The 52,521-nt window shown below is 41.3% G+C and carries 45 protein-coding genes and 7 tRNA genes (1 of these 52 running past the window's edge); 24 read left to right on the top strand and 28 right to left on the bottom strand.

Translation table 11 applies throughout. The features are described 5' to 3' along the window. Positions 1 to 332 precede the first annotated feature (332 nt). From BKK48_RS07485 to dnaA, 6 genes are all read right to left on the bottom strand, one after another. Entirely contained in the window at positions 333 to 1,169 is an 837-nt protein-coding gene (locus tag BKK48_RS07485) for a PTS mannose transporter subunit IID (RefSeq protein WP_077427504.1), read from the bottom strand. 14 nt (positions 1,170 to 1,183) lie between these two features. After that, on the bottom strand, positions 1,184 to 1,984 hold the full coding sequence (locus tag BKK48_RS07480; RefSeq protein WP_077427503.1) for a PTS mannose/fructose/sorbose transporter subunit IIC: 801 nt from the start codon (positions 1,982 to 1,984) through the stop codon (positions 1,184 to 1,186). 10 nt (positions 1,985 to 1,994) lie between these two features. Then, positions 1,995 to 2,978, bottom strand: coding sequence for a PTS mannose transporter subunit IIAB (gene manX / locus BKK48_RS07475; RefSeq protein WP_077427502.1), 984 nt, complete (start codon positions 2,976 to 2,978; stop codon positions 1,995 to 1,997). A 229-nt stretch (positions 2,979 to 3,207) separates the two neighbouring features. Continuing rightward, positions 3,208 to 4,290 (bottom strand): DNA replication/repair protein RecF, encoded by a 1,083-nt coding sequence (gene recF, locus BKK48_RS07470; RefSeq protein ID WP_077427501.1) that lies wholly within the window; start codon positions 4,288 to 4,290, stop codon positions 3,208 to 3,210. Position 4,291: 1 nt separating this feature from the next. Further along, positions 4,292 to 5,392 carry a DNA polymerase III subunit beta gene (gene dnaN, locus BKK48_RS07465; RefSeq protein ID WP_077427500.1) on the bottom strand — a complete coding sequence of 367 codons (1,101 nt, stop codon included), beginning with the start codon at positions 5,390 to 5,392 and terminating at the stop codon, positions 4,292 to 4,294. A 9-nt stretch (positions 5,393 to 5,401) separates the two neighbouring features. Next, complete coding sequence (gene dnaA / locus BKK48_RS07460; protein ID WP_077427499.1) at positions 5,402 to 6,757, bottom strand: chromosomal replication initiator protein DnaA; 1,356 nt, start codon at positions 6,755 to 6,757, stop codon at positions 5,402 to 5,404. 318 nt (positions 6,758 to 7,075) lie between these two features. Here dnaA and rpmH point away from each other — a divergent pair, with 318 nt between their 5' ends. The 11 genes from rpmH (at position 7,076) to rlmC (ending at position 16,483) form a co-directional block, all read left to right on the top strand. After that, the gene (gene rpmH / locus BKK48_RS07455; RefSeq protein ID WP_005539760.1) at positions 7,076 to 7,210 is read left to right on the top strand and encodes a 50S ribosomal protein L34; all 135 of its coding nucleotides are present in this window, start codon (positions 7,076 to 7,078) and stop codon (positions 7,208 to 7,210) included. 12 nt (positions 7,211 to 7,222) lie between these two features. Then, positions 7,223 to 7,591 (top strand): ribonuclease P protein component, encoded by a 369-nt coding sequence (rnpA, locus tag BKK48_RS07450; RefSeq protein WP_077427498.1) that lies wholly within the window; start codon positions 7,223 to 7,225, stop codon positions 7,589 to 7,591. Beyond that, positions 7,546 to 7,806, top strand: a complete 261-nt coding sequence (gene yidD / locus BKK48_RS07445) for a membrane protein insertion efficiency factor YidD (RefSeq protein ID WP_077427497.1) — start codon at positions 7,546 to 7,548, stop codon at positions 7,804 to 7,806. Before rnpA ends, yidD begins: the two co-directional genes overlap by 46 nt. Then, positions 7,806 to 9,425, top strand: coding sequence for a membrane protein insertase YidC (yidC, locus tag BKK48_RS07440; RefSeq protein ID WP_077427496.1), 1,620 nt, complete (start codon positions 7,806 to 7,808; stop codon positions 9,423 to 9,425). The genes yidD and yidC overlap by 1 nt, the downstream gene beginning before the upstream one ends. Before the next feature lie 135 nt (positions 9,426 to 9,560). Continuing rightward, entirely contained in the window at positions 9,561 to 10,919 is a 1,359-nt protein-coding gene (mnmE, locus tag BKK48_RS07435) for a tRNA uridine-5-carboxymethylaminomethyl(34) synthesis GTPase MnmE (protein WP_077427495.1), read from the top strand. Between the two features lie 11 nt (positions 10,920 to 10,930). Continuing rightward, complete coding sequence (locus BKK48_RS07430; protein WP_077427494.1) at positions 10,931 to 11,500, top strand: manganese efflux pump MntP; 570 nt, start codon at positions 10,931 to 10,933, stop codon at positions 11,498 to 11,500. A 62-nt stretch (positions 11,501 to 11,562) separates the two neighbouring features. Further along, positions 11,563 to 13,425: a SurA N-terminal domain-containing protein gene (locus BKK48_RS07425; protein ID WP_077427493.1), complete on the top strand. Its 1,863-nt coding sequence runs from the start codon at positions 11,563 to 11,565 to the stop codon at positions 13,423 to 13,425. Between the two features lie 123 nt (positions 13,426 to 13,548). Continuing rightward, positions 13,549 to 13,902, top strand: coding sequence for a purine nucleoside phosphoramidase (gene hinT, locus BKK48_RS07420; RefSeq protein ID WP_077427492.1), 354 nt, complete (start codon positions 13,549 to 13,551; stop codon positions 13,900 to 13,902). Then, positions 13,899 to 14,249 (top strand): YcfL family putative periplasmic lipoprotein, encoded by a 351-nt coding sequence (locus BKK48_RS07415; RefSeq protein ID WP_077427491.1) that lies wholly within the window; start codon positions 13,899 to 13,901, stop codon positions 14,247 to 14,249. The genes hinT and BKK48_RS07415 overlap by 4 nt, the downstream gene beginning before the upstream one ends. Positions 14,250 to 14,252: 3 nt before the next feature. Continuing rightward, positions 14,253 to 15,299 (top strand): beta-N-acetylhexosaminidase, encoded by a 1,047-nt coding sequence (nagZ, locus tag BKK48_RS07410; RefSeq protein WP_077427490.1) that lies wholly within the window; start codon positions 14,253 to 14,255, stop codon positions 15,297 to 15,299. Continuing rightward, positions 15,296 to 16,483: a 23S rRNA (uracil(747)-C(5))-methyltransferase RlmC gene (gene rlmC / locus BKK48_RS07405; protein ID WP_077427489.1), complete on the top strand. Its 1,188-nt coding sequence runs from the start codon at positions 15,296 to 15,298 to the stop codon at positions 16,481 to 16,483. The genes nagZ and rlmC overlap by 4 nt, the downstream gene beginning before the upstream one ends. A gap of 155 nt (positions 16,484 to 16,638) precedes the next feature. On the opposite strand, the gene BKK48_RS07400 is transcribed toward rlmC, so the two are convergent. The 9 genes from BKK48_RS07400 to thrA all read right to left on the bottom strand — a co-directional run bounded on the left by BKK48_RS07400 (position 16,639) and on the right by thrA (position 24,888). Then, positions 16,639 to 16,714: transfer RNA gene (locus tag BKK48_RS07400), tRNA-Lys, on the bottom strand. A 48-nt stretch (positions 16,715 to 16,762) separates the two neighbouring features. After that, positions 16,763 to 16,849, bottom strand: a tRNA-Leu gene (locus tag BKK48_RS07395). A 4-nt stretch (positions 16,850 to 16,853) separates the two neighbouring features. Beyond that, positions 16,854 to 16,929: transfer RNA gene (locus BKK48_RS07390), tRNA-Gly, on the bottom strand. 140 nt (positions 16,930 to 17,069) lie between these two features. Then, the gene (gene hflC / locus BKK48_RS07385) at positions 17,070 to 17,957 is read right to left on the bottom strand and encodes a protease modulator HflC (protein ID WP_077427488.1); all 888 of its coding nucleotides are present in this window, start codon (positions 17,955 to 17,957) and stop codon (positions 17,070 to 17,072) included. After that, a complete protein-coding gene (gene hflK / locus BKK48_RS07380; protein WP_077427487.1) occupies positions 17,957 to 19,198 on the bottom strand; it encodes an FtsH protease activity modulator HflK in 1,242 nt (413 codons plus the stop codon). The genes hflC and hflK overlap by 1 nt, the downstream gene beginning before the upstream one ends. A 113-nt stretch (positions 19,199 to 19,311) precedes the next feature. Further along, positions 19,312 to 20,025, bottom strand: coding sequence for a 4'-phosphopantetheinyl transferase family protein (locus tag BKK48_RS07375; protein WP_077427486.1), 714 nt, complete (start codon positions 20,023 to 20,025; stop codon positions 19,312 to 19,314). A 65-nt stretch (positions 20,026 to 20,090) separates the two neighbouring features. Further along, the gene (thrC, locus tag BKK48_RS07370) at positions 20,091 to 21,365 is read right to left on the bottom strand and encodes a threonine synthase (protein WP_077427485.1); all 1,275 of its coding nucleotides are present in this window, start codon (positions 21,363 to 21,365) and stop codon (positions 20,091 to 20,093) included. A 118-nt stretch (positions 21,366 to 21,483) separates the two neighbouring features. Further along, positions 21,484 to 22,428, bottom strand: coding sequence for a homoserine kinase (thrB, locus tag BKK48_RS07365; RefSeq protein ID WP_077427484.1), 945 nt, complete (start codon positions 22,426 to 22,428; stop codon positions 21,484 to 21,486). Between the two features lie 12 nt (positions 22,429 to 22,440). After that, positions 22,441 to 24,888 (bottom strand): bifunctional aspartate kinase/homoserine dehydrogenase I, encoded by a 2,448-nt coding sequence (thrA, locus tag BKK48_RS07360; protein ID WP_077427483.1) that lies wholly within the window; start codon positions 24,886 to 24,888, stop codon positions 22,441 to 22,443. Between the two features lie 313 nt (positions 24,889 to 25,201). Here thrA and BKK48_RS07355 point away from each other — a divergent pair, with 313 nt between their 5' ends. After that, entirely contained in the window at positions 25,202 to 25,906 is a 705-nt protein-coding gene (locus BKK48_RS07355) for a YggS family pyridoxal phosphate-dependent enzyme (RefSeq protein WP_077427482.1), read from the top strand. A 56-nt stretch (positions 25,907 to 25,962) separates the two neighbouring features. On the opposite strand, the gene argG is transcribed toward BKK48_RS07355, so the two are convergent. Beyond that, a complete protein-coding gene (gene argG, locus BKK48_RS07350; protein ID WP_077427481.1) occupies positions 25,963 to 27,297 on the bottom strand; it encodes an argininosuccinate synthase in 1,335 nt (444 codons plus the stop codon). Positions 27,298 to 27,472: 175 nt separating this feature from the next. Next, positions 27,473 to 28,339, bottom strand: coding sequence for a phosphoribosylaminoimidazolesuccinocarboxamide synthase (locus BKK48_RS07345; RefSeq protein WP_077427480.1), 867 nt, complete (start codon positions 28,337 to 28,339; stop codon positions 27,473 to 27,475). 175 nt (positions 28,340 to 28,514) lie between these two features. On the opposite strand from BKK48_RS07345, the gene prfC reads away from it, so the two are divergent. Then, positions 28,515 to 30,095, top strand: a complete 1,581-nt coding sequence (prfC, locus tag BKK48_RS07340) for a peptide chain release factor 3 (RefSeq protein WP_077427479.1) — start codon at positions 28,515 to 28,517, stop codon at positions 30,093 to 30,095. A gap of 32 nt (positions 30,096 to 30,127) precedes the next feature. On the opposite strand, the gene BKK48_RS07335 is transcribed toward prfC, so the two are convergent. Then, a complete protein-coding gene (locus BKK48_RS07335; RefSeq protein WP_077427478.1) occupies positions 30,128 to 30,412 on the bottom strand; it encodes a hypothetical protein in 285 nt (94 codons plus the stop codon). Positions 30,413 to 30,523: 111 nt separating this feature from the next. On the opposite strand from BKK48_RS07335, the gene BKK48_RS07330 reads away from it, so the two are divergent. The 3 genes from BKK48_RS07330 to BKK48_RS07320 all read left to right on the top strand — a co-directional run bounded on the left by BKK48_RS07330 (position 30,524) and on the right by BKK48_RS07320 (position 31,704). Continuing rightward, positions 30,524 to 31,072: a sigma-70 family RNA polymerase sigma factor gene (locus tag BKK48_RS07330; protein ID WP_077427477.1), complete on the top strand. Its 549-nt coding sequence runs from the start codon at positions 30,524 to 30,526 to the stop codon at positions 31,070 to 31,072. A 9-nt stretch (positions 31,073 to 31,081) separates the two neighbouring features. Next, positions 31,082 to 31,267 (top strand): zf-HC2 domain-containing protein, encoded by a 186-nt coding sequence (locus tag BKK48_RS07325; protein ID WP_077427476.1) that lies wholly within the window; start codon positions 31,082 to 31,084, stop codon positions 31,265 to 31,267. Between the two features lie 110 nt (positions 31,268 to 31,377). Further along, on the top strand, positions 31,378 to 31,704 hold the full coding sequence (locus BKK48_RS07320) for a zinc ribbon domain-containing protein YjdM (protein WP_077427475.1): 327 nt from the start codon (positions 31,378 to 31,380) through the stop codon (positions 31,702 to 31,704). A 164-nt stretch (positions 31,705 to 31,868) separates the two neighbouring features. Here the strand turns inward: BKK48_RS07320 and BKK48_RS07315 are convergent, their stop codons facing one another. Together BKK48_RS07315 and srmB are read right to left on the bottom strand one after the other, a co-directional pair. Next, the gene (locus BKK48_RS07315; protein ID WP_077427474.1) at positions 31,869 to 33,092 is read right to left on the bottom strand and encodes an ATP-binding protein; all 1,224 of its coding nucleotides are present in this window, start codon (positions 33,090 to 33,092) and stop codon (positions 31,869 to 31,871) included. A gap of 171 nt (positions 33,093 to 33,263) precedes the next feature. Continuing rightward, the gene (gene srmB, locus BKK48_RS07310) at positions 33,264 to 34,586 is read right to left on the bottom strand and encodes an ATP-dependent RNA helicase SrmB (protein ID WP_077427473.1); all 1,323 of its coding nucleotides are present in this window, start codon (positions 34,584 to 34,586) and stop codon (positions 33,264 to 33,266) included. 99 nt (positions 34,587 to 34,685) lie between these two features. Between srmB and BKK48_RS07305 the strand changes: the two genes are divergently transcribed. Then, entirely contained in the window at positions 34,686 to 35,384 is a 699-nt protein-coding gene (locus BKK48_RS07305) for a tRNA1(Val) (adenine(37)-N6)-methyltransferase (RefSeq protein WP_077427472.1), read from the top strand. A 60-nt stretch (positions 35,385 to 35,444) separates the two neighbouring features. On the opposite strand, the gene pnuC is transcribed toward BKK48_RS07305, so the two are convergent. Beyond that, positions 35,445 to 36,116 carry a nicotinamide riboside transporter PnuC gene (gene pnuC / locus BKK48_RS07300; RefSeq protein WP_077427471.1) on the bottom strand — a complete coding sequence of 224 codons (672 nt, stop codon included), beginning with the start codon at positions 36,114 to 36,116 and terminating at the stop codon, positions 35,445 to 35,447. Between the two features lie 177 nt (positions 36,117 to 36,293). On the opposite strand from pnuC, the gene rapA reads away from it, so the two are divergent. The 3 genes from rapA to BKK48_RS07285 all read left to right on the top strand — a co-directional run bounded on the left by rapA (position 36,294) and on the right by BKK48_RS07285 (position 41,134). Beyond that, on the top strand, positions 36,294 to 39,080 hold the full coding sequence (gene rapA / locus BKK48_RS07295) for an RNA polymerase-associated protein RapA (RefSeq protein WP_077427470.1): 2,787 nt from the start codon (positions 36,294 to 36,296) through the stop codon (positions 39,078 to 39,080). Between the two features lie 2 nt (positions 39,081 to 39,082). Beyond that, positions 39,083 to 39,742 (top strand): bifunctional tRNA pseudouridine(32) synthase/23S rRNA pseudouridine(746) synthase RluA, encoded by a 660-nt coding sequence (gene rluA / locus BKK48_RS07290; RefSeq protein ID WP_077427469.1) that lies wholly within the window; start codon positions 39,083 to 39,085, stop codon positions 39,740 to 39,742. Positions 39,743 to 39,865: 123 nt separating this feature from the next. Next, on the top strand, positions 39,866 to 41,134 hold the full coding sequence (locus tag BKK48_RS07285; RefSeq protein ID WP_077427468.1) for an O-acetylhomoserine aminocarboxypropyltransferase/cysteine synthase family protein: 1,269 nt from the start codon (positions 39,866 to 39,868) through the stop codon (positions 41,132 to 41,134). 112 nt (positions 41,135 to 41,246) lie between these two features. On the opposite strand, the gene BKK48_RS07280 is transcribed toward BKK48_RS07285, so the two are convergent. Further along, a tRNA-Ala gene (locus BKK48_RS07280) sits at positions 41,247 to 41,322 on the bottom strand. Between the two features lie 78 nt (positions 41,323 to 41,400). Beyond that, the gene (gene gltX / locus BKK48_RS07275; protein WP_077427467.1) at positions 41,401 to 42,843 is read right to left on the bottom strand and encodes a glutamate--tRNA ligase; all 1,443 of its coding nucleotides are present in this window, start codon (positions 42,841 to 42,843) and stop codon (positions 41,401 to 41,403) included. Between the two features lie 354 nt (positions 42,844 to 43,197). Between gltX and BKK48_RS07270 the strand changes: the two genes are divergently transcribed. The 4 genes from BKK48_RS07270 (at position 43,198) to BKK48_RS07255 (ending at position 45,575) form a co-directional block, all read left to right on the top strand. Then, positions 43,198 to 45,102, top strand: coding sequence for an LTA synthase family protein (locus BKK48_RS07270; protein WP_244154883.1), 1,905 nt, complete (start codon positions 43,198 to 43,200; stop codon positions 45,100 to 45,102). Positions 45,103 to 45,253: 151 nt separating this feature from the next. Next, positions 45,254 to 45,329, top strand: a tRNA-Val gene (locus BKK48_RS07265). A gap of 49 nt (positions 45,330 to 45,378) precedes the next feature. After that, positions 45,379 to 45,454, top strand: a tRNA-Val gene (locus tag BKK48_RS07260). 45 nt (positions 45,455 to 45,499) lie between these two features. Beyond that, positions 45,500 to 45,575: transfer RNA gene (locus tag BKK48_RS07255), tRNA-Val, on the top strand. Between the two features lie 113 nt (positions 45,576 to 45,688). Here BKK48_RS07255 and rlmB read toward each other — a convergent pair. The 5 genes from rlmB to BKK48_RS07230 all read right to left on the bottom strand — a co-directional run. Continuing rightward, positions 45,689 to 46,429 carry a 23S rRNA (guanosine(2251)-2'-O)-methyltransferase RlmB gene (rlmB, locus tag BKK48_RS07250; protein WP_077427466.1) on the bottom strand — a complete coding sequence of 247 codons (741 nt, stop codon included), beginning with the start codon at positions 46,427 to 46,429 and terminating at the stop codon, positions 45,689 to 45,691. 43 nt (positions 46,430 to 46,472) lie between these two features. Then, positions 46,473 to 48,809, bottom strand: coding sequence for a ribonuclease R (rnr, locus tag BKK48_RS07245; protein WP_077427465.1), 2,337 nt, complete (start codon positions 48,807 to 48,809; stop codon positions 46,473 to 46,475). 124 nt (positions 48,810 to 48,933) lie between these two features. Further along, positions 48,934 to 49,887 carry an ABC transporter permease gene (locus BKK48_RS07240; RefSeq protein ID WP_077427464.1) on the bottom strand — a complete coding sequence of 318 codons (954 nt, stop codon included), beginning with the start codon at positions 49,885 to 49,887 and terminating at the stop codon, positions 48,934 to 48,936. A 51-nt stretch (positions 49,888 to 49,938) separates the two neighbouring features. Next, complete coding sequence (locus tag BKK48_RS07235) at positions 49,939 to 51,444, bottom strand: sugar ABC transporter ATP-binding protein (protein ID WP_077427463.1); 1,506 nt, start codon at positions 51,442 to 51,444, stop codon at positions 49,939 to 49,941. A gap of 301 nt (positions 51,445 to 51,745) precedes the next feature. After that, a protein-coding gene (locus BKK48_RS07230; RefSeq protein WP_077427462.1) for a substrate-binding domain-containing protein crosses the window boundary here: on the bottom strand, positions 51,746 to 52,521 show its 3' portion. It continues 163 nt past the right edge of the window; 776 of the gene's 939 nt are visible here — the last part of the coding sequence; the start codon falls outside the window, past its right edge — the gene reads right to left on this strand; its stop codon occupies positions 51,746 to 51,748.

Raw genomic sequence — 52,521 nt, 5'->3', positions numbered from 1 at the left:
GTGTCTTGAGTTTTTGATTAAAAAGAGAAAGGACTAACTGTTGACTGTTGACTGTTGACTGTTGACTGTTGACCATTTTTCACTCCAAAATATATATAAAGTCAAGATTTTTTATAATAAATTGGTCTAACCACAGCCAATTTTTTTGAAGTGTACCAATTTTTGTTAGAATTTTTAAACTTTATTTACAATCATTTACATAACTCTACCTTTTCCAAACAAAATCTTATAAAAATTTAACCCTAATTATTTTCACCAATAAATTATCAAAAAAAACCGCTTGATTTTTTATCAAGCGGTAAAGGGTTAGAGTTAAAGTTAGTGTTAATTTATTATGCCAATATCCCCGTCCATGCACCGAAAATGCCAATAGCAAAGAAGCCGATGATAATCCAAAGGGCATTTATGCGATTGCGTAATAACCACATACAGGCGAAAGTGAGCAATAACGGCAATAACCCCGGCATTAAACTATCCAAAATACCTTGTAATGTGGTCGTTTCCACCGTTCCGTCTTGTTTTTCTATCACTGAAACGGTGAGAGGCACATTAATGCTTGTCCATTTTTGGACCAGTGCCCCCATAATAAATAAACCAAGAATAGAAGCGCCTTCGGTGAGTTTTTGTAATAAACCACCACTCATATCTTGCACGACGTTTAGACCTTTTTTATAACCGTAAATGACCCCGAAATAACGGGTTGCCAAACGCACTAAATTAAACAGAACAAAGAAGAGTAATGGCCCAAGAAGACTGCCATTTAATGCAAGCCCCGCCCCCAACGCTGCAAATACCGGTCGTGCTGTCCCCCAATAAATAGGATCACCCACTCCGGCTAAAGGCCCCATCAGCCCCACTTTAATCCCATTGATTGCCGCATCATCAATGGCTTTACCATTAGCACGCTCTTCTTCCATCGCAATTGTCACCCCTAATACTGGTGCGGCGACAAAGGGTTGGGTATTAAAAAATTCCAAATGACGTTTTATCGCTTCTTTACGTTCTTGTGAATTAGGATCCGGATATAAACGTTTAATCACCGGTGTCATCGAGTAGGCAAAACCTAATGCCTGCATACGTTCAAAGTTCCAAGAACCTTGGAATAAATTAGAACGGCGGACAACCGCATTCAAATCGCCTTGTGTTACTTTTTTGCTTTCTGTTGTCATTATTTTGCCTCACATTAATCTAATCTGTTATCAAGATGGTTATCATTCACCACCGTTTGTACTGCATTTTTGTTTTGGTTGTATTTCGGGTGAAGTTGAATATAAAGCACCGCCATTACTGCGCCTAAAACCCCTAATGCAACGAGGTTGAAATCGGTAAACCCTGCAATAACAAAACCTGCGTAGAAAAATGGCATCAAATGACCTGCTCGCATCATATTGATCACCATGGCATAACCCACAATAGCGATAAAGCCTCCGGCAATTTTTAATCCCATCGTAATCACCGGTGGGATCGCTTGTAACATGGTTTGAACGGTATCAGTTCCCGCTGTTAATGCCACGATCAATGCGGGAATAGCGATACGCATGGCCTGGAGTAAAAGCGCAGAACGATGAATCCAGTCAAGTTTATTCAAATCACCGCTTTCCACCGCTTTATCCGCCGCATGTTGGAATCCCACCGTAATCGCACGCACTACATAGGTCAGCACCTGACCAGCAGCAGCCAAGGGAATGGCAAGGGCAATAGCCGTAGGGATATCTTGTCCACCAACGATCACCAATAAGGTTGAAACCACCGAAGCCAATGCCGCATCCGGCGCAAGTGCTGCGCCGATATTCATCCAACCTAAAGCCAGGAGCTCTAATGTTCCGCCCACAATAATGCCTGTTTTTATATCCCCTAATACGAAACCAATCATCGTACAGGCAATGAGAGGGCGGTGGGTTTGCCATTCATCAAGAATCGATCCCATACCTGAAATACAGGCACAAAGGAAAACAAATACAATTTGTAGAGTAGAAATTTCCATGGTCATTTCCTTAAATTAAGTTATTTTTCTTTAATAAATCCATCATATATTGACGGCTATCGTTTGAAACTTTACGCACATCTAATTCAATCCCGTTGGCATCGAGTAACTTAAATGCGTCTATGTCTTTCTCATCCACAGAAACAGCACTGGTAATCATTTTTTTACCTTCACGATAAGCCATTCCCCCAATGTTAATGGAGTCGAACTTCACACCCGCTTCCATTAAACGCACCACATCTGTTGGGTTGGTGAAAAGTAACATCATTCGCTCACCGGCATACTCAGCATTGTTGTAAACACGGATCATTTTTTCCACATCAACCACATGCGCACTCACTCCCGGAGGGGCGACACTTTTCAGCATAGTTGAACGCACGCTATCTTTTGCCACTTCATCATTAACAACCACAATGCGGCTCACTTTGCTTTCTTTCGTCCAACGGGTCGCCACTTGTCCGTGAATTAAACGGTCATCAATTCGGGCTAAGCCAATTGTCAAATGTTCTGTTCCCTTGTTTGCCACTTCGAGCGGTTCAACCTGTTTTGGCGACGGGGTAAGTGCGGTCGTTTTTTCTGGTGTTTTTTCCGGTTCGTCAAAACGTAACGCTCGAACGCCTGTCCGCCCGGTTTCTAGAGCAATGGCAACCAATTCTTGCAAAGAGGGATTGTCATCCCGTGCCATAAAGGTTTCCACTAACATAGGCACATTCACACCGGTCACGATGTCCATATTCTCTTTGCCTTCCGACACACGGTTTGCCGCATTAAAGGGACTGCCGCCCCAAGTATCCACTAGAAATAAAACCTGATCACAGTGAGCAAGATCGGTGGCTAATTTTTGTTGATATTTGCCCATGATGGTTTCTGCATTTTCACCCGGGACGAAATCAATAAACGCCACATCATCTTGTTCACCAATGAGCATCTCAGTCGTTTTGAGAAGCTGCTCTGCCGCAACCCCATGGGTAGCGATAATAATAGCAATGCGCATTGGCTCTCCTTTATTAATTAGTAAATTTTGAGGCGCGGATTATACCAACTGACTTTTTACTTTTTTATGGAGAAAGAGGGAGGTTGAACCAGCCACAATAAGAGGTCGGAGGATGAGAAATAAAAAAATATAAATCTGCCATATGTCGCTTTAAAGACAGAATTGACAGTTGGTACGATAAATTAAGTTTGTTATGTGAAAAGAAAGAGTAAGATAAGAAGAGGGGATATTACGATGAAAGAAGTCTGATCTCTCCGACATTGACTTCAAACAATGCGCCACTATTTACTTGCATTTCTTTGAGTTGTGCTTGCGTGATCGCTGTAACAAAAACCTGTGAATGGCTTTGTTGCAAACGTTCGGCAAGTAATGCACGTTTGAATTGGTCTAATTCCGAGGCAAAATCATCAATTAAAAAAATACAATGGCGTTGTTTTTCTCTCATTAAATGTTCTCCTTGAGCAAGGCGTAAAGCACACATGAGGAGTTTGAGCTGCCCACGGGAAAGCACATCTTCAACGGGAAGACCATTGGCTTTAAAACGAAAATCGGCTTTTTGCGGGCCGGAAAAGGTATAACCTAAACCTTTATCCCGTTCAAAATTTTGTGCCAACAAGTCACCATATTCCATCGATTTATCCCAACCTTGGTGGAAAGTGACATCAATATCTAATTCCGGTAAAAAAAGGCGACAAGTCTGCTCAATACTTGGTCGTAACGCTTCCGCATAATCCGCCCGCCAATCACTAATTTGATGAGCAAGAATGGCTAATTCTCTATCCCACACCTTGATAGCTGCATAGGGTTGATGTTGGGTTAACGCCGCATTGCGTTGTTTCAATAGACGGTTTAGATTTCGCCAAGCGGCATGAAAGTGAGTATGATGATGAAACAACCCCCAGTCTAAAAATGCTCGGCGATAACTCGGCCCGCCGTTGAGCAGTGTTAGTCCTTCGGGTGTGATAAGTTGCATAGGGAGTAAGTGGGCGAGATCGGAAATTTTGTTGCCTTCTTCACCGTTAATTTTTACCAGCGTGTTGCCTTGGCGAAGTTTTTGTAATCCGATTGACCACTGATGTTGTTTTTCTTGAATATTCCCGAATAAAGTAAAATGGGGTTCATCATAAGAAATGATGCGATTAGTGACCGCACTTTTAAAAGAGCGCCCATGACCTAAATAGAAAATGGCTTCTAAAAGACTGGTTTTACCACTCCCGTTATTCCCCACCAAAAAGTTAAAGCCGCGATCAAACTCAAGATCCACGGCGTTTAAATTTCTAAATTTTTCAATAAGTAATCGGGAAATAGCCATGTTACAGACGCATTGGCATAATCACATATTCACTGCTGTTATCTTCACAGTTTTCAATTAAACAACTGGATGACGCATCCGTTAGGCGAATACGCACTTGTTGGCATTTGAGTGCATTAAGTACATCTAAAATATAAGTTACATTAAAGCCCACTTCCAACTCTTCCCCTGAGTACATTACATCAACAATTTCTTCAGCCACTTCATGTTCCGGGTTGGAAGCGGTAATTTTGAGTTGGTTTTCCGTTAAATTTAACCGCACACTACGCACCCGTTCGTTGGAAAGAATAGAAGCACGAACAAAAGCCTGTTTTAATGCATCCCAACTGCCCTCAACTATTTTTGTCGCATTGCGAGGTAATACCCGGCGATAATCCGGAAAACGTCCGTCAATTAATTTTGAGGTGAACACAATGTGGTTAAGATGAATACGAAGATTATTCGTACCAATTTGCAAACGGGCCGGTTCTTCCGTGCTTTCCAATAAACGATTAAGTTCCAACACCCCTTTGCGTGGCAAAATGACTGCATGATTTTGCAACTCTTGTGGCAACTCAATGGTACAAACCGCCAAACGATGTCCGTCTGTTGCCACCGTACGCAGTAAATTACCTTCTGTTTCAAACTTCATGCCATTTAAAAAATAGCGGGCATCTTGGTTTGCCATTGAGAATTGGGTCGCCTCAATTAAACGGCGTAGCGTATTTTGTGGCAGCGCAAAATCCACCTCAGATTGCCAATCCGTTAAATTCGGATAATCTTCCGCAGGGATGGTAGTAAGGTTAAATTTACTTCTGCCTGATTGCACAATGGCACGATCTTCTTCAAGGGTGACGGTAATTTCAAATTCGTCAGATAGGGTTCGACAAATATCCAAGAATTTTTTTGCCGGAATGGTGAAATGACCATTTGTTGTAGAAGAAGAAAGCTGAGTTTGAGTAGAAAGCTCCACTTCTAAATCCGTACCGGTAATGGTTAAACGGTTATCTTCAATTTGAAGTAACACATTATTCAACACAGGAATTGCCGGGCGGCTACTTAATACGCCACAAACTTGTTGTAACGGTTTTAAGAGATTTTCTCTAGAAATACTAAATTGCATGCTGGCTCCTTATGCGGATAAAGTACGAATTAAATTCGCCCAATCTTCTTGAATACTGTTATCTTTTTCACGAAACTTCGGCACTTCACGACAGGCATTCAGCACCGTGGTGTGATCCCGGTCAAAGGCTCGACCGATTTCCGGTAAACTACGGTTAGTCAGCTCTTTGGCTAATGCCATAGCGATCTGGCGAGGACGGGTAACAGAACGCTGACGGCTTTTGGATTTTAAATCCGAAACCTTAATCCGATAGTATTCCGCCACCGTTTTCTGAATGTTATCAATCGTCACTAAGCGTTCTTGCAGTGCAAGAATATCTTTGAGGGTTTCACGCACGAAATCAATATTAATTTCACCGCCTTTAAAATCTTGCATCGCCTTGACACGATTCAGTGCACCTTCCAGTTCTCGAACATTCGTGCGTAACCGTTGAGCAATGAAAAACGCCACCTCTTCCGGCAGATGCATTTGATGCTCTTCGGCTTTTTTCAACAAGATCGCCACACGAGTTTCTAAATCCGGTGGCTCAATAGCGGTGGTTAATCCCCAACCAAAACGGGATTTTAAACGCTCCTCAATTTTCTCAATTTCTTTAGGATAACGGTCAGAGGTTAAAATAATTTGGCGACCGGTTTCAAATAAGTTATTGAAAATATGGAAAAACTCTTCTTGGGTTTTTTCTTTTTCGGCAAAAAACTGAATATCATCCACTAAAAGTGCATCTAAAGAGCGATAGAATTTTTTAAAGTGATCCATATTATTATCACGCATCGCTTTAACCATATGCTGCATAAAATTATTAGCGTGGATATAAAGCACCCGTGCATTGGGTTTATTCGCTAAAATGCCATTACCAATGGCGTGTAATAAATGGGTTTTCCCTAAACCTGTACCGCCGTATAAGAAAAACGGATTGGCGGCGGCTTCACCCGGTGCTTGTGCCAATTTTTGCCCTACCGCACGAGCCAATTGATTGGATTTTCCTTCAACAAAATTTTCAAATAAATGTTTTGCATTGAGATGAGATTCAAATTTCAGCGTTCTTTCAACCTCAGGCTCAACATTCACACGATGTTCTTGGGCTTTAGGTTGAGCGGGCTGCGCCTTAGGAGAAGGTTTTACCCCTTCTTTGAGGAGAATTTGCAAATTTGGATTTTGTGAGAGGTTTTGGCAAATTTGATGAATTTGTGCAAGATAATGGGTTTCCACCCAACCTTTTACAAACATATTTGAGGCATAAAGCACGATTTGATCTTCAGAAACCACATCGGCTTGCAACGGGCGAAGCCAAGTGCTTAAATCCGTGGCGGAAACTTGATCTTGCAATTGAGAAAGGCAATTTTGCCAAAGATGAGAAAGACTCACGATAAATTATCCTTAGTTATGCTTTTCCGTTCGTTTATTTTATGTTGAGAGGCAACCGATAAAGTGCGGTCAAAAATTCTTGTGGATTTTACAATAATCCGGAAAAAAAATCTTCCTTAACATAAGAAAAAGCTTGCTTGAGATTTTGCCTGAAATCCGTATAATCCCCCTCCGCTATTTTCAAAGAAAAGGACGATTGTTTGATAAACCGTCCTTTCTTGTTTGACGAACGCTCAATTTATGTTTAGAATTGCGCTCTATTTTTTTAACCCCTGTTTTGAATTCAAAACAACATAATTTTTGATTAGGTAGATTACAATGAAACGCACATTTCAACCTTCCGTATTAAAACGTAGCCGTACTCATGGCTTCCGTGCTCGTATGGCAACGAAAAATGGCCGTCAAGTTTTAGCCCGTCGTCGTGCTAAAGGCCGTAAAAGTTTATCCGCATAATCGCTCTCTTTAGTGGTTAGGCAAAACTTTTCTAGGGAGTTACGTTTGTTAACTCCCTTTCAATTCAAATATGTCTTTGAACAGCCCTTCAGAGCCAGCACACCTGAAATTACCCTTCTCGCCCGCCAAAATGATCTCGGTCATCCCCGCTTAGGTTTAACTGTCGCCAAAAAGCATTTAAAACATGCACACGATCGTAATCGGATCAAACGCTTAGTGCGTGAAAGTTTTCGCCTATGCCAACATCAGTTACCGGCCTGCGATTTTGTTTTTGTGGCAAAAGGCGGGATAAGTAAACTTGATAACCCCACCTTTTATCAAACATTGGAAAAATTATGGCAACGCCACATTCGTTTGGCTCAAAAATCCTCATTGGGTTAATTCGTCTTTATCAGGTAACCATCAGCCCTTTGATCGGCCCACGTTGTCGATTCGTCCCGACTTGTTCATGCTATGGCATTGAGGCGTTGAAAACCCACGGATTGTTAAAAGGTGGTTGGCTTACACTGAAACGTGTATTAAAATGTCACCCTTTGAATGCGGGTGGATTCGATCCTGTTCCACCAAAAACCCATAATAACGATGAGAAAAAATAATGGACTCAAGACGTAGCCTGCTAGTGTTAGCACTATTTTTTATTTCTTTCCTTGTTTATCAGCAATGGCAATTGGATAAAAATCCACCACCGGTTGCAGAGCAAACAACCTCAATCACTTCAGATGTGCCTGCAAGTTCTTCTTCCTCCACACCAATTGCACCGGACTCAACGGTCAAAGGTCGTCTTATTACGCTCGAAAATGATGTACTGCGTTTGAAAGTCGATACATTAGGCGGCGATGTGGTGAGTTCCGAACTCTTAAAATATGATGCCGAATTAGATTCCAAAACGCCTTTTGTCCTGTTAAAAGATTCGCCTGAGCATATTTATATCGCACAAAGCGGTTTGATCGGAAAAAACGGGATTGATACCAAATCCGGCCGTGCGCAGTATCAAATTGAAGGTGATAACTTCAAATTGGCTGAAGGACAAGATACCCTTTCCGTACCGTTAATTTTTGAAAAAGACGGGGTAACCTATCAAAAAGTGTTTGTGTTAAAACGGGGAAGTTATGATCTTGGTGTCGATTATAAAATCAACAACCAAAGTGCCCAAGCCATTGAAGTTGAACCCTATGGTCAGTTAAAACACACACTCGTAGAAAGCTCAGGTAACGTGGCAATGCCAACTTACACCGGCGGGGCTTATTCTTCTTCAGAAACCAATTATAAAAAATACAGCTTCTCCGATATGAAAGAGGCGAATCTTTCAATCAACACCAAAGCCGGTTGGGTTGCGGTATTACAACATTATTTTGTTTCTGCGTGGATCCCAAATCAAGATGTGGATAACCAACTTTATAGCCTCACCGATAGTAAAAATAATGTGGCGTCAATAGGCTATCGTGGGCCGGTTGTTACCATTCCTGCTGGTGCTGAAGAAACCATTTCCAGTTCACTATGGACAGGGCCTAAACTGCAAAATGAAATGGCAAAAGTTGCCAACCACCTCGATCTCACCGTTGATTACGGGTGGGCTTGGTTCATCGCTAAACCGCTCTTCCTCTTGTTAACCTTCATTCAAGGAATTGTATCCAACTGGGGCTTAGCGATTATCTGCGTGACGATTGTGGTGAAAGCTATTTTATACCCACTCACCAAAGCGCAATATACCTCGATGGCGAAAATGCGGATGTTACAACCGAAAATGCAAGAAATGCGTGATCGTTTTGGAGATGATCGTCAGCGTATGAGCCAAGAAATGATGAAGCTTTACAAAGATGAGAAAGTCAATCCTTTAGGTGGCTGTTTACCTATCCTTCTTCAAATGCCAATTTTCATTGCGTTATATTGGACATTTATGGAAGCCGTTGAACTGCGTCATGCGCCATTCTTTGGCTGGATTCAAGATTTATCCGCACAAGATCCTTATTACATTTTGCCTATCCTAATGGGTATTTCAATGTACTTGCTCCAAAAAATGTCGCCGACACCGGTTGCTGATCCTGTGCAACAAAAAGTGATGAATTTCATGCCATTGATTTTCATGTTTTTCTTCCTTTGGTTCCCGGCAGGTTTAGTATTGTACTGGTTAGTTTCCAACCTCATTACTATCGTACAGCAACAACTGATTTATCGAGGGCTAGAGAAGAAAGGATTACATTCTCGTAATAAATAATTCTTAGCGACAAGGAAAGGCATCGAAAGGTGCCTTTTCTATATGATGTATTGAAAAATGATTTTAAGGGCGTATCGCATACGCCCTATTGTCTTTTAAACGCACAAAAGTGCGGTAATTTTTGAAAGAGTTTTTATGAAAGAAACAATTGTTGCCCAAGCCACTGCCCCGGGGCGGGGTGGGATAGGTATTTTAAGGGTTTCAGGCCCTTTAGCCACGCATGTGGCACAACTCGTCCTAGGCAAATGCCCAACGCCTCGAATGGCAGATTATTTACCCTTTAAAGATGCCGATGGCACGCTGTTGGATCAAGGCATTGCACTTTATTTTAAAGCCCCCCATTCCTTTACCGGTGAAGATGTTTTAGAACTACAAGGTCATGGCGGGCAAGTGGTGCTTGATCTATTATTAAAACGCATTTTGCAAATTGAGGGGATTCGTTTAGCCCGTCCGGGCGAATTTTCTGAGCAGGCGTTTTTAAACGATAAATTAGACCTTGCCCAAGCCGAAGCCATTGCTGATTTAATTGATGCCACCTCCGAACAAGCCGCTCGCTCAGCTTTGAAATCCCTACAAGGGGAATTTTCTCATAAAATTAATGCGTTGGTTGATTCCGTCATCTATCTTCGCACCTATGTGGAAGCGGCAATTGATTTCCCTGATGAAGAAATTGATTTTCTGGCTGATGGCAAAATTGAGGCAAATTTACGCAATATTATCGAACAACTTGATGCTGTTCGCCGTGAAGCCAAACAAGGATCAATTTTGCGTGAGGGGATGAAAGTGGTGATTGCCGGTCGTCCAAATGCAGGAAAATCAAGTCTATTAAATGCCCTTGCCGGACGTGAAGCCGCCATTGTGACGGAAATTGCAGGTACAACCCGTGATGTATTGCGTGAACATATCCACATTGACGGAATGCCGTTGCATATTATTGATACCGCAGGCCTTCGTGATGCCACCGATGAAGTAGAACGCATCGGTATTTCTCGAGCTTGGACAGAAATTGAACAGGCCGATCGCATCATTTTAATGCTCGACAGCCATGATCCGGATAGCCAAGATCTCGAAAAAGTGCGGTCAGAATTCTTGGCGAAATTACCCACAACTATTCCTGTCACTATCGTACGCAATAAAATTGATTTAACCGATGAGCAAGAAGGTTTAACGGAAGAAAACGGCTATCAAATCATTCGCCTATCGGCTCAAACTCATCAAGGTGTGCAGTTACTCCGAGATCATTTAAAACAAGCCATGGGCTTCCAAATGGGAACGGAAGGAGGATTTCTTGCCCGCCGCCGTCATTTAGAAGCCTTAGAAAAAGCGGCAGAACATCTACAAAGCGGATTATTTCAATTAACCACTTTCCATGCAGGTGAATTGTTAGCAGAGGAATTACGCTTAGTACAAGCACATTTAAGCGAAATCACCGGACAATTTACCTCCGATGATTTGCTTGGCAATATTTTCAGTTCCTTTTGTATCGGTAAATAAAGGGAAAAATTATGGCATTTTATACATTATGGCTCATTGCCTTAGGGCTTTCGATGGATGCTTTCGCAGTGTCCATATCCAAAGGCTTAGCCATGCGATCTTTTCGTTGGAAACAGGCCTTGCTGATCGCTTTTTGCTTTGGCTTTTTTCAAGCCATCATGCCCTTTATCGGCTATTTGTTAGGATCGCAATTTAGTCGAATGATTCAAGACTGGGATCATTGGGTGGCGTTTTTACTTTTATCACTTATTGGCATCAATATGCTTCGAGAAGGCTTCAAGGAAGAAGACGAAAATGAGGCGATACCACATTTTATTAGTATGAAACGGGTTTTCACACTAGGGTTAGCAACCAGTATTGATGCCCTTGCAGTAGGTATCTCTTTCGCCTTTTTAAAAGTCGACATTCTCGAGGCTGTGTGGATTATTGGTATGACAACCTTGGTGGTTTCCTTTATCGGTATAAAGAGCGGTCATTTTTTAGGGAAAAAATTCAAAAGCAAAGCCGAAATTTTTGGCGGTTTAGTGCTGATTATTATGGGGATTAAAGTCTTATTTGAACACGGTGTTTTCGCATTTTAAGGTGCGATTCTTTTCACTTTCGATTATAATTTTGAAAATTTTGTCTTTCTAAAAGGGTAAATATGTTAATTGAAAAAATGCATGGTGCGGCAAACACCAAAATTGCGAAATTTATTCTCGGGCTTATTACCGTTTCATTTCTAGTGGGGGGAATGTCTGGTTATTTATTTAACACAAACGACACCTATGCTGCGAAAGTAAATGGTGAAACCATTTCTCAACAAACCTTTATGGAGCGTTACAACCAAGAATTTGAAACACGGGCGGCCCAAGAAGGTGAAGCATTTTTAACGCAATCCGACTCCCCTGCCTTTGTTAATGCATTGCGTCAAGGTTTAATTGAACGTTTAGTGGATCAAGAATTACTCCGTCAATATGCGAAAGAGCTCAAATTAAATGTCAGCGATGAAATGATTAAACGTGCAATCGTTTCTGATCCTAATTTTCAATCCAACGGAAAATTTGATAATGGGCTATACCAGCAAATTCTCGCACAAAACCGTTTAAATTCTGACACTTATGCAAGCATTTTGCGTGGCGCACTCACGTTGGAACAAATGCAAAAAGGCATCGCAGACAGTGAGTTTATGGTGCCGGTTCAAGTAAAAGAAAATGCACAGGTTTTCTTTCAAAAACGTATTGCACGTTTAGCCACCCTACCGCTTTCAGAAGCAATGACAAAACAAACGGTTTCTGAAGATGAAGTAAAAAACTACTATGAAGCCAATCAAAAAGCCTTTGTACAACCTGAGCAAGTAAAAGTGCAATATCTTCAAGTTTCTGCGGATGATGTTGCCAAAGGCATTCAAGTGAGCGATGTTGAGATTGCCCAATATTACCAAGATAATAAAGCACAATTTATCTCTCAGCGTTTAGCCCATATCCAATTTTCCGACGAACAAGCGGCACAATCCGCTTATCAAGCCTTACAAAATGGCGCAAGCTTTGCTGAGCTGGCCAAGGCCCATTCCTTAGATAAAATTTCAGGGGAAAATGGTGGTGAACTGGGTTGGGTGAATGCAAACGAATTACCTAAAACCTTCGAAGATACAGCGATTACACTTCCGGTTGGGAAATACAGTGAGCCGGTCAATGTTGATGGCAATTTTCACATTATTTTAGTGCAAGAACGTAAAGAAAAACCATTAGATGAAGTGAAAACCCAAATTGCCGATCTTGTGCGTAAATCACTCTTGGAAAATCGTTTTTATTCCATTGAGAAAAATGTGCGTGAAAAAGCCTTTGAAGACAGCAAATCCTTAGAAGCCGCCGCACAAGCAGCGGGAGTCACCGTTCAACAAAGTGATTATTTTTCCCGTAAAAATATCCCAGCTGAATTAAACTTCCCTAACGTCGTTTCTGCTATTTTTGATTCAGACATTGCCAATGGTGGTGCAAATTCCGAACCATTGAACGTAGGCGAACAACACTTCGTTGTCGTTCGTGTGTTAGATCATAAAGCGGAAGGGGTGAAATCATTAGATGAAGCGAAAGCAGAAATTGAAAGTTTCTTAAAACGTGAGAAAGCCGAAAAAGCCTTAATGGCAACTGCAACACAATTAGTGGATGAACTACCAAGCCAGCCGAATAAGTTACCGGAAGGTATCACATTCAGCTCACCACAAACCTTCAGTTTTGTTGAAACCCAAGATCCGATTTTAACCAATGGTATTTTCTCAATGGTAAAATCAGAACAGGGAAAAACAGTATATAAAGTGGTACGCAACAGTAAAGGTGATGTGATTGTTGCCGCACTTGAAAAGGTGGAAGAAGGCACACTAAATGAACAGGAATTGGCACAATTTGGTGCTCAATTAAGCCAAGCTCGCCAATTTGAATTGCGCACGCAACTATTACAAGCTTTGCGTGATAAAGCACAAATCGAAATAAACGATGCCTTCATTAAACAAGAAGACGAAAATTAATGATAAAAGCCTATGTTTTCATAGGCTTTTTTACTAAAGAAAGGAAAATTGCAATTCAATATAATTTTTGATAAAAAGTGCGGTAGCTTTCAACCGCATTTCTCATTGATGGAAGGAAATCCTATGGCAGAAGAAACTATTTTTAGCAAAATTATCCGGAAAGAAATTCCGGCGAATATTGTGTATCAAGATGAACTTGTCACTGCGTTTCGTGATATTGCACCGCAAGCAAAGACCCATATTTTAATCATTCCGAATAAGTTAATCCCCACAGTCAATGATGTGACGGAACAAGATGAAGTTTCTCTTGGGCGTTTATTCACCGTAGCGGCTAAATTAGCCAAACAAGAAGGGATTGCAGAAGATGGTTATCGCCTTATCGTCAATTGTAATCAGCATGGCGGGCAAGAAGTCTTCCATATTCATATGCACCTTGTCGGGGGAGAACCCTTGGGTAAAATGTTAGGTAAATCATGAAGCGTTCACTGATTATTTTTGCAAGCCTTGTATTGGCAGCTTGTTCAAGTTCTATTCCGAATTTGAACCACACAAATCGCCCTATTTTGAATATTGCGGCCGAACTTGCCCCTTCAATAGAAGCTAAAGTGGATTCAACTTCCGCTTGGGTAAAAAATAAAAGTACGCAACCACGCCATGTAAATTACCATCTTTTTTGGTATAACGAACAAGGTGTAACACAGGTCTGGGCACAACAAAAAGAAAGTATCGAGGGTCGATTATATTTACCGCCGCAAGAGAAACAGTTTATTGAGCTTGCCAAACCAACACCAGAAAGCACAAATTATCGCCTTTATTTACAATAAATTATGTCAACATTATTAATCGATCTCGAAAGCTATGAGCTTACCCAAGAGGAAGTCGAATTACTGGCACACCCTTTGGTGGCGGGGCTTATTTTGTTTACTCGTAATTTTTACGATCGTCAGCAAATTCAACATCTTATTTCATCTGTCCGTCAGCGTGTGAAAAAACCACTATTGATTACGGTAGACCAAGAAGGGGGACGGGTACAACGTTTCCGAGAGGGTTTCACTCAATTACCGGCAATGCAAGCGTTTGCGGCTTTATCTAAAAATCCTCAGCAACAGCAGGTTTGGGCATATGAAGCTGGTTGGCAAATGGCGGCAGAAATGATAGCCCTTGATATTGATTTAAGCTTTGCGCCCGTTTTAGATTTAGGCCATGAATGTCGTGCTATTGGCGACCGGAGTTTTTCAAATAACGTTAAAAGTGCGGTTAATTTAGCCGGTGTTTTCATTGATGGTATGCATCAAGCCGGCATGGCAACAACCGGTAAACATTTTCCCGGGCATGGTCATGTGTTAGCGGACTCTCACTTAGAAACCCCGTATGATGAAAGACCTCGGGATGAGATTTTCAGCCAAGATATTCAACCTTTCCAACAATTAATTCAACAGGGAAAATTAGATGCCATTATGCCCGCCCATGTGATTTATTCACAATGTGATAGCCAACCGGCAAGCGGCTCGGAGTACTGGTTAAAAAATATTTTACGATCACAATTACATTTCAACGGTGCGATTTTTTCCGATGATCTTGGCATGAAAGGGGCGGGATTTATGGGCAATTTTGTTGAACGAAGTGAAAAAGCCTTAAATGCCGGTTGTGATTTATTATTACTTTGTAACGAGCGGGAAGGCGTGATTCAAGTTCTTGATCATTTAACATTAACAGAAACCCAATCACATTTTGCTCAGCGACAAGCTCGTTTAAGCACTCTATTTAAAAAGAAATCCCTCACTTGGGAAGCATTGACGAAAAGCGCACGTTGGTTAAAAAATCATGAAAAACTGACCGCATTTCAGCAAGAATGGTTAGCGCAAAAAGTATGATTTGTCATCATTATCAAAAGGGAGATTGTCGCTCTTGCCAATGGCTTGAAATGCCTTATGAGCGACAACTTTCTGAAAAGACAGTCCATCTTAAAAATCAGCTTTCTTATTTAAACTGCGAAAAGTTAGTTTGGTTCCCGCCTTTTCAATCTTCACAAACAGCATTTCGTAATAAAGCCAAAATGGCGGTGAGTGGCGCGGTAGAACGGCCGATTTTTGCTCATCCTCAAGGTGTCGTGGATCTATGCGACTGCCCTTTATATCCTACGCAGTTTAAAAGGATTTTTCCGATTATTAAGGATTTTATCGGACGAGCCGGTTTAGTCCCCTATAACGTAGAAAAACGAAAAGGCGAACTAAAATATATTTTTCTAACAGAAAGCCGTGCAACAGGAAAATTGATGTTACGGTTTGTACTGCGTTCTGAAAGTAAGCTACATCTCATCCGTCGTGAACTTGAAGCGCTTTTAGCAAAGCTTCCACAGCTTGAAGTGGTAAGTATTAACTTACAGCCTCAGCACGCCGCTATTTTGGAAGGTGAAGAAGAAATTTTTTTAACAAAACAACAGCATTTGCAAGAAAATTTTAACGATGTGCCACTTTTTATCCGCCCTCAAGGTTTTTTTCAAACCAATCCAAGGGTGGCGGCAGGGCTTTATGCCACAGCCCAACAGTGGATCACTTCATTACCTATCATGAGAGTTTGGGATTTATTTTGTGGTGTAGGCGGCTTCGGCTTGCATTGCGCTAAAGCTTTACAAGAAGTCAAATCCCATCCTATTGAACTGACAGGAATTGAAATTTCTCCCTCTGCAATTTTGGCGGCCAAAATGTCTGCCCAAGCATTGGGTATGGAAAAAATAACCTTTCAATCTTTAGATGCACCCAATTTTGCGTTAAATCAACATGAAAATAAGCCTGATTTAGTCATTGTTAATCCACCACGTCGTGGCATTGGTCAAAAATTAAGTGAATTTCTCAATGAAATGCAACCTCACTTTATTTTATATTCTAGTTGCAATGCCGTTTCGATGGGCAAAGATTTAGCACACCTAACACATTATCAACCAACGAAAATCCAGCTTTTTGATATGTTTCCGAACACCGCACATTATGAAGTTCTACTACTGTTAGAATGTATCAAAAGCGAGAAAACCAGTGCTTATAAAACAACACAAAAATAGCCAAATCACGATGCTGTATGAATTATCGTACTTTCTAGCGCAATCCTGAAAAGGCTAATCTGAATTAAGAAATAAAATTTCTACTTACTGATGCTTTAGGTAAGAATGGAAAATTAAAAATTGAGTGACAACTTTAATGATTATTTTAAGTGAAGTGGTGGGTCGTGAAGGATTCGAACCTTCGACCAACGGATTAAAAGTCCGCTGCTCTACCGACTGAGCTAACGACCCAAATATAGGATTTTAAAGGAGTTTTTATAAAATTGAGATTTTATAAAATGGTGCCCGAAGCCAGACTTGAACTGGCACGCCTCGAAAGGCGAGGGATTTTAAATCCCTTGTGTCTACCGATTCCACCACTCGGGCAAATTGGAGCGGGAAACGAGGCTCGAACTCGCGACCCCGACCTTGGCAAGGTCGTGCTCTACCAACTGAGCTATTCCCGCATAGCTATCGTTAAATAGCGAGGCGTATTTTACTGATTTATGACATAGTGTCAAACGAAAATAGTAAAAAAGCGATTAATTGATTAAAAATAACTCAAAAAAAGTGCGGTTGAAATTAACCGCACTTTATAAGATTTCAATTATTTATTTGGTGTTTGCATAAATCGGAAGAAATCACTATTAGGTTTTAAGATCATCATATTATCCGAATTAGCAAAACTCGTTTCATAGGCTTTTAGGCTACGCACAAAACTAAAGAACTGTGGATGTTGCGAGAAAGCATCAGAATAAAGTTTTGCCGCTGTCGCATCCCCCGAACCTCGTAATTCTTGTGCAGTTTTATTGGCATTTGCCAAAATCAAGGTAACTTTACGATCCACATCAGCTTGGATAAATGCCGCTTTTTCTTTACCTTGTGAACGATGTTCACGCGCCACCGCATCTCGCTCTGCCCGCATACGTTGGTAAATGGAAGAAGAAACCTCATCCGGTAAATTAATTTGTTTCACACGAACATCAACTACTTCAATACCGAGTTCAGCCGTACTATCCTGCCCTGAATTTAAGGCTTTTTTCGCTCCCTCCATCAGCTCTCCACGAGTACCTGAAACGATATCTTTAATGGTGCGTGTACCGATTTCCGAACGTAAACGGTCATTGACTTTACGGCTTAATAAACTAGCGGCTTGACTATAATCGCCCCCACCGGTTGAAGTATAGAAACGACCAAAATCGCTGATTTTCCATTTCACATAGGAATCCACCAATAAGTCTTTTTTCTCTACGGTAACAAAACGGGTTGCTGAACCATCGAGTGTGCGGATACGGGCATCCAACACTTTAATGCTATCAATGAGCGGGATTTTAAAATGTAGCCCCGGCTCATACACGACAACTTTATTATCCGCATCACGTTGCACTTTGTTAAAACGCAACATAATACCTCTCGTGCCTTCTGTGACCACAACGATACTCGAATAAATCACCGCCACGATAACCAAAATAACGGGGAATAAAAATTTACGCATTAGTTAAATCTCCCTTGGCGAACCGGCTCAACCTTGTTAGAGTGAGTGAGGTTGGGTTGAGTAAGGTTGGATTGCGTTTCTGATGGTGCTAAAACAGGGGTAGAATTGACCGCACTTTGCGATTTATTCTGTTCCATTTTTTTCCCCATAATTTGTTCAAGAGGTAATACGGTCAAATTGTTACCATGATTTCCATCTAACATCACTTTCGGGGTATTCGCCATCACTTTTTCCATCGTTTGAATATACAAACGCTCGCGTAATAACTCCGGTGAAGCTTTAAATTCCGGTAATAAACGTTGTAAACGCTCTACTTCCCCTTGCGCATCCAATACAATTCGGTCTTTGTAAGCCGTTGCTTCTTCCACAATACGCTGTGCATCACCACGAGCAATAGGCTCTTTTTCACGGGCGTAAGCTTCCGCCTCACGGATAAAGCGTTGTTCGTCTTCCTGCGCTTTAATGGCATCATCAAAGGCGTCTTTCACCTCTTCCGGTGGGCGTGCAGACTGGAAGTTCACGTCAATCACCTCGATCCCCATATCATAAGGTTTGATGATCTCATTTAAGGCTTTCCAAGTATTTTCACGCACGACCGCACGACCGGTAGTGAGAATATCGTCCATTGTCATATGGCCGACAACATAGCGTAACGCACTATCTGTTGCTTGATTTAAACTATCATCCGCATTGGTAACGCTGAAACGATATTTTGCCGGATCTTGCACACGATATTGCACCGTCATTTCGACTTTCACCATATTTTCATCTTGAGTGAGCATTGCACCTTGGGTTCTCAGCTCTTTCACTTGTTCGACATTAACCGGTAAAACTTTATCCACAAAAGTCGGTTTCCAGTTTAAACCCGGTTGAACAATGGAATGTAGCTCACCAAAACGTAATACAACGCCTCGTTCTGCTTCTTTAATGGTATAAAAACCGCTCGCTCCCCAAACAATCACGCCTAATACAGCCGCAATAGGGAGGGCTTTATTAACGTTGAATGGAACAGAAGAAGGCGAATTACCACCGCCATTATGTTGACCGCTTTTTTTATTCTTTCCACCACCTAGTTTTTTTAACAGATTATTAAAAATCTCTTCAATATCCGGTGGGGATTGTTCTTGATTACCACGATTTTGGTTTGAATCCCATCCGTTATTTGATGAGTTTTCGGGCTTTTGCTCATTGCTCTGCCCCGGCTTGCCCCAAGGATCTTGCCCTGAACCATTTTGCGACATGTCTTTCTCCATTTGTCAAAAAATTGTGACGAGTTTATCGAAATAATGGGGGTTCGTCTATTAAAATACAAGGGATTTCCGTAAGAAAAATCCTTGAATATTTTCAAGCACTTTTAGCTTTCATTGACCTGATAACGAATGATTTTTGAAGGTTTTTTCGGCACTAAAACGCCCCCCTCCCAACAGAAAAACTGCACTTGATTTTGCCGTTGATTGGTAAAAGCAGCGAAATAAAAAGGAAAGGCTTCGCTAAAAAAAAGTTCTCCGGGTGGGCAATGTTGAGAAAAAATTTTTTGTTCGTAAGGTAAATGGCGAACTTCCGATAACTTTACAATCCCCACACCTTGGGATTTCAATACGGCCTCACGCAAACACCAACTGCGATAAAAGGCACTTTCGGCATTTGTCTGTTGCTCAAACCATGCCATTTCCTCTTGAGGTGCAAAATGTGCCATCAGTGCAGGAAAGTCCCGAGATTTGGGGACTTCAATGTCAATGCCGACCACATTTGGTTTTTCAGGATTTATCGCCAATATCACGGCGACCCAGTCTGCGGAATGGCTAATATTAAAGTCTATCCTCTCATGAGGAAAATAAGGGCGTCCGCTTTCTGTACGCGAAATATGGCCAAGCAGTGCGGTGTCTTTCCCAGCCCTTTTTAACAATTGCCATAATAAAAAATGGGCTAATTGACGACATTGATGACGTTGCTGTACCCGCTCATGCTGAGCATTAAATGTCAGTAATTTTTCAGGAACCTGTTCAATAGGGATGTCGTGAAAAGGATAAGGTTGGTGAATATTCGCGTAAGCAATGAAAGTTGTCATAAGCAAGTGTGGAAAAGTGCGGTCAAAATTAACCGCACTTTTTGTTATTTTGACATGATGTCCTGTTATTTCAACAAATAAGCACGCAATTGCGCAAAATCATTGTCCATTTCATCAGAAAGCAATGGCAATTTGTTGTGTTTATCCAAAGCTTCGGGTAACGGCAATTCAAGATTGAGAATTCGCTCAACGGATTCTTTAAATTTTGCCGGATGTGCGGTGCAAAGGAAAATACCGGTTTCTCCCGCCTGAAGTTTATCTTTTAACAGCTGATAAGCAATTGCACCATGTGGTTCGCAAATATAACCGGTTTTGTGCATCGCTTTTAAGGTGTCTTCTGTTTGTGCATCGGTGAGCATGCCTGAGTCTAATTCGGCTAAACGCCAGCCATTACGTTTGAATAATTCTTCCACTCGTGGCCAGTTGTTTGGACGGCTGACATCCATTGCATTAGAAAGGGTTGCAACGGTGGCTTTCGGCGCCCATTCGCCGGATTGGAGATAACGAGGCACTGTATCATTCGCATTGGTTGATGCGACAAAACGTTTGATCGGTAAACCTAAGGTTTTGGCAATTAATCCTGCGGTTAAATTACCAAAATTGCCACTTGGCACGGAAACCACAACATTATCACGTTTTTCTTTTGGCAATTGGGCCACCGCTTCAAAATAATAACAAACTTGTGCAAGTAAACGGCTGATATTGATGGAGTTGGCTGAATTTAATCCAATTGCCTCACGCAATTTTGCATCATCAAAGGCTTGTTTTACCAATGCCTGACAGGCATCGAAATCACCATTAATGGCAACAGTGCGGATATTTCCCCCAAGGGTACAGAACAATTTTTCTTGTAGTGGGCTGATTTTTCCTTTTGGATATAAAATCACCACATTAATATTTTCTAATCCGTAAAAAGCATGGGCAACAGCAGCACCGGTATCGCCTGAGGTCGCCGTTAAAATGGTGATTTTGCCATCACCTCGCACTGCAGCCAAAGCTTGTGCCATAAAACGCCCGCCAAAGTCTTTAAACGCCAATGTCGGCCCATGGAAAAGTTCTAAAGCATAAATATCTTCTTCTACTTTTTGCAACGGTGCAGGGAAAGTGAAGGCATTTTTCACCATGGCATTGAGAGTTTCCGCTGGAATTTCATCACCAATGATAGCAGAAAGAATTTTTTGGCTGCGTTCGACTAACGGAAGATCCAATAATTCGTTGATATTGGAAAGTTGCGGAATGATTTCCGGAAAGAATAAACCTTGATCTTTTCCAAGCCCTTGGCGTACTGCTTGGGCAAAATTAACTTGTTCTTCCGAGTGTTTAATATTGTATAGCTTCATAATTAATCCATTTTTAAATTGACTATTTCGTTCTATGGTTCAAGTAAAATGATAAAAGTGCGGTTCATTTTACGGCGTTTTTGGTATAAAAGACGTTAACCACACTTTTATGCGCTGATTAGCTAATCTCTCTTGCGCCCTCATTATCCACCTTGCATACATGAACAAATCCCTCATTATTTTGCAAATAATGATGTTCAAGATAAGTAGCAAGTTTGGTTGCTGTTTGTAAATCAGAAGCAATGGAGAAGATGGTCGGGCCTGAGCCTGAAATGCCGGTAGCAAGCGCCCCTAAATCACGGGTTGCCTGTTTGACCTCCGCAAAATTAGGCAATAATGATTCACGATAAGGTTCAGCAATCACATCTTTCATCATCATCGCCGCTAAGTTTTCTTGGCGGGTGTGGCAGGCATGAACAAAACCACCTAAATGGCGACCATGGGCAATCACATCTTGTCGTGTATAACTTTTAGGGAGAATCGCACGGGCTTCGGCAGTAGAAACCTCAATTCCCGGGTAAGCCAAAACCCAATACCAATTGTCAAAAAACGGCAGTTTTTGACAAATATTACCGAGGGATTGCACCATAAATTGCACGCCGCCAAGATAGCAAGGCGCAACGTTATCATAGTGAATAGAGCCCGAAATGCGCCCTTCCAATTCCCCCATCATTTCAAGCAATTCCATTTTGGAAAAAGGCTCATCATGGAATCGGTTTAATGCCACTAATGCTGCCACAATAGAGCAAGCGCTAGAACCTAAGCCTGAGCCTATCGGCATATTTTTTTCAAGCGTTAAACGTAACGGCTTGATGTTTCTACCACGCAACTTTAATTGCTCACTGAATAAAACATAGGCTTGATAAACAATGTTTTTTTGCGGTTCTTTAGATAATTTACGGACAAAATAGCCTGCGCTTTCCAATTCAAACCCACTGGCAATGGATTCAATTTGAATCACATCACCCAATAATGAACCATTAATAGGGGAAATTGCCGCCCCTAGCGTGTCAAAGCCGACACTGATGTTTGCGCTGGATGCAGGTGCATAAATTCGTAACATCATCCATCCTCATTAGTGTTGTAATGTTCTTAAAATATCAGCGAAGATACCGGCAGCAGTGACTGCATTACCCGCACCGTAACCGCGTAATAATAATGGAATCGGCTGATAATAGCGAGTGTAGAACGCCAAGGCATTTTCACCGTCTTTCACTTTATAAAGCGGGTTGTTTTGATCAACCGCAACAATGGAAACTTTGCATTTCCCTTCATTAATTTGTCCCACATAGCGCAATACCTTTCCTTCCGCTTTCGCCGCCTCCACACGAGCTTTAAAATCAGCATCAAGTTGTGGCAGCATTGCCATAAATTCATTAGCCGATTTCCCCTCTGAGAAACCTTGTGGCAACACGCCTTCCACTTCCACATCGGAAAGTTCTAATTCTAATCCGGCTTCACGGGCAAGAATAAGGAGTTTACGAGCCACATCTTGACCGGATAAATCATCACGGGGATCCGGTTCGGTGAAACCTTTTTCTCGGGCAAGAGCGGTCACCTCCGATAAAGAAAATCCCTCTTCCAATTTACCAAAAATAAAAGATAGTGAGCCGGATAAAATCCCTTCAAAACGCTCTAACTCATCACCGGCAGCAAGAAGATTTTGTAAGTTTTCAATCACCGGTAAACCCGCGCCCACATTGGTTTCATATAAAAACTTATGCTGACTTGCCTGCGCATTTTTGCGTAATTCGTGATAATAGGTAAGATCCCTTGTATTGGCTTTTTTATTCGGTGTTACAACGTGAAAGCCTTCTTTTAGAGCACGAGCATAAAGCCCCGCAACGGATTCGGCAGAGGTGCAATCAACAAAGACAGGATTGACCACATGATGCAGTTTAATGAATGAAAGTAAAACATCAAAGTCAGAAGGCTGAGTTGCATTTTCAAGATCGGTTTTCCAATTTTCTAAATTTAACCCGTTTTCATTGAGCAGCATTTTATTGGAGTTGGCAATAGCGCAAATGCGAATTTCAATGTCCTTCTTCGCTAAGTACTCCTTTTGGCGCTTTACCTGCTCTATCAACTCGCCACCGACACCGCCAACGCCGACCAAAAACATATCCACCACTTTTTTATTATTAAAAAGGGCTTGGTGCGTGGCTTTCACTGCTTCAATAGCTTTATTTTGTGGCACGACAGCAGAAATAGAGCGTTCGCTCGAACCCTGTGCAATAGCAACAATGCTGATATTCGCTTGGGCTAATGCAGAGAAGAAACGGGCGGCAATCCCTTTTGCCTCTTTCATTCCATCGCCTACCACAGAGATAATGGATAAATCTTTAATCACTTCAATCGGTTCTAATTGCTGAGCCGCCAGTTCGTGAGAAAATTCATTCTCAAGCACCGCTTTCGCGGCTTCTGAAGATTTCACCGGCACACAGAAACTGATGCTGTACTCAGAGGAAGATTGGGTAATTAAAATCACAGAAATACCGGCACTCGACATCGCTGAAAAGACACGAGCCGCCATACCGACCATACCTTGCATTCCCGGGCCGGAAACATTAAACATCGCCAAATTATCTAAATTGGTGATCCCTTTTACCTGCAAATCTTCTGATTTCACATTGCCGTCAATGATCGAACCCGGTGCTGAAGGGTTACCGGTATTTTTGATCACACAAGGAATATTTTGTGGCAATAATGGGCCAATAGTACGAGGGTGAATTACTTTTGCCCCAAAATAAGAAAGCTCCATGGCTTCACGATAAGAAAGGGTTGGCAATAATCGTGCATCCGGCACTAAACGGGGATCACAGGTATAAACACCGTCCACATCCGTCCAAATTTCACATACCCTTGCATTCAAACAAGCTGCTAAACAAGCCGCAGAATAATCCGATCCATTACGGCCTAATAACACCAGTTCTCCTTTCTCATTACCCGCAGTAAAGCCTGCCATTAATACCACTTTATCTTTTGCAATACTTGCTGCATTAACCCGTTTTGTGGATTCGGCAATTTCAACGGAGGATTCTAAATACCCCCCTTTTGCCAATAATTGTTTGACCGGATCTACAATATGTACACTGTACCCCCGGGCTTCAAACCAAGCTTTCATCATCGCAATAGAGAGTTTTTCCCCCCGACAATCAATAGTGGCTTTCACTGCATCCTCAACTTTACCGGCTTGGCGAATTTCTTCCAACAAGCCTTTAATTTGAGCAAATTCCGCATCAATCAGTGCTTTTGTACCAGCTAAGTCAAATTGATTATTTTCTGCATGTAAGCCATTAATAATATGATAGAAAATATCGAGTGCTTCGTTGAAATGCGTGTCGGTGGGTTGATTTAATGCGGCTTTTTCAGAGAGGGCAACAAGGTGATTGGTAATTTTTGCCGGAGCGGATAAAACGCCTGCAGCCTGCTCTTCCAAATGGGCTTGTTCAATCAGCTTGGCTGCCTGAGAAAAACGTTCAGGATTCGCAAGCGAAGTGCCGCCAAATTTGAGTACGCGCATATTAATTCTCCTAAAGATGTTGTATTTTTAAAATTGATAAAAAAACCCGCATTCAGTTGAATTGCGGGTTTTCGGTATCCTATTTTCTATGCATTAACAACCCGCACCATTAAACATCGTAATGGTCATCATAATAATGGTCGTGCGGTTAAAAGTGCGGTGGTTTTTCATGGTGTTTTTGCGTTCAAAACGAATGTGCTAGAAATACTGAAATTTCCTTAACTTGTCAAACAGAAAATGATAATTCACCGGAAATTTTCTTGTTCGCTTAAATTTCGTGTAAACTAACCGCACTTTGAACAAGGAGAATTGAATGGATATTCAACATCATTTACAACACATTCAACAAACGATTCACCGCCTATGCGATCACGCTCAACGGCCTGCAAATTCAGTAAAGTTATTGGCGGTGTCTAAAACTAAACCGGTGTCCGATATTCTTACGGCTTATCAAGCAGGACAAATCGCTTTCGGTGAAAATTATGTGCAAGAAGGTGTAGAGAAAATTCAATATTTTGAGGCGCAAGGCATCGCACTGGAATGGCATTTTATCGGCCCTTTGCAATCCAATAAAAGCCGATTGGTTGCGACACATTTCGATTGGATGCAAACCCTTGATAGAGCCAAAATCGCCCAACGATTGAATGAACAACGCCCCGCCAATAAAGCCCCATTAAATGTGTTAATTCAAATTAATATTAGTGATGAAGAAAGTAAATCCGGTATTGCGCCTGAAGCCATGCTTGAGCTTGCAAAACAAATCGAAAATTTACCGCACTTACGGCTGCGTGGATTAATGGCTATTCCAGCCCCAACCACAGAGATTGCCGAACAAGAAAAAAGCTTTAAAAAAATGGCAGCGTTATTTGAACAGCTCAAACAAGCCTTTCCACATCAGCCAATCGATACCCTTTCTATGGGAATGAGCGAGGATATGCCCAGTGCCATAAAATGTGGTTCAACAATGGTACGCATCGGTACTGCCATTTTTGGTGAACGGGATTATTCGGCAAAATAGAAAAACTTCCAAAAAAATAACCGCACTTTGGTGCGGTTATTTCTATCAACTCATGATTATTTCTTGCCTAACTGTGGCAACACAGAATTGTTAGTTGATGCAAGCAAACCCGTTTCGGCATAGATCCCCAATTTGCCACGGGTGTCGGCAACATCGAGATTACGCATGGTTAATTGACCGATACGATCAATTGGGTCGAATGGTGCATCTTCCACTTTTTCCATACTTAAACGTTCCGCTTCATAGGTTAAATTCGGCGATTCCGTATTTAAAATAGTGAAATCATTGCCACGGCGTAATTCTAAGGTTACCGTGCCGGTAATGGCCTTTGCTACCCAACGCTGTGCCGTTTCACGCAACATTAAGGCTTGCGGATCAAACCAGCGACCTTGATACAATAAACGGCCTAAACGCAAACCGTTAATGCGATATTGCTCAATGGTGTCTTCATTATGGATACCGGTCACTAAACGCTCATAAGCGATATGTAATAATGCCATTCCCGGTGCTTCATAAATACCACGGGATTTCGCTTCAATAATACGGTTTTCGATTTGGTCTGACATCCCTAAACCATGACGGCCACCAATGCGGTTCGCCTCTTGCATCATTTCGACTGAATCATCAAAGCGTTGTCCGTTTAACGCTACCGGTACGCCTTCTTCAAAGGTTACGGTGACGGTTTCCGGTTTGATTTCAACACTTTCATCCCAAAACGCAACACCCATGATAGGTTTAACGATCTTCATCCCAGTGCTTAATTCTTCCAAATCTTTCGCTTCGTGGGTCGCACCTAGCATGTTGGAATCCGTTGAATAGGCTTTTTCAACGGACATTTTGTAGTCAAATCCGTTCTCAATTAAGAATTGTGACATTTCTAAACGGCCACCTAATTCGTGAATAAACTGATCGTCCAACCAAGGTTTATAAATTTTTAATTTTGGATTAGTTAATAAACCATAGCGATAAAAACGCTCGATATCATTACCTTTGAAGGTAGAACCGTCACCCCAAATATTCACATCATCTTCTTTCATTGCGGCAACAAGCATCGTACCGGTTACCGCACGCCCAAGGGGAGTCGTATTAAAGTAAGGAATACCGCCTGTTGAAATATGAAATGCACCACACTGAATTGCCGCAATCCCTTCATGCACAAGCTGTGCACGGCAATCAATTAAACGGGCATTTTCAGCCCCATAAGCCATGGCTTTTTTAGGGATCGCATTATAATCCTCTTCATCAGGCTGACCTAAATTCGCTGTGTAAGCATAAGGCACGGCCCCTTTTTGACGCATCCAAAGTAATGCCGCACTGGTATCTAACCCCCCAGAGAAAGCAATACCGACTTTTTGACCTTTTGGTAAACTTTGTAAAATCGTATTTGACATATTTTTCCTTACTTGATGTTATTTTGAATATTTAATCATTTTAAATGAATAAAAACTCGCAAAAATATAACCGCACTTTTTTCATTTGTCCAGTGCTTTCCGAATTTAACGATGTATTTTTCTCATCCCTTTGCATCATAAAAATCCCTGCTTTCTCGAGCAGGGATTTCTCGCATTATTGTGTCAACAGATCCAAGGCTTCTTGGTATTTCGCAACCGTTTTTTCAATCACATCGGCAGGGACTTTCGGTGCAGGGGGTTGTTTGTTCCAACCACTGTTTTCTAACCAGTCACGCACAAATTGCTTATCAAAAGAAGGGGGATTTGTTCCTTCTTGATAAGTTTCAACGGACCAAAAACGGCTGGAATCCGGCGTAAGCACTTCATCCATTAACGTTAGCGTGCCGTTTTCGTCTAAACCGAATTCAAACTTCGTATCACAAATAATAATGCCTTTAGTGAGCGCATACTCCGCTGCGGCGGTATAAAGTGCAATGGCCTTTTCTTTCACTTGTGCGGCCAAATCTACGCCAATTAATTTTTCACATTCTTCATAGCTAATATTGATATCGTGGTTTCCCACTTCTTCTTTGCTTGAAGGGGTAAAAATAGGTTTGGGCAATTTGCTTGCTTCCACCAATCCTTCCGGCAATTTCAAACCGCAAATCGTACCGGTTTGTTGGTAATCCTTTAACCCGCTTCCGGTTAAATAACCACGCACGATGGATTCGATTTTAATCGGATTCAAACGCTTGCAAACCACCGCTCTGTCCTTCACAAAATCGGCTTCTTCCTTTGGCAACACATCATAAACGGAATCGCCTGTGAAATGATTGGGCATAATGTGTGCTAATTTGTTAAACCAAAAGTTTGAAATTTGTGTCAGGATTTCACCTTTTCGTGGAATGGGATCATCTAAAATCACATCAAAGGCGGAAAGACGATCTGTGGCGACCATCAACATTCGCTTATCATCAATTTCATAAAGATCACGTACTTTGCCGGAGTAGATTTTTTTCAGACTGAGAATTTGTTGTGTCATGGTTTGCACCTTTTTATTGCGATAAAAAAATCGGCGCACATTGTACCTCACTTTTTAAGCAAACGTTTGCTATTTTTGAAAAAATAATGAAATTCGCTGAATTTGCCAATTTAATTTGAGCAAAATGCCAAAATCAGCGAGAATAGCGGACATTTTTTACCAACAAGAGAAGATCATGACTTATCCTCAAGAAGTGAATAAACGCAGAACATTTGCGATTATTTCCCACCCCGATGCGGGTAAAACCACGATTACCGAAAAAGTGCTTTTATATGGTAATGCCATTCAAACCGCCGGTTCTGTAAAAGGCAAAGGCGCGACAGCACACGCCAAATCCGACTGGATGGAAATGGAAAAGCAACGGGGTATTTCAATTACTACCTCTGTGATGCAATTTCCTTATAATGACTGCTTGGTAAACTTACTCGACACCCCAGGACACGAGGATTTCTCTGAAGATACCTACCGCACCTTAACGGCAGTGGACAGCTGCCTGATGGTGATTGACGCAGCCAAAGGGGTTGAGGAACGGACAATTAAATTAATGGAAGTCACCCGCCTGCGTGATACGCCGATTATCACCTTTATGAATAAACTGGACCGTGATATTCGTGACCCCATGGAATTATTGGACGAGGTGGAAAATGTGCTGCAAATTCGTTGTGCGCCTATCACTTGGCCAATCGGCTGCGGTAAATTGTTTAAAGGTGTTTATCATCTCAGCAAAGACGAAACCTATTTATATCAATCAGGGCAAGGTTCAACCATTCAAGAAGTGCGTATTGTAAAAGGCTTGAATAATCCAGAACTGGATGCGGCAGTCGGCGATGATTTAGCTCAACAATTACGAGATGAACTGGAATTAGTGCAAGGGGCAAGCAATGAGTTTGAATATGATGCCTTTATCAAAGGTGAGTTAACCCCTGTCTTTTTTGGAACAGCACTGGGCAATTTCGGTGTGGATCACTTCCTTGACGGTTTAACAGAATGGGCGCCTAAACCACAGGCTCGCCAAGCAGATACCCGCACGGTGGAAAGCTCAGAAGAAAAATTTACCGGTTTTGTGTTCAAAATCCAAGCCAATATGGATCCAAAACACCGAGACCGTGTCGCCTTTATGCGTGTGGTATCCGGCAAATATGAAAAAGGAATGAAATTAAAGCACGTTCGTATCGGTAAAGATGTAGTGATCTCCGATGCCTTAACCTTTATGGCAGGCGATCGCTCACATGCAGAAGAAGCCTATGCCGGCGATATTATCGGTTTGCATAACCATGGCACAATCCAAATTGGCGATACCTTCACCCAAGGCGAAAATCTAAAATTTACGGGTATTCCAAACTTTGCGCCTGAACTTTTCCGCCGAATTCGCCTGAAAGATCCCCTCAAACAAAAGCAGCTATTAAAAGGGTTAGTGCAACTTTCCGAAGAAGGTGCTGTGCAGGTGTTCCGTCCACTTATCAATAATGATTTAATCGTAGGTGCGGTGGGCGTATTGCAATTTGATGTGGTCGTTTCCCGCCTGAAAACAGAATACAATGTAGAAGCCATTTACGAAAATGTGAACGTGGCAACTGCACGTTGGGTTGAATGTAGCGATGGCAAAAAATTTGAAGAATTTAAACGTAAAAACGAGCAAAATTTAGCCTTAGACGGCGGTGATAATCTCACTTATATCGCCCCAACTATGGTGAATTTAAATTTAGCTCAAGAACGTTATCCTGACGTAGCGTTTTTCAAAACCCGTGAACACTAAAAAAGCGGTCAATTTTGACCGCTCTTTTCATATTACATTTTCTCTTTTTTCATTTCTTCTTTCATCATACTGTCAGATTTCATTTTCATGTCCTCTTTCATCATGCTGTCAGACTTCATTTTCATCTCATCTTTCATCATGCTGTCAGACTTCATTTTCATCTCCTCTTTCATCATGCTGTCGGATTTCATTGACATCTCTTTTTCACAACCCATTTTATCTTTTGAGCAATCTGCTGACATTGATGAGGCATAAGCACTACTTCCCAATAATACCGCCATACTGATAAATGCGCTTTTTAAGGTAATATTTTTCATTTTTAGTTTCCTCTTATAAGTGATACATTATTTTTCGAACGAAGTTAATTCATTCATTGATGTTAGACGAGGAAATTTTTCATTTCTTACAAATTTTTTAAAGGAATAACAATGCCTAATCAAATTTCTGAAAAGGAATTGTATGCCATTCGGCAGCAGATGCTGAAATTTGCAAAATTACAATTACACCACCATGAACTCGCTGAAGATCTTGTGCAAGAAGCCTTTTTAAGTGCATTTAAAAATATCACTCATTTTAAACGGGAGGCGGCATTTAAAACCTGGATGTTTGCTATTCTGAAAAATAAAATTATTGATTATTTCCGCCAGAAAGGACGATTGGTGTTAGAAAGTGAAATAGAAGAGGAAGAGGCACCCAATACCTTCTTTGATGAAGCCGGCCATTGGAACTTAGCTTATACCCCCAACTGTTTAAAGGATAATGAAGAAAAAGTGTATGCCGAAGAATTTTGGTTGATTTTTGAAACCTGTCTCACTTGCCTACCCGCTCAGCAAGCCCGAATTTTTATGATGCGTGAATTCTTAGACTTATCATCCGATGAGATTTGTCAAGAAATGCAGTTAACCACATCCAATTTACATACCACCCTTTATCGTGCCCGTTTACAACTACAACATTGTCTTTCCCGAAAATTATAAGGAGCCGCTATGCGTTGCCGTCAAGCGACAAAAATCATATCCGATTCTCATGAACGTCCGCTCAATTTACAAGAAAAGATCGGTTTACGTCTTCATTTAATGACCTGCTCCCATTGCCGTCATTTTAGACAAAATTGTGATGAACTAAGCCAATTAATGAAGGCATTTGCAAAAAATTCAAAAAATAACAAATAGGCGTTTATTTGCCCTAAAAAATCATTCAAAAATGACCGCACTTTTGGTGAATAGCCCGTTTTTTGCTATACTCGCACGCCATTTATTATTGAATAAAAAAGGAAAACCCAATGGAACACATGCCGACTTGCCCAAAATGCCAAGGTGAATATGTTTATCATGATTCAGTCAATTTCGTTTGCCCGGACTGCGGCTATGAATGGAACGGCACAGAAACAGTGGAAGTCGATGATGATCAACTTATTGTGAAAGACAGCAATGGCAACTTGCTTTCTGACGGTGATGATGTGCTTTTAATTAAAGATCTCAAATTAAAAGGCTCATCAGAAGTGTTGAAAAAAGGCACAAAATTCAAAAACATCCGTTTAGCCAAAGGCGATCACAACGTGGATTGTGGCAAGATTATGTTGAAATCCGAGTTTTTGAAAAAGGCATAGTAAGCATCACTAATTGATACCGCTAGAGCCATTATCTATAAAAAAACCTGCTTTTGAAATCACATTCAAAGCAGGTTTTTTATTGATTGAGTTCATTTTTAGCCGGTGTCGAATGATAAGTTCACCTTATTCGATTTTAGCCATCAATTATTAACATACTATATTTACAATTCCCACACAGGCAATGCCACTAAATCTCCAGATAACCATAATTTTTGTGGATATAAATTGATAATCACCCCATTACCAACCTGAATTTCCTCACTTGGTAAGTTTTCTTTCAAAAAACCAAAAGATTTTGCCATTTTTTTATCTGGCGATGCAGAAGTTTTTATTTCCACTGGATAAAGTGTGCGATCATATTCTATCAAGAGATCAATTTCTTTTTGGTTAGTATCCCGATAAAAGTAAATCGGTGGCTCAAGGCCATTGTTATAAAAAGATTTGATCACTTCACTCATAACGAAGGTTTCAAAAAATTGACCTCTTTTTGCTCCTTGAGAAATCGTTTCAGGTGTAAGCCATTTTGTGAGCCACGCCATCAATCCTGTATCAAGCATATAAACTTTAGGCGTTTTTACCACTCGTTTAAGATGATTATTGCTGTAGGGTTTAAGCAAATAAATGATCCCCGAGGTTTCAAGAATCGCTGTCCAACGTTTAATCGTATCAAGGGATACACCAACTTCTTGTGCTACATTGCTATAATTGAGCAATTCTCCACTTCGAGCAGCAATAGCGACCATAAAACGAGTGAAATCACTGAGGTTATTGATATGAGTTAAGCTACGAACATCCCGTTCAATGTAAGTAGATACATAGGATGCATAATAAATATCCCAGTTCGTTTCCTGTTCATAAAGACGTGGCATATAGCCCTGATGGATGATTTTCCAAATATTTTCAATGGGTTTTGAATACTTTTCTCGTTCGTTAAGATAATCTAAATGAGGAATAAAGGGAGGATAAAAATCCACCTGCTGAATTTCCCGTAGAGAAAAACCTTGCAGTTTCAGCACAGCAATCCGGCCCGCTAAGGTTTCTGTGACATTTTGCATTAACTGGAAAGCTTGCGATCCCGACAACAAAAATAACCCGTTTGTTTTTTGTGTATCAATCGCTAATTTAAGACTTGAAAAAAGCGCTGGCGCATATTGCACCTCATCCAAAATCAGTTTTCCTTTGTGATTTAACATAAACAAAGTAGGATCATTTCTTGCCATAGAAAGCAATATGGGATCATCAAAACTCACATAGTGATAATCTTTGCCAATATGTTGTAAAAGAGTAGATTTTCCTACCTGTCTTGGGCCGGTAACTAAAACTGCAGGAAACTGCTTCATTAAACTTTGCAATAAAGATTGCATTTGACGAATATAAAAAGACATAAAATTAAGTTTATTCTAAGATATGATCGTAGATTAAACTCATTTTTTAATCAAAAGTAAAGAAAAATCCAGTTTAATCTACGACAAAATCGTAAATTAAACTGGATTTAAGATAATAAAAAGTGCGGTTATCTCAAAATTTACTGAAATATTTAACCGCACTTTTTGCTCTTAATTTTCTTTCGGGGAGCTTGGTTTTCTCCGTTTTCCAATATTTTTCGTATCCTTGTGTCGCAATTTCACCTTTTTCTTTGCCGCTTCTTTTTTCTTTTCTTCGCGTTTGGTTTTAATGCGGGCTTTTTGTTTTTTCGTCACCGATTTAATTTCGCCGTCTTTCGGTGGTTTGGTGCGGGGTTCTAAGCCTTCCAAAATTCGCGCCTTTAGGATTTCTTCTGTATAACGCTTAATTTTGCCGAGTAATTTATAGTCATGCGCTTCCACAAAAGAAACTGCCGTCCCTTTTTTGCCTGCTCGAGCGGTGCGTCCAATACGATGTAGATAAGTGTCTGCACTGTATGGCAGATCGAAATTCATCACATGGCTAACATCATCAATGTCAATACCACGCGCTGCCACATCGGTTGCCACTAACACCGTTACCACATCTGATTTTAATTTATCAATGGCATGATTACGCTGGGTTTGTGCCATTTCCCCCTCCAAATAGGTGGAGCGAATTCCCCGCTTGCGTAAAATTTCTGCCAGCTCTCGTGCCGCTTCACGGCGGCGTACGAACACCACACCACGATGGACATTTTCTATTTCGATAAAACGTGCTAATAATTTCACTTTGTGTTCATAACTGTCAGCGTGGTAATACCACTGATTGATTTTCTTCCGCTCACGGCGGCTGGGTTCTGCGTCCACTTTTACGGGGTCATTAAGTAAACGTTCGGCAAAATCTACCAACAACTCGCCTTCAAGGGTGGCAGAAAACAAGAGGGTTTGTTTACGCCAACGGGTTTCCGCTGCAATTTTTTCCGCATCTTGCCCAAATCCCATTTGTAACATTCTGTCGGCTTCATCAAAAATGAGGATTTCCACCGAACGACAATCAAAATTTTCTTCCTGAATATACTGTAATAAGCGCCCCGGTGTGGCCACCACCAAATCTTGATTGGTGTTAAATACTTCGCCGTGATTTTGATACGCCACACCACCGGTAATAGTGGCGATCTTTAAATGGGTAAATTGCGCCAATTCTTCTGCCTGTTGCGATACCTGCATAGCTAATTCTCGGGTGGGCGTTAATACCAAAATTCTCGGTGGGCCCGGCTTACGGCGTGGATAATCAAGCAAATGTTGCAATGCAGGCAATAGAAATGCTGCGGTTTTTCCTGTTCCGGTTGGGGCAGAACCTAACACATCACGGGCTTCCATTGCCGCCGGTATCGCATTTAATTGGATTGCTGTTGGGCGTGAGTAGCCTTTTTTTTCAAGGGCTTGAAGAAGCTCAGGGGAAAGATCGAATTGCTCAAATTGGGGAAAATTCATTATTGTACGGTTCTTTGTTAAAATTGGGCGAATTATACCTGAAAAGCCCCGAAACGCCTAAAAATAAACGGGAAAGTGCGGTCAATTTAAGAGATATTTATGAGTCGTTTCACCTTTAAACAATTCCATATTAATCAACAACATTGTGCCATGAAAGTGGGCACAGACAGCATTTTATTGGGCGCTTGGGCGGATGTTGAGCAAGCTAAAAAGGTGTTAGATATGGGTTGTGGTAGCGGTCTGTTAGCTTTAATGCTCGCACAACGAAGTTCAGCAGATTGTTTCATTTCTGCGGTGGAATTAGACCCTAATGCCGCCCAACAAGCACGAGAGAATATTGCCCATTCCCCTTGGCTGGAACGTATTAATCTGATTCAAACAGATGTGCGAGATTTTTTGCATACCACCTCCGAAACCTTTGATCTCATCGTAGCTAACCCGCCTTATTTTGAACAAGGCGTGGAATGTAAAAACGAAGAACGCTCACTCGCCCGTTATACCAAACAAAGTCATTTAGATTGGCTGAACTGGGCGGCTGAACGTTTATCTGAAAAGGGAAAAATCAGTTTTGTTCTGCCCTATGAAGCGGCAAAAAACCTCGAAAAACTGACCGCACTTTATTGCCTCAAACAAACGGAGATCATCACGAAAATCGGCAAATCGCCACAAAGAATGCTCATCACCTTCTCCAAACAATCACAGCCATTTGTGCATGATAAAATTGTGATTTACGATGAGGAAAACCGTTATACCAAGGAATTTATTGAATTAACCAAGGACTTTTATTTGAAATTTTAATGATAAAGGCAACCCTAAATTAGAGTTGCCTTTTTCTTTGTCAATAGAGAAATATTGCGCTTATTTTGTCAGCTTCGTCCAGTTGTAATAACCGTAGAGGGAGTTCAGTAAATAGGCACTATACATTAAATACATTGCCGGTGTTTCTGCCCATAGAATAATAGAAAGTACATTCAGCACAATCCACAAAAGCCATTGTTCACGATAACGTAAAATCATCAACAACTGGGCTGCCACTACAATAATGGTGGTGAGCCCGTCTAACCCTGTTGAGCTTCCGCCCGCTGCCTGTAAGGCTTGTACAAATAACAGTGTGCCAATCCCGATAAACAGTGCAAGAGCAACCCAACCTTTTGGGCTGAGCGCTTTTGCTATCACGCTGTCACCGCCATTGTCATTTTGTAGATTGTTTTTCCACATGAAATAGCCGATAAATTGTGCCGGTAAATAGACGTAAAGCACGGTATTCATTTCACCTAGGAAATTTTGTCCCCATGCCACATAAAAATAGCTATAAGCAAAAATCAAACCGAAGAAATAATTGCTGATTTTTCCTTTACTCACCAATACCACGCATAAAATGCCTGAAATACCGGAAATCATGGCTAACAATGAATCCGGTGCTTGCACATACGCCCAAATTTGCGCCACAATAAACACGACAAGCCACAGGACTTCAAAAGGTTTCCAACCGGATAAAAATTCACGTTTAAGACGTTCAGACCAATCCATTTTTTACTCCATAATAACGAAAAATCGCACCATTTTTACACCGCACTTTGGCAAAGTAAAGCATAGAATCAGAAGTACCACCACAGACGTGATAGCGATCACAGTTTTCATTGCTTTCCCTTTCAATCGGGCTACAATAGCCGCCCGAATTTAAGTAAATGAAACGAAGAGAATGGTATGACCCCTTTTGCCCTTGGACAGCGTTGGTTAAGCGGAAGTGAAAATAATTTAGGATTAGGCACGGTGACTGCCTTTGATAGCCGCACGGTCACCTTACATTTCCCCGCTTCTGACGAAACACGCATTTATGCGATCGCCCAAGCCCCTCTAACTCGTATCCAATTTAACAAAGGCGAAGCACTAAAGCACAAAGAGGGTTGGCAAGGTAAGGTTGTGGATATTCAAACCATGAATGGCTTAAATTTTTATTTGGTGGAAAACCCGCAAGGCAGCCAAATTATCGTGCAAGAAAACGATATTTCACCGCTGATTTCTTTCAGTTCGGCAAAAGATCGGCTCTTTTCTGCACAGTTAGATCGTAGTCATCATTTTGCGTTACGTTATCGCACCCTAAAACATCAACAGGCTCAATTTCAATCACCACTACGAGGATTACGCGGTATTCGGGCAGGGCTCATTCCTCACCAATTGCACATTGCGGCTGAAGTGGGAAACCGGGTAAATCCTCGAGTATTACTTGCCGATGAAGTGGGATTAGGCAAAACCATTGAGGCCGGGATGATTTTACAAAATCAACTGTTTGCCGAAAAAGTGCAACGTGTATTAGTGATTGTGCCTGAAAGTTTACAACACCAATGGCTGGTTGAAATGCTCCGCCGATTTAATTTGCATTTTTCACTGTTTGATGAAGAACGCTGTGCTGATTTCGCCGACACGGAAGAAAATCCTTTTATCTCGGAATCGCTGATTATTTGTGCCTTAGATTGGTTAGTCAACTCGCCAAAACGAGCGCAACAAGCCCTTGAAGCGGGGTTTGACTGCCTGATTGTGGACGAAGCCCATCATTTAGTTTGGTCGGAAACCGCACCAAGCTGTGCGTATTTATGCGTTGAACAACTTGCCAATAAAATTCCATCGGTTTTGTTACTCACCGCCACCCCGGAGCAACTTGGGCAAGAAAGCCACTTCGCCCGCTTGCGGTTACTCGATCCCGAACGCTTTTTTGATTATGCCGCCTTTCAAAAAGAGCAACAGCACTATCAACCGGTTGCCGATGCCGTGCAATCGTTATTAATGGATAAGCCTTTAAATGAGGCAGAAAAAAACCATATTGCGACCCTATTAAAAGAGCAACATCTCGATCCCCTGTTCGAATCCTTAGCTTCCTCAAATACGGAAATCCAACAAAAGGCACGTCAAACATTAGTGGAAAACTTAATTGATCGCCATGGCACAAGCCGTGTGTTATTCCGCAATACACGCCAAGGGGTGAAAGGCTTTCCACAACGTATTTATCACCCGATTAGGCTAACAGCTGAAAATGGAACTCAAACGGAAGAGGCGAAAACCCAATGGCTATTAGATTTTTTAAAAACACAACGTGATAAAAAAATCTTTGTCATTTGCCAACGTGCGCAAACCGCCATTTACCTTGAACAATATTTACGGGAAAAAGAAGGGATTCGTGCCGCAGTTTTCCACGAAAATATGTCGATTATTGAGCGTGATCGAGCTGCTGCTTATTTTGCCGATGGGGAAAATGGCGCACAGGTTTTGCTCAGTTCCAGTATCGGCTCGGAAGGACGTAATTTCCAATTTTCAGATACCTTAGTCTTATTTGATTTGCCACAAAACCCTGATTTACTTGAACAATGTATCGGGCGCTTAGACCGTATCGGACAATTACAGGATGTGCAAATTTATGTTCCTTATGTGGAAAAATCTGCCGATGAAGTATTGGCCCGCTGGTATCACGAGGGATTAAATGCCTTTGAGCAAACCGCGCCAATGGGGATGACATTATTTGAACAATTCACTGAAGCACTACAAAAAGTGCGGTCAAATTTAACCGCACTTTCAGACCTCGACAACCTGATTGCTGACACGAAACAAGCACGGGAAACGCTTAAAATCGCCTTAGAACAAGGGCGTGATCGCCTTTTAGAACTCAACTCCAACGGTGGAGAACAGGCAAAACATCTAGCCAATGCCATCGCAGCGCAAGATAATGAGGCAGAATTAGTCAATTTTGCCCTCAATTTGTTTGATATTATTGGACTCGAGCAAGAGGATCTCGGTGAAAACAGCCTTGTACTCACCCCAACAGGTACGATGCTTATTCCCGATTTCCCGGGCTTAAAAGAAGAAGGGGTAACGGTCACCTTTGATCGCCCTCTCGCCCTTGCCCGTGAAGAATTGGAATTTCTTACTTGGGATCACCCGATGATCCGTCAGGGTATCGACCTCATTGCCTCCGGTGATCTTGGCAAAGCGGCGATGGCACTATTGATAAACAAGCAATTACCTGCCGGAACATTATTGTTAGAATTAATTTATATAGTGGAAACACAATCACCGAAAGGATTACAGCTTAATCGTTTCCTACCGCCTACCCCTATTCGCTTACTGCTCGACAATAAGGGGAATAATCTTGCGGAACAGGTCGCTTTCGACACCTTACACAGCAAATTAAAGCCTCTTGGTCGAGATATCGCCAATAAAATGGTCAAAATGGCACGACCAACTTTAGAACAATTATTTGCCCTTGGTGAAAAACAGATCCGACCTCTTGCCCAAGCCTCTATTAACCAAGCACAGACATTGGCAGAGCAAAGCTTGAGTGCGGAAATTAATCGATTACAAGCCCTACAAAAGGTGAATAAAAATATTCGCCAAAGTGAAATTGAGATTTTAACAGCACAGCGTAATCAATCTTTAGAAGCGTTGGCAAAAGCAACATGGCGATTAGATAGCCTTCGGGTTATCGTTACTAATAAGGAATAATAATGGCACTGATTGAATATCATCCCCCACTGGAACCCTATTTAGACATTATTTATCAAGATAACTACATTTGCGTGGTCAATAAACCGAGCGGGTTGCTTTCCGTACCCGGCAACCAAGTGCAATATTACGACAGTGCAATGAGCCGGGTGAAAGAAAAATTCGGCTTTTGCGAACCGGCACATCGTCTTGATATGGCAACCAGCGGCCTTATTTTATTTGCCTTGAGCAAAGCAGCTGACAAAGAGCTTAAACGCCAATTTCGTGAACGTGAACCGAAAAAACATTATCAAGCCTTAGTGTGGGGGCATCTCGCACAAGACAGTGGCGAGGTAGATTTACCCATGATTTGCGATTGGGAAAACCGCCCACGCCAACGTTTAGATTTTGTCTTTGGCAAAAGAGCGGTCACAAAATTTGACGTTTTAGCGCGTTTACCCAATAACAGCACAAGGGTAAAACTCACCCCCATTACCGGCCGTTCCCACCAACTCCGCTTACATATGCTGGCATTAGGCCACCCGATTTTAGGGGATAAATTCTACGCACATCCACAAGCCAAAAGCATGTCGCCACGTCTTTGCTTACACGCAGAAAGCTTAAGCATCACCCACCCCATCACGGGAGAGGCGATGACGTTTTACGCAAAGGTGGATTTTTAAAGGCAAAGTGCGGTAAAAATTTCTCATGTTTTTCTAGGGCTTTCAAGATTTTGGTGCATTGCGTATACCAATAAAGCGTGATAACGTTGACAGCATCTTCTATCTTTATTTAAGGAAAACATAATGCACTTTGAAACCCAATGTTTACACGCAGGCTACACGCCAAAATCAGGTGAACCTCGCGTTCAACCAATCGTACAAAGCACCACTTACACTTATGATAGTGCAGAGGAAATTGGTGATTTATTTGATTTAAAAAAATCAGGTTATTTTTATTCACGTCTTTCTAACCCCACCACTAATGCGGCAGAAGAAAAATTAACGGCACTTGAAGGAGGCATCGGAGCGTTATGTACCTCATCCGGTCAAGCGGCAACTTTTTACGCCTTAATGAATATTTTAGAAGCCGGTGATCACTTTATTTCTTCTACTTCAATTTACGGCGGAACTTATAATCTTTTCGCCCATACTTTCCGCAAAATGGGGATCAGCGTAACTTTTGTCGACCAAACCCAACCGCTTGAAGAACTTGAAAAAGCCATTCAACCCAATACGAAAGCCGTATTCGGTGAAACCATCGCCAACCCTGAATTACGCCTATTGGATTTCAATAAATTTTCCAAACTCGCCCAAAAAGCACAGGTGCCATTTATTGTAGATAATACTTTTGCCACCCCTTATTTCTGCCGTCCTTTTGAATTCGGCGCAAATGTTGTGATCCATAGCACCACAAAATATCTTGATGGTCACGCCGTTGCACTTGGCGGCGTAGTGATTGACGGTGGCAATTTCGATTGGCACAACGGTAAATTCCCGGCATTCACCTTGCCTGATACCAGCTATCACGGCTTAATTTATACTGAAACTTTTGGTAAAGCCGCCTATATTGTCAAAGCACGCGTGCAATTGATGCGCGATCTTGGTGCAACACCTGCACCACAAAACAGCTTTTTACTAAATTTAGGACTGGAAACCCTTCCTTTGCGAATGCAAGCTCACTATAACAATGCACTCGCTGTTGCCAAATTCCTAGAAAATCAACCGCTTGTAAACAGTGTCAACTATCCGGCATTAGAAAGCTCACCGGACTACGCCCTCAAGCAAAAATACCTCCCGAATGGTTTATGTGGCGTGATCTCTTTTGAGCTGAAAGGAGGGCGTGAAAGGGCGGCGCAATGGTTAAATGCATTAAAATTAATTTCTCGCGAAGTCCATGTTGCCGATATTAGAACCTGTGCATTACACCCGGCAACCTCAACGCATCGTCAAATGACTGAAGAAGAATTAGCGAAAATTAATATTTCCGCCGGGCTCATTCGCATTTCTGTCGGAATTGAAAATATACAGGATATTTTGACCGATATTGAACAAGCCTTTAATGCGATGAAATAAATTTCAATAAAATATGGACAAAGTGCGGTGAAAATTCACCGCACTTTTATTATAGGCAGACGTAGTCTGGCTATAATAAAAAAAGCAAGGTGTTAACCTTGCTTTATGAATTTGGTGGAGATAATCGGGATCGAACCGACGACCTCTTGAATGCCATTCAAGCGCTCTCCCAACTGAGCTATATCCCCAAAAGATGGCGATATCTTAAATTTTACCGCCGTTCCTGTCAATATGAAATTATCCTGAAAAAATCAGGCGATTAAATATTAAGCATTTTGGGACTGAATAAAATCAATGGCCCGTTGAATACGGGAAAGTACCCGTTCACGGCCAATTCCCACTAAGGTCACATCCATTGAGGGAGATTGCCCGGCGCCAGTCACTGCTACGCGTAACGGCATACCGACTTTTCCCATCCCTACTTCAAGTTCTGCAGCGGTTTGCTCAATGGCTTCATGGGTGGAATGCAAATCCCAAGTTGAAAGTGCGGTCAATTTTTCTTTTACTTTTTCAAGGGCTTCCAACGCATTGCCTTTGAAATGTTTTTTTACTGCTGCTTCATCAAAGGTTTCAAATTCCTCAAAAAAGTAACGGCTTGAGCTTGCCATTTCTTTTAAGGTTTTACAACGCTCGGCAAGCATTGTCACAATTTCACTTAATGCGGGGCCGTTTGAGGTATCAATACCCTGCTCTTGATAATGCCATTCCAAGTGTTTTGCCACATATTCCGGCGGTAACTCACGAATATAATGATGGTTTAACCACAACAGTTTATCGGTATTAAAGGCACTAGCTGATTTGCTTACCTGATCTAATTCAAAATACTTAATCATTTCTTCACGGCTAAAGATCTCTTGATCGCCATGTCCCCAGCCTAAACGCACGAGATAATTGACCAAGGCTTCCGGCAAATACCCTTCATCACGATATTGCATCACACTCACTGCACCATGACGTTTAGAGAGTTTTTGTCCATCATCCCCATTGATCATAGAAACATGGGCATACACCGGAACCGGTGCACCAAGAGATTTGAGAATATTAATTTGACGTGGAGTATTATTAATATGATCCTCACCACGAACAACGTGAGTAATCCCCATATCCCAGTCATCCACCACCACACAGAAGTTATACGTCGGTGAACCATCGGTTCTGCGAATAATTAAATCATCCAATTCACTATTGCTGATTTCAATACGCCCACGCACCGCATCATCAAAAACGACTGAGCCTTCCGTTGGATTTTTAAAGCGTACTACATGAGGTTCATTTGGCGAATGACTATGATCATTTAAGCAATGACGATCGTAACGTGGCTTTTCTTTATTCTTCTCTTGTTTATGACGTAATTCTTCCAAACGTTCCTTCGTGCAATAGCAACGATAAGCCAAACCTTGCTCAAGCATTTCATCAATCACTTGGTTATAACGATCGAAACGTTTAGTTTGATAATAAGGCCCATGCTCCCAAGCCAAATTAAGCCATTCCATTCCCTCTAAAATTGCCACTGTCGCTTCCGGTGTTGAGCGTTCTAAATCCGTATCTTCAATGCGTAGTACAAATTCACCGTTATTGTGTTTGGCAAATAACCAAGAATAGAGCGCTGTACGAGCCCCTCCTACATGCAAATAGCCCGTTGGACTTGGTGCAAATCGTGTACGAACTTTGACATTGGGGTCAAAAGGAAAAAGCGTTTCAATTTTCATTTTACTATCACCTACAAATTTGAGATAAAACCTTGCTATTTTAGCTATGCTTTCAGATGAATAATAGCAAAAACTTAAAATTAAGATGAAAAATTTAACAAACAAACACAAAACGGCAAAATCTGTTTGACAAAATTTTTACCACTCTATAATTTACCTCTTTATTTAGAGAGGATTTTAAATTTGTAGAGAGCCTCTTGTTCTCATTACCTCTCATGATGTTAAACAATAAATTTAATCATTATTTAATTCCTAGGCGAATCCATGGTTCATCATAATATTCAATCCATTTTTATTAGTCTTATTGTTAATTTTTTTCTTTTTACTTCTTTGTTTTTTGCTATTCGATACCTGATGGTTCACAAATTTATTCCAAAAGAACTGAGAGAAAATCGCCAATACACATCTTCATTTAAACGCCTTTATCTTTTCGGACTACGTTTTGACTTAAAAATTATTGCTATTATTCTTTCCCCTTTTCTACTCTTCGGCATCTCAACCCTTTTTATCCATCATTCTTTAATGATATATAGCTTATTAACCTATATTACAATTATTTCTTTCTTAGCATTGGCTATCTTAATAGGGAATATTTATTATTATCAAACCTATAATAATCATTATGATATTTTTATTTTTGGACTTATTGAGGACGATACAAAAGCCATTATTAAGAACATTTATGATGATTATCCTGTTGTTTATTTCATCATTATTACCACTCTTATTTCATTACTCTTTTGGGGAATTAATTTCTCAATATTAAATTATGGTTATCATTTGGGTTGGAAACCTTATCTCACTTATATCGTTTTACCCCTGATCATATCAATGCTCTTCTTATTAGCCCGTGGTACTTTGCGTTCAGAACCCTTGGGTCGAAATCATGCTCGAGTGAGCAATCATACACTAATCAATAAAATGGTACCGAATGGTATTATTGCCATGCAATGGGCGTTTACCGATAAAAAACAGCAAATTCGTTTTATTCATGTGGAGAAAGAAGAAGGAAACAAGCTTATAAAATCGGTTTTCAATGCAGAAAGCTTAATAAAAAAGACCGATAAAAATGATTATTTAGCCCAAAATAAACCCCATGTTGTTTTTTCATTAATGGAGAGTTTTGGATTTAACTTGCTGGCATATGATGATCCTCATCGCAATGACCTATTAGGTAAATTACGCCCTTATTTTCACCAAGAATTTTTATTTAAACGCTTTCTTGCAGAATATGTGGGAACCGCATCAACCGTATCCAACCTCTTTTTTAATAGCCCTATAGAAAATATCTCACAATCTATCGCCCAAAAAACAGCTTTACCTTTCAGCACATATCTCACTTATAAAAAACAGGGTTATCGAACTATTTTTATTACATCCGGTAATATGATGTGGCGTAATTTAGGTAATTATTTTCTCAAACAAGGGGTAGATGAAGTTTATGATCAAAACAGTCTTATTGATGCCTTTCCCGAGGCAAAGATCAGCCAATCCTATTGGGGTGTAGCGGATGAATATGCCTTTAAATTCGCAGAAAAACAACTCATTGAAAGTGATTCCCCAGTTTTTATCAGCATTTTATCCATGACCAATCATCCGCCTTACCAAATACCTCAAACTTATCATCCTAAAAATTTATCCCCTTCTCTATTAAGAGGAAAATACGGGAATAATGATAAAGAGCGTTATAACACCTTAGCGACCTATCAATATGCCTGTAATGCATTAGGCGAATTTTTTGATAGGCTCACTCAAGGCCCTTTACAAGATCGCATTATTCTTGCAGCCACAGGCGATCATCATGTCCGCTCATTAAGAGAAGAGATGCCAAAAGAACTCTTTTTATCCAATTCAGTTCCTTTTTTAATCTATTTACCTGAAACCTTAAAAAAACATTTCCCCATTTATTTTGATGAAAATAGAATCGGCTCTCATAAAGATATTATGCCCACACTTTTTTCAGTCAGCTTATCTGAAGCAGAATATTGGACGGTTGGCGGGAGAAATATGTTTTCGTTACAAGATGAAGAAGAGTACGCCTTTGCCGTCACACCTTGGGCGTGGGCTGACCGCTCGGGCGTGATTGATTTAACAAGAGAAAACCCTATCAAGTATCTATGGCAAAATGACTACTGTATTGATATCAAAAATGTATTAGCAACCACACCTGAAGAAAAGCAAAAAATAAAAGATTATCAGCAATTATTACGTTGGCAGATTAATTATCTTGTTCAATGTGGAGAAAACGCTCAATCCTAGGCGCTCATTGAGCAAACTTTTCCTCAAGGCAGGATAATCTCAATTTGATTAAACCCTCTTAGCAAGATTAAAAAAACACCAATTAGGCATACTTTTGAAAAAAAAGTTTGACGAAAATCCCAAAATCTCTATAATTCCCACCCACAACAGAGGGCGATTAGCTCAGTTGGGAGAGCACCTCCCTTACAAGGAGGGGGTCACTGGTTCGAGACCGGTATCGCCCACCACTTATTTTAAGTACTCTGTTGTCACCCAAAATTCTAAGCGATTCTAAGTGGGCGATTAGCTCAGTTGGGAGAGCACCTCCCTTACAAGGAGGGGGTCACTGGTTCGAGACCGGTATCGCCCACCACTTAGTCATTTAGAATTATCCGATAACCTATTTGGTTTTTTCATCGGGCGATTAGCTCAGTTGGGAGAGCACCTCCCTTACAAGGAGGGGGTCACTGGTTCGAGACCGGTATCGCCCACCAAATTTCCTCTCATTATCCCAGTGTTTACATATTTCCAATTTGTTCTTAGTTTATATGTGAAAGCAGTTAAACGCCTTTCACGCTCAACCGCATTTCCTCAATCAACTTTTCTTTTATACGCCTAAACGCTGACGAACAATTTCAAACAAACATACCCCTGTCGCCACAGAAACATTCAACGAAGAAACAGATCCCGCCATAGGAATACTCACTAATTGATCGCAATGTTCACGGGTTAAACGACGCATACCTTCCCCCTCAGCCCCCATCACAAGCGCCAACGCACCGGTCAATTTGCTTTGGTAAAGGGTTTCTGTCGCTTCGCCGGCAGTGCCCACCACCCAAATATTGTGATTTTGTTGTAAATCACGAAGAGTACGGGAAAGATTGGTAACACGAATAAGCGGTACGGTTTCCGCCGCACCACAGGCCACTTTGCGAGCCACTGAGGTGAGTTGTGCTGATTTATCTTTTGGTACAATCACTGCACTGACCCCCGCCGCATCAGCAGTACGCAAACAAGCGCCGAGATTATGGGGATCAGTGACGCCATCAAGCACTAATAAAAGCGGATTTTGTTTTTTGGCAAGTATTGCATCAAGATCATGTTCATTAAGCTCTTTTGCTGCTTGTATGCGTGCAATAACCCCTTGATGCACTTCACCATTTGCTTTTTTATCCAGCGTTTGGCGATTAACAAACTGCACGCCAATCCCCATTGCATGAAGCGAGTTCAACAAAGGCTGTAAACGTTTATCCTCACGCCCTTTTAATACAAACACTTCAATTAAACGCTCCGGTGTATGAGCCAAAATGCTATTGACGGCATGAATACCATAAATCTGTTCTGACATAATTTTTCTCTATTTTTGATTTTAGGATGAATACTGCACCCTATTATTTTCGTTTTGTCTTTTTTGAAAAAACGTTTGTATTTTTAACCGCACTTTTACGCTTTTTCTTGGCCTTTTGCGGTAATTCTTTAAAGGCTTTCTTGGCCCGCTCTTTCGCTGTTTTTCCCGCTCTGCGGGGTTTACGTTCGCTCCCCACCAGAGAAAAATCAATCATTTTCTGTTGCAAATGGACAGCTTCGACACGAACACACACTTTATCACCCAAACGATATTGCATTCCGCTATTTTCACCAATTAAACGTTGTTTTGTTCCATCAAATTGGTAGTAATCGTTTTCTAGCGTTGAAATATGCACTAAACCATCAATGAACAGCTCATCTAAACGTACAAACAGTCCAAAACCGGTGACAGAAGAGATGACCCCGTTAAATTCACTGCCAACGTGATCTTGCATATATTCGGATTTTAACCAATCCGCCACTTCACGAGTGGCTTCATCTGCACGGCGTTCAGTCATCGAGCAATGATCACCAAGCTGATCCATTTCCTCAAAAGAATAATGGTAGCCACCGGTATCGGTCGTTTTACGCTTTGCGCCCTGCTCTTTAGCAAGTAAATATTTAATACTTCGATGAAGCGTTAAATCAGGATAACGGCGAATAGGTGAGGTAAAATGGGCATATTCTTCCAATGCCAAACCAAAATGTCCGATATTGTCTGCATTGTACACTGCTTGGCTTAAGGAACGGAGCAACATTGTTTGAATTAATTCGTGATCCGATCGGTGTTTCACTTTTTCTAACAGTGCAGCGTAATCTTTCGTAGTCGGTTTCATTCCCCCTTCCAAGGTTAAGTCGAACTCACTGAGAAAAGCACGAAATGAGGTCAGCTTTTCTTCACTTGGTGTGGCGTGAATACGATACAGGGCCGGTTCTTTATGTTTTTCCATAAAATTTGCCGCCGCAATATTGGCTAAAATCATACATTCTTCAATGATTTTATGGGCATCGTTGCGAATTACCGGCTCAATACGTTCAATACGCCCCATGGCATTAAAGATAAATTTGCTTTCAATGGTTTCAAAATCAATCGCCCCACGTTGATGACGGGCAGAAACCAATGCCTGATAAAGATGATGAAGCGCTTCCAAATGTGGCACAAGCGAATGATAACGCTCACGAAGTTCCTTATCCCCCTCCAATATTTTTGCCACTTTGGTGTAGGTTAAACGGGCATGGGAATTCATCACTGCTTCATAAAAACGATAATTCGTCAGCTTCCCTTTCGCCGAAATTTGCATTTCGCAGACCATACATAGGCGATCTACTTGCGGGTTAAGGGAACACAATCCGTTCGACAACACCTCCGGCAACATCGGTACCACTCGGTTTGGAAAATAAACCGAATTTCCTCGGTTATAGGCTTCGTTATCCAGTGCTGATCGCAAACGCACATAATAGCTCACATCGGCGATAGCCACCCAAAGTTTCCAACCTTTGCCTTGTTTTTCACAGTACACCGCATCATCAAAATCTCGGGCATCTTCACCATCAATGGTCACAAGGGGTAAATCACGCAAATCCACCCGACCTTTTTTCGCCTCTGCCGGTACTTCTTCCGTGAATTTTTTAACATATTTTTCCACGGCAGCCGGGAATTGATGAGGAATATCGTGATTGCGCAACGCTATTTCGACTTCCATCCCTTTTGCCATATTCTCACCCAAAATTTCGGTGATAACCCCTATTGGCTGGCTGAATGCTGCGGAGCGTTGTTGCAATTCCACCACAACCACTTGCCCCATACGGGCACCATTACGGTGTTCATTTGGCACAAGAATATCACGCCCGATACGGCTATCATCAGGCACCACATAACCAAAACCGTTTTCTAAGAAAAACCGCCCGACAATCTGTTTCTTACGACTTTCCAACACTCGCACAATACGGACTTCATGGCGACCACGGTGATCTAAATTGCCCGGCTGGGCTAACACAAAATCACCGTGCATCACGCGTTGCATCTGGTGATTAGGAATAAATAAATCCTCTTTTTTCCCCTCAACCTGTAAGAAGCCAAAGCCTTCTCGATGGCCTATCACTAAGCCCTTAACCAGATCAAGTTTTTCCGGCAAGGCATAGCGTTTACGTTTCGTAAACACAAGCTGTCCGTCATTTTCCATTGCTCGCAAACGACGTCGAATCGCTTCTATTTTTTCCTCATCACGAATAGAAAGTGCGGTCAAAATTTCTTCCCGATTCATTGGGGCATTATTTTCACGAATGACATTTAAAATAAGCTCCCGACTTGGGATAGGATTACCATATTTTGCTAATTCTTGTTGATAGTGAGGATCTTGGTATTTTCGTTTTTTTATCATTATTTTTTACAGTTTTAAAAAGTGGGGAGAGTTTGACACTGTAAAGGGGATAATGCAAGGAAATAGGAACATTCGGTGGAAAATAGAAAGAAGAAGCGGATTTTTAATCCGCTTCTTTGTTTGATTAACCTTTTTTACGACGTTTTAAGGTATCCAATAATACAGCGATGACAATAATTGCCCCTTTTACAATTTGTTGCCAATATGGGTCAACCCCAAGCATATTTAACCCTTTATTCGTTGTACCAATAATTAAAGCACCAATCACACACATTGGAATAGTACCGAAACCGCCACTTAAAGAAACACCGCCAATTACCGCTGCGGCAATGGCATCAAGCTCCCAAGCTAATCCATAGGAAGGATTACCCGCATAAGTCCGAGAAGCAAGCAACGCTCCCGCCAAACCGGATAATGCACCGCCAAGAATATAAACCCAGATTAATGTGCGATTGGTGTTAATACCACAGATTTTCGCTGCATTTAAGTTTCCCCCAACCGCATAGACATGACGACCGAATGTAGAACGGCTAAGCAAAATATGGCTGGCAATAACAATTAAAATATATAACAACACCAATCCTGGCAGGCCAAAAATATTCACATCGGCAATCCAAGTGAAGGCTTCTGAAGAAGCATCAATCGGGCGTCCGTCAGAATAAAGTTGGGCTGCACCACGGGCAATAATCATCATTCCCAATGTGGCAATAAAAGGGGGAATACCACCGATAGCAGTCAATCCACCGTTAATTAGCCCCAGTCCTGCACCAATTAAAATAGATAAAGCAAAAGCAAGTAATGCGGAAGAAACTGCATCGCCACCTGTCACCACGGAAGCAGAAACTACTGCAGTTAATGCCACCACCGAGCCGGATGATAAATCAATACCGGTTGTAATAATGATAAATGTTACCCCAATGGCAATAATGCCAAACATGGAGACTTGTTCAATAATACTCCATACGGTTCTTGCTGAGAAAAAACCATCGATTGAAACAGATAATCCCAAAAAGAGAAGAATTAAAATTAAGACCATACCATAAGCATTGATCATTTTCTTCAATGTTACGTTTTCCATAGTAAACCTCTTATTTTTGTCATTAAAAGCTGATCGTGATGAATTCAAGAACTAACCTGAAGCCAATTCAAGCACCCGTTCTTGCGTGAGTTCTTTATGAGGAATAATGCCCACTTGGCGTCCCTCATGCATCACCATAACGCGATCGCTCATTGATAAAAGTTCCAGCATATCCGAAGTAATCATAATGATGGTTTTCCCTTGTTTAGAGAGTTCAACCATCAATTTATACAATTCCGCTTTCGCCCCCACATCAATTCCCTTTGTCGGTTCATCAAGAATAAGGATGTCAGGTTCTAACAGTAACCATCGGGCAAGTAACACTTTTTGCTGATTTCCACCGGAAAGATTATTGGTGATCACATCAACATTTGGCGCTTTGATTTTTAGCTTTAGTTTTTGTTCATTTGCCGTTTTTTGGGCTCTATCCGCTGAAACGAGAAGGTTTTCCAGATAAGGAGACATCTCCGGCATAATCATATTGTCGGTAATGCTTAAATTTAAAAATAATCCAGTCAGTTTTCTATCTTCTGTCACAAAACCAATTTTATATTTCATCGCATCAAGCGGATTATGAATATTCGCTTTTTCACCTTTAATATAAATTTCACCGTAATCTGCCGGTTTATAGCCGAATAATCCTTCGACAATCTCTGAACGCCCAGCGCCAACTAATCCGGCAATACCAAAAATTTCCCCTTTGCGTACAGAAAAATTAATATCTTGATAATGTCCCGCACGGGTGAAATTTTTTATTTCAAGCGCAATTTCATCTGAAAGTTCAAAGCGTTCACGTTGGAACATTTCGGACATATCACGCCCAACCATCATAGAAATGAGTTGTTCTTTACTGACTTCATGAGCCGGTTTGGTGTCTACATATTGACCGTCACGAATAACGGTAATTTCATCAGAAACACGGAAAACTTCGTCTAATTTGTGGGAAATAAAAATAATGGCTATCCCTCTTGCTTTCACGGTTTCAATAATTCGATAAAGTTGTTCAACTTCATTTTCCGTTAATGCCGTGGTGGGTTCGTCCATAATGATGACCTTGGCATCGTTAGATACCGCTGTGGCAATCGCCACCAATTGTGCTTTTGCAACGGAGACATCAGACATTTTAACCGTCACATCCATAGGTACACCCAACTCTTTTAAAATCTCAGCCGCCTGTTTATTCATGGTTTTTTGATCAAGAAAAAACTTACCTTGGGTGATCTCTCGTCCTAAGTAAAAATTATCTGCTATCGTTAAATTAGCGGCGGGTGAAATTTCCTGTGGTACCATCGTTAAACCACTGCGGATCGCATCAATAGGACGGCTTGGTTTGAAAGGTTTGTCGTCTAAAATTAATTCGCCTCCCTCATCGGGAATGTAGATGCCATACAAGACTTTCATTAAAGTCGATTTTCCTGCACCATTTTCTCCCATTAAGGCGTGAACGCTTCCCCGCCTAACACGAAGATTAATGCCATCAAGGGCTTTCACCCCGGGGAACGTTTTTGAAACGTTTCTCATTTCTAAAATATAGGGAGAGTTTAAACTATTAGCCATTTTCAACTCCTTTAAATCAGTTAAAAATAAAGATTAAAAATCATTGTTATTGTTGTCATCAAAGTGCGGTCGATTTACTCCTTATATTTTGGAATTCTTTCACCTAAAGAAGTCGGATACTTATCAGAAAAGCGATAGATTGAAACACCGACAATGATAGATTTTGCGAGAATAAGCGGAGTGAACAAATAACAAGAACCAAAACTTCTCTTTTTCAACATAGTTTATTCCTCCGCTGGAGAATAGTTAGTGAGTAAGCGGAAAGGACAAGTCGCCCTTTCCGTAAGAGGTGATTAAACCTCTATTTTTTATATTTCGCTTGATATTCCTCTTTCTTATCCGGTGTAACAAGTTCAAAAGGCACCCATTTTACTGATGGCACTTTTTCACCTTTTGCGGCCAAATAGGCCATTTCTGCCCCCGTCATACCTTGACCGGCTGCAGATTGGAACACCGTGGCATCTAACCCTTTACCGAGATAATCCAAGGCATCCGGTGTGGCATCTAAACCGACGATAATTAAATCTTCATCTTTAAGCCCTAATTTTCTTCCGGCTAATACTGCCCCTATTGCCATTTCATCGTTATTGCTCACAACAACATTCAGGTTTTTATTTGCAGCAAGTAGGTTTTCAGCAATTTCTAACCCTTTTGCTCTATCCCATTTACCTTCTTGCTCAGCAAAGATTTTGATATTTTTATTTTGAGCGAAAATCTCTTTGTTGCCTTGTGTGCGTTTAATTTGCGCATCCTGGCCTAAGGGCCCCATTAAAATAGCCGCCTCGGCAGATTTCCCATCTAACGCATTGACAATGAAGTTTGCTTGGATGCGCCCTCCTTCAATTTCGTCAGAACCGACATAGCTTGTGACATACTGCATATCTTCATCTAATGGCTTACGATTAATCACAATGAGAGGAATACCTGCTCGTTTGGCTTTTTTGCCAATCACTTTAACGATATTGGGATCGGTAGGAACAACAAGTAACGCATCAACTTTCTGATCAATAAAGGTTTCCGCATCATTTAATAAACGAGCCGGGTCGCCATTGGCATCAGCAAGTTTAATCTCTACAT

Origin of the sequence: Rodentibacter heidelbergensis, from assembly GCF_002000125.1 — a bacterium.
Taxonomy (GTDB): Bacteria; Pseudomonadota; Gammaproteobacteria; order Enterobacterales; family Pasteurellaceae; genus Rodentibacter; species Rodentibacter heidelbergensis.
Note: the sequence above shows the minus strand (reverse complement) of the source record. Positions and strands in the feature narration are given on the sequence as shown.

Bases quoted from the DNA above. Each gene is read 5' to 3' on its own strand.
- BKK48_RS07345 (WP_077427480.1), bottom strand. From the start codon at position 28,339: ATGACACAACAAATTCTCAGTCTGAAAAAAATCTACTCCGGCAAAGTA.
- BKK48_RS07430 (WP_077427494.1), top strand. From the start codon at position 10,931: ATGGCATTTTATACATTATGGCTCATTGCCTTAGGGCTTTCGATGGAT.
- thrB (WP_077427484.1), bottom strand. From the start codon at position 22,428: ATGTTACGAATTTATGCACCTGCATCCAGCGCAAACATCAGTGTCGGC.
- srmB (WP_077427473.1), bottom strand. From the start codon at position 34,586: ATGAATTTTCCCCAATTTGAGCAATTCGATCTTTCCCCTGAGCTTCTT.
- gltX (WP_077427467.1), bottom strand. From the start codon at position 42,843: ATGAAAATTGAAACGCTTTTTCCTTTTGACCCCAATGTCAAAGTTCGT.
- BKK48_RS07355 (WP_077427482.1), top strand. From the start codon at position 25,202: ATGGATATTCAACATCATTTACAACACATTCAACAAACGATTCACCGC.
- BKK48_RS07320 (WP_077427475.1), top strand. From the start codon at position 31,378: ATGGAACACATGCCGACTTGCCCAAAATGCCAAGGTGAATATGTTTAT.
- BKK48_RS07270 (WP_244154883.1), top strand. From the start codon at position 43,198: ATGGTTCACAAATTTATTCCAAAAGAACTGAGAGAAAATCGCCAATAC.
- nagZ (WP_077427490.1), top strand. From the start codon at position 14,253: ATGTCAACATTATTAATCGATCTCGAAAGCTATGAGCTTACCCAAGAG.
- rlmB (WP_077427466.1), bottom strand. From the start codon at position 46,429: ATGTCAGAACAGATTTATGGTATTCATGCCGTCAATAGCATTTTGGCT.
- BKK48_RS07305 (WP_077427472.1), top strand. From the start codon at position 34,686: ATGAGTCGTTTCACCTTTAAACAATTCCATATTAATCAACAACATTGT.
- hflK (WP_077427487.1), bottom strand. From the start codon at position 19,198: ATGTCGCAAAATGGTTCAGGGCAAGATCCTTGGGGCAAGCCGGGGCAG.
- BKK48_RS07285 (WP_077427468.1), top strand. From the start codon at position 39,866: ATGCACTTTGAAACCCAATGTTTACACGCAGGCTACACGCCAAAATCA.
- BKK48_RS07325 (WP_077427476.1), top strand. From the start codon at position 31,082: ATGCGTTGCCGTCAAGCGACAAAAATCATATCCGATTCTCATGAACGT.
- yidD (WP_077427497.1), top strand. From the start codon at position 7,546: ATGGCAACGCCACATTCGTTTGGCTCAAAAATCCTCATTGGGTTAATT.
- recF (WP_077427501.1), bottom strand. From the start codon at position 4,290: ATGGCTATTTCCCGATTACTTATTGAAAAATTTAGAAATTTAAACGCC.
- pnuC (WP_077427471.1), bottom strand. From the start codon at position 36,116: ATGGATTGGTCTGAACGTCTTAAACGTGAATTTTTATCCGGTTGGAAA.
- BKK48_RS07330 (WP_077427477.1), top strand. From the start codon at position 30,524: ATGCCTAATCAAATTTCTGAAAAGGAATTGTATGCCATTCGGCAGCAG.
- rpmH (WP_005539760.1), top strand. From the start codon at position 7,076: ATGAAACGCACATTTCAACCTTCCGTATTAAAACGTAGCCGTACTCAT.
- BKK48_RS07485 (WP_077427504.1), bottom strand. From the start codon at position 1,169: ATGACAACAGAAAGCAAAAAAGTAACACAAGGCGATTTGAATGCGGTT.
- BKK48_RS07315 (WP_077427474.1), bottom strand. From the start codon at position 33,092: ATGTCTTTTTATATTCGTCAAATGCAATCTTTATTGCAAAGTTTAATG.
- rluA (WP_077427469.1), top strand. From the start codon at position 39,083: ATGGCACTGATTGAATATCATCCCCCACTGGAACCCTATTTAGACATT.
- hinT (WP_077427492.1), top strand. From the start codon at position 13,549: ATGGCAGAAGAAACTATTTTTAGCAAAATTATCCGGAAAGAAATTCCG.
- manX (WP_077427502.1), bottom strand. From the start codon at position 2,978: ATGCGCATTGCTATTATTATCGCTACCCATGGGGTTGCGGCAGAGCAG.
- BKK48_RS07480 (WP_077427503.1), bottom strand. From the start codon at position 1,984: ATGGAAATTTCTACTCTACAAATTGTATTTGTTTTCCTTTGTGCCTGT.
- yidC (WP_077427496.1), top strand. From the start codon at position 7,806: ATGGACTCAAGACGTAGCCTGCTAGTGTTAGCACTATTTTTTATTTCT.
- BKK48_RS07375 (WP_077427486.1), bottom strand. From the start codon at position 20,025: ATGACAACTTTCATTGCTTACGCGAATATTCACCAACCTTATCCTTTT.
- prfC (WP_077427479.1), top strand. From the start codon at position 28,515: ATGACTTATCCTCAAGAAGTGAATAAACGCAGAACATTTGCGATTATT.
- dnaN (WP_077427500.1), bottom strand. From the start codon at position 5,392: ATGCAATTTAGTATTTCTAGAGAAAATCTCTTAAAACCGTTACAACAA.
- thrA (WP_077427483.1), bottom strand. From the start codon at position 24,888: ATGCGCGTACTCAAATTTGGCGGCACTTCGCTTGCGAATCCTGAACGT.
- BKK48_RS07415 (WP_077427491.1), top strand. From the start codon at position 13,899: ATGAAGCGTTCACTGATTATTTTTGCAAGCCTTGTATTGGCAGCTTGT.
- rlmC (WP_077427489.1), top strand. From the start codon at position 15,296: ATGATTTGTCATCATTATCAAAAGGGAGATTGTCGCTCTTGCCAATGG.
- BKK48_RS07335 (WP_077427478.1), bottom strand. From the start codon at position 30,412: ATGAAAAATATTACCTTAAAAAGCGCATTTATCAGTATGGCGGTATTA.
- BKK48_RS07235 (WP_077427463.1), bottom strand. From the start codon at position 51,444: ATGGCTAATAGTTTAAACTCTCCCTATATTTTAGAAATGAGAAACGTT.
- rnr (WP_077427465.1), bottom strand. From the start codon at position 48,809: ATGATAAAAAAACGAAAATACCAAGATCCTCACTATCAACAAGAATTA.
- BKK48_RS07240 (WP_077427464.1), bottom strand. From the start codon at position 49,887: ATGGAAAACGTAACATTGAAGAAAATGATCAATGCTTATGGTATGGTC.
- argG (WP_077427481.1), bottom strand. From the start codon at position 27,297: ATGTCAAATACGATTTTACAAAGTTTACCAAAAGGTCAAAAAGTCGGT.
- hflC (WP_077427488.1), bottom strand. From the start codon at position 17,957: ATGCGTAAATTTTTATTCCCCGTTATTTTGGTTATCGTGGCGGTGATT.
- mnmE (WP_077427495.1), top strand. From the start codon at position 9,561: ATGAAAGAAACAATTGTTGCCCAAGCCACTGCCCCGGGGCGGGGTGGG.
- thrC (WP_077427485.1), bottom strand. From the start codon at position 21,365: ATGAAGCTATACAATATTAAACACTCGGAAGAACAAGTTAATTTTGCC.
- BKK48_RS07425 (WP_077427493.1), top strand. From the start codon at position 11,563: ATGTTAATTGAAAAAATGCATGGTGCGGCAAACACCAAAATTGCGAAA.
- rapA (WP_077427470.1), top strand. From the start codon at position 36,294: ATGACCCCTTTTGCCCTTGGACAGCGTTGGTTAAGCGGAAGTGAAAAT.